The sequence below is a fragment of the Cryobacterium sp. TMT1-2-2 genome (assembly GCF_004403505.1).
Lineage (GTDB): Bacteria > Actinomycetota > Actinomycetes > Actinomycetales > Microbacteriaceae > Cryobacterium > Cryobacterium flavum.
The window spans coordinates 169,248-225,971 of the sequence record NZ_SOGS01000024.1 but is presented as its reverse complement, the minus strand read 5'-3'; the positions used below and the strand labels follow the sequence as shown (position 1 = coordinate 225,971).

At 64.4% G+C, this 56,724-nt stretch carries 57 protein-coding genes, 1 tRNA gene and 2 pseudogenes (2 of these 60 running past the window's edge); 41 read left to right on the top strand and 19 right to left on the bottom strand.

The window, feature by feature from the left end:
* From E3T35_RS15010 to E3T35_RS14985, 7 genes are all read left to right on the top strand, one after another.
* A protein-coding gene (locus E3T35_RS15010; RefSeq protein ID WP_134379870.1) for an amino acid ABC transporter permease crosses the window boundary here: on the top strand, positions 1–387 show its 3' portion. 267 nt of this gene lie to the left of the window's left edge; only the last 387 of its 654 coding nucleotides appear in the window; its start codon lies beyond the left edge, outside the window; it ends in the stop codon at positions 385–387.
* Between the two features lie 5 nt (positions 388–392).
* Positions 393–1,031 carry an amino acid ABC transporter permease gene (locus tag E3T35_RS15005; protein WP_198417768.1) on the top strand — a complete coding sequence of 213 codons (639 nt, stop codon included), beginning with the start codon at positions 393–395 and terminating at the stop codon, positions 1,029–1,031.
* Between the two features lie 37 nt (positions 1,032–1,068).
* On the top strand, positions 1,069–1,794 hold the full coding sequence (locus tag E3T35_RS15000) for an amino acid ABC transporter ATP-binding protein (RefSeq protein WP_304997035.1): 726 nt from the start codon (positions 1,069–1,071) through the stop codon (positions 1,792–1,794).
* Complete coding sequence (locus tag E3T35_RS14995) at positions 1,794–2,846, top strand: D-2-hydroxyacid dehydrogenase (RefSeq protein WP_134379868.1); 1,053 nt, start codon at positions 1,794–1,796, stop codon at positions 2,844–2,846. The genes E3T35_RS15000 and E3T35_RS14995 overlap by 1 nt, the downstream gene beginning before the upstream one ends.
* Complete coding sequence (locus tag E3T35_RS14990) at positions 2,833–3,627, top strand: fumarylacetoacetate hydrolase family protein (protein WP_198421037.1); 795 nt, start codon at positions 2,833–2,835, stop codon at positions 3,625–3,627. Before E3T35_RS14995 ends, E3T35_RS14990 begins: the two co-directional genes overlap by 14 nt.
* A complete protein-coding gene (locus E3T35_RS20065; protein WP_255575308.1) occupies positions 3,624–3,746 on the top strand; it encodes a hypothetical protein in 123 nt (40 codons plus the stop codon). Before E3T35_RS14990 ends, E3T35_RS20065 begins: the two co-directional genes overlap by 4 nt.
* 110 nt (positions 3,747–3,856) lie before the next feature.
* Positions 3,857–4,000 (top strand): hypothetical protein, encoded by a 144-nt coding sequence (locus E3T35_RS14985; RefSeq protein ID WP_370449342.1) that lies wholly within the window; start codon positions 3,857–3,859, stop codon positions 3,998–4,000.
* A gap of 75 nt (positions 4,001–4,075) precedes the next feature.
* Here the strand turns inward: E3T35_RS14985 and E3T35_RS14980 are convergent, their stop codons facing one another.
* The gene (locus E3T35_RS14980; protein ID WP_134346139.1) at positions 4,076–4,828 is read right to left on the bottom strand and encodes a GntR family transcriptional regulator; all 753 of its coding nucleotides are present in this window, start codon (positions 4,826–4,828) and stop codon (positions 4,076–4,078) included.
* 131 nt (positions 4,829–4,959) lie between these two features.
* Between E3T35_RS14980 and E3T35_RS14975 the strand changes: the two genes are divergently transcribed.
* The 11 genes from E3T35_RS14975 (at position 4,960) to E3T35_RS14925 (ending at position 16,240) form a co-directional block, all read left to right on the top strand.
* A complete protein-coding gene (locus E3T35_RS14975) occupies positions 4,960–6,018 on the top strand; it encodes an Ldh family oxidoreductase (protein ID WP_134379866.1) in 1,059 nt (352 codons plus the stop codon).
* Between the two features lie 56 nt (positions 6,019–6,074).
* Complete coding sequence (locus E3T35_RS14970; protein ID WP_134346135.1) at positions 6,075–7,127, top strand: sialic acid TRAP transporter substrate-binding protein SiaP; 1,053 nt, start codon at positions 6,075–6,077, stop codon at positions 7,125–7,127.
* On the top strand, positions 7,124–7,702 hold the full coding sequence (locus E3T35_RS14965) for a TRAP transporter small permease (RefSeq protein ID WP_134346133.1): 579 nt from the start codon (positions 7,124–7,126) through the stop codon (positions 7,700–7,702). The genes E3T35_RS14970 and E3T35_RS14965 overlap by 4 nt, the downstream gene beginning before the upstream one ends.
* Positions 7,699–8,979: a TRAP transporter large permease gene (locus E3T35_RS14960; protein WP_134346132.1), complete on the top strand. Its 1,281-nt coding sequence runs from the start codon at positions 7,699–7,701 to the stop codon at positions 8,977–8,979. Before E3T35_RS14965 ends, E3T35_RS14960 begins: the two co-directional genes overlap by 4 nt.
* A 19-nt stretch (positions 8,980–8,998) precedes the next feature.
* Entirely contained in the window at positions 8,999–10,330 is a 1,332-nt protein-coding gene (locus E3T35_RS14955) for an enolase C-terminal domain-like protein (RefSeq protein WP_134346130.1), read from the top strand.
* A complete protein-coding gene (locus E3T35_RS14950; RefSeq protein WP_134379864.1) occupies positions 10,327–11,796 on the top strand; it encodes an aldehyde dehydrogenase (NADP(+)) in 1,470 nt (489 codons plus the stop codon). Before E3T35_RS14955 ends, E3T35_RS14950 begins: the two co-directional genes overlap by 4 nt.
* A complete protein-coding gene (locus tag E3T35_RS14945; RefSeq protein WP_134379863.1) occupies positions 11,793–12,971 on the top strand; it encodes a fumarylacetoacetate hydrolase family protein in 1,179 nt (392 codons plus the stop codon). The genes E3T35_RS14950 and E3T35_RS14945 overlap by 4 nt, the downstream gene beginning before the upstream one ends.
* Entirely contained in the window at positions 12,968–13,828 is an 861-nt protein-coding gene (locus E3T35_RS14940) for a fumarylacetoacetate hydrolase family protein (RefSeq protein ID WP_134379861.1), read from the top strand. Before E3T35_RS14945 ends, E3T35_RS14940 begins: the two co-directional genes overlap by 4 nt.
* Positions 13,829–13,853: 25 nt before the next feature.
* Entirely contained in the window at positions 13,854–14,609 is a 756-nt protein-coding gene (locus E3T35_RS14935; protein ID WP_134379859.1) for an SDR family NAD(P)-dependent oxidoreductase, read from the top strand.
* A 372-nt stretch (positions 14,610–14,981) separates the two neighbouring features.
* Positions 14,982–15,617, top strand: a complete 636-nt coding sequence (locus E3T35_RS14930) for a hypothetical protein (protein ID WP_134379857.1) — start codon at positions 14,982–14,984, stop codon at positions 15,615–15,617.
* Positions 15,614–16,240 (top strand): RES family NAD+ phosphorylase, encoded by a 627-nt coding sequence (locus tag E3T35_RS14925; protein ID WP_166789981.1) that lies wholly within the window; start codon positions 15,614–15,616, stop codon positions 16,238–16,240. The genes E3T35_RS14930 and E3T35_RS14925 overlap by 4 nt, the downstream gene beginning before the upstream one ends.
* 57 nt (positions 16,241–16,297) lie before the next feature.
* Here the strand turns inward: E3T35_RS14925 and E3T35_RS14920 are convergent, their stop codons facing one another.
* Entirely contained in the window at positions 16,298–16,612 is a 315-nt protein-coding gene (locus E3T35_RS14920; RefSeq protein ID WP_134346118.1) for a hypothetical protein, read from the bottom strand.
* Between the two features lie 274 nt (positions 16,613–16,886).
* Between E3T35_RS14920 and E3T35_RS14915 the strand changes: the two genes are divergently transcribed.
* Positions 16,887–18,458: an amidohydrolase family protein gene (locus E3T35_RS14915; RefSeq protein ID WP_134379855.1), complete on the top strand. Its 1,572-nt coding sequence runs from the start codon at positions 16,887–16,889 to the stop codon at positions 18,456–18,458.
* A gap of 116 nt (positions 18,459–18,574) precedes the next feature.
* On the opposite strand, the gene pstB is transcribed toward E3T35_RS14915, so the two are convergent.
* From pstB to E3T35_RS14875, 8 genes are all read right to left on the bottom strand, one after another.
* On the bottom strand, positions 18,575–19,354 hold the full coding sequence (gene pstB, locus E3T35_RS14910) for a phosphate ABC transporter ATP-binding protein PstB (RefSeq protein WP_134379853.1): 780 nt from the start codon (positions 19,352–19,354) through the stop codon (positions 18,575–18,577).
* A gap of 21 nt (positions 19,355–19,375) precedes the next feature.
* A complete protein-coding gene (gene pstA / locus E3T35_RS14905) occupies positions 19,376–20,464 on the bottom strand; it encodes a phosphate ABC transporter permease PstA (protein WP_092341818.1) in 1,089 nt (362 codons plus the stop codon).
* The gene (pstC, locus tag E3T35_RS14900) at positions 20,464–21,405 is read right to left on the bottom strand and encodes a phosphate ABC transporter permease subunit PstC (RefSeq protein ID WP_092341819.1); all 942 of its coding nucleotides are present in this window, start codon (positions 21,403–21,405) and stop codon (positions 20,464–20,466) included. Before pstC ends, pstA begins: the two co-directional genes overlap by 1 nt.
* 145 nt (positions 21,406–21,550) lie before the next feature.
* Positions 21,551–22,642: a phosphate ABC transporter substrate-binding protein PstS gene (gene pstS, locus E3T35_RS14895; protein ID WP_092341820.1), complete on the bottom strand. Its 1,092-nt coding sequence runs from the start codon at positions 22,640–22,642 to the stop codon at positions 21,551–21,553.
* A 150-nt stretch (positions 22,643–22,792) separates the two neighbouring features.
* A complete protein-coding gene (locus E3T35_RS14890; RefSeq protein WP_134346181.1) occupies positions 22,793–23,728 on the bottom strand; it encodes an NUDIX domain-containing protein in 936 nt (311 codons plus the stop codon).
* 5 nt (positions 23,729–23,733) lie between these two features.
* Positions 23,734–25,905 (bottom strand): RNA degradosome polyphosphate kinase, encoded by a 2,172-nt coding sequence (locus tag E3T35_RS14885; RefSeq protein WP_134346114.1) that lies wholly within the window; start codon positions 25,903–25,905, stop codon positions 23,734–23,736.
* A 135-nt stretch (positions 25,906–26,040) separates the two neighbouring features.
* The gene (gene mshD / locus E3T35_RS14880; RefSeq protein ID WP_134379851.1) at positions 26,041–27,087 is read right to left on the bottom strand and encodes a mycothiol synthase; all 1,047 of its coding nucleotides are present in this window, start codon (positions 27,085–27,087) and stop codon (positions 26,041–26,043) included.
* A complete protein-coding gene (locus E3T35_RS14875) occupies positions 27,056–27,748 on the bottom strand; it encodes a response regulator transcription factor (RefSeq protein WP_134379849.1) in 693 nt (230 codons plus the stop codon). Before E3T35_RS14875 ends, mshD begins: the two co-directional genes overlap by 32 nt.
* Before the next feature lie 72 nt (positions 27,749–27,820).
* Between E3T35_RS14875 and E3T35_RS14870 the strand changes: the two genes are divergently transcribed.
* The 5 genes and pseudogenes from E3T35_RS14870 to E3T35_RS14855 all read left to right on the top strand — a co-directional run bounded on the left by E3T35_RS14870 (position 27,821) and on the right by E3T35_RS14855 (position 31,632).
* Positions 27,821–28,072, top strand: coding sequence for a hypothetical protein (locus E3T35_RS14870; protein ID WP_134346108.1), 252 nt, complete (start codon positions 27,821–27,823; stop codon positions 28,070–28,072).
* A gap of 143 nt (positions 28,073–28,215) precedes the next feature.
* Positions 28,216–28,410: pseudogene (locus tag E3T35_RS20285) on the top strand (FABP family protein); the annotation flags it as partial.
* A gap of 312 nt (positions 28,411–28,722) precedes the next feature.
* Positions 28,723–29,115: pseudogene (locus tag E3T35_RS20280) on the top strand (FABP family protein); the annotation flags it as partial.
* A 184-nt stretch (positions 29,116–29,299) separates the two neighbouring features.
* Positions 29,300–30,580 (top strand): folate-binding protein YgfZ, encoded by a 1,281-nt coding sequence (locus E3T35_RS14860; RefSeq protein ID WP_134379845.1) that lies wholly within the window; start codon positions 29,300–29,302, stop codon positions 30,578–30,580.
* Between the two features lie 299 nt (positions 30,581–30,879).
* Positions 30,880–31,632, top strand: a complete 753-nt coding sequence (locus tag E3T35_RS14855) for a phosphoglyceromutase (protein WP_092341827.1) — start codon at positions 30,880–30,882, stop codon at positions 31,630–31,632.
* A 155-nt stretch (positions 31,633–31,787) separates the two neighbouring features.
* Here the strand turns inward: E3T35_RS14855 and phoU are convergent, their stop codons facing one another.
* Positions 31,788–32,444 carry a phosphate signaling complex protein PhoU gene (phoU, locus tag E3T35_RS14850; RefSeq protein ID WP_134346102.1) on the bottom strand — a complete coding sequence of 219 codons (657 nt, stop codon included), beginning with the start codon at positions 32,442–32,444 and terminating at the stop codon, positions 31,788–31,790.
* A gap of 160 nt (positions 32,445–32,604) precedes the next feature.
* Between phoU and E3T35_RS14845 the strand changes: the two genes are divergently transcribed.
* Positions 32,605–33,786, top strand: coding sequence for a cell wall metabolism sensor histidine kinase WalK (locus E3T35_RS14845; protein ID WP_092341829.1), 1,182 nt, complete (start codon positions 32,605–32,607; stop codon positions 33,784–33,786).
* Positions 33,783–34,466, top strand: coding sequence for a response regulator transcription factor (locus E3T35_RS14840; protein WP_092341830.1), 684 nt, complete (start codon positions 33,783–33,785; stop codon positions 34,464–34,466). The genes E3T35_RS14845 and E3T35_RS14840 overlap by 4 nt, the downstream gene beginning before the upstream one ends.
* Before the next feature lie 58 nt (positions 34,467–34,524).
* Here the strand turns inward: E3T35_RS14840 and E3T35_RS14835 are convergent, their stop codons facing one another.
* Positions 34,525–35,052 (bottom strand): hypothetical protein, encoded by a 528-nt coding sequence (locus E3T35_RS14835; protein ID WP_134346100.1) that lies wholly within the window; start codon positions 35,050–35,052, stop codon positions 34,525–34,527.
* A gap of 178 nt (positions 35,053–35,230) precedes the next feature.
* Between E3T35_RS14835 and E3T35_RS14830 the strand changes: the two genes are divergently transcribed.
* The 4 genes from E3T35_RS14830 (at position 35,231) to rlmB (ending at position 39,673) form a co-directional block, all read left to right on the top strand.
* Positions 35,231–35,713: a CarD family transcriptional regulator gene (locus E3T35_RS14830; protein ID WP_092341832.1), complete on the top strand. Its 483-nt coding sequence runs from the start codon at positions 35,231–35,233 to the stop codon at positions 35,711–35,713.
* A gap of 83 nt (positions 35,714–35,796) precedes the next feature.
* Positions 35,797–37,110, top strand: coding sequence for a 2-C-methyl-D-erythritol 4-phosphate cytidylyltransferase (gene ispD / locus E3T35_RS14825; protein WP_134379843.1), 1,314 nt, complete (start codon positions 35,797–35,799; stop codon positions 37,108–37,110).
* Positions 37,107–38,522: a cysteine--tRNA ligase gene (gene cysS / locus E3T35_RS14820; RefSeq protein ID WP_134379841.1), complete on the top strand. Its 1,416-nt coding sequence runs from the start codon at positions 37,107–37,109 to the stop codon at positions 38,520–38,522. Before ispD ends, cysS begins: the two co-directional genes overlap by 4 nt.
* Positions 38,522–39,673 (top strand): 23S rRNA (guanosine(2251)-2'-O)-methyltransferase RlmB, encoded by a 1,152-nt coding sequence (gene rlmB, locus E3T35_RS14815; RefSeq protein WP_134379839.1) that lies wholly within the window; start codon positions 38,522–38,524, stop codon positions 39,671–39,673. The genes cysS and rlmB overlap by 1 nt, the downstream gene beginning before the upstream one ends.
* Before the next feature lie 65 nt (positions 39,674–39,738).
* On the opposite strand, the gene E3T35_RS14810 is transcribed toward rlmB, so the two are convergent.
* Both E3T35_RS14810 and E3T35_RS14805 read right to left on the bottom strand, forming a co-directional pair.
* Positions 39,739–41,049, bottom strand: coding sequence for a DUF4032 domain-containing protein (locus tag E3T35_RS14810; protein WP_134343817.1), 1,311 nt, complete (start codon positions 41,047–41,049; stop codon positions 39,739–39,741).
* A 53-nt stretch (positions 41,050–41,102) separates the two neighbouring features.
* Complete coding sequence (locus tag E3T35_RS14805; protein ID WP_134379837.1) at positions 41,103–42,200, bottom strand: ABC transporter ATP-binding protein; 1,098 nt, start codon at positions 42,198–42,200, stop codon at positions 41,103–41,105.
* Between the two features lie 209 nt (positions 42,201–42,409).
* On the opposite strand from E3T35_RS14805, the gene E3T35_RS14800 reads away from it, so the two are divergent.
* From E3T35_RS14800 to E3T35_RS14780, 5 genes are all read left to right on the top strand, one after another.
* Complete coding sequence (locus E3T35_RS14800; protein WP_134379835.1) at positions 42,410–43,324, top strand: thioredoxin domain-containing protein; 915 nt, start codon at positions 42,410–42,412, stop codon at positions 43,322–43,324.
* Between the two features lie 92 nt (positions 43,325–43,416).
* Positions 43,417–43,492: transfer RNA gene (locus E3T35_RS14795), tRNA-Thr, on the top strand.
* 154 nt (positions 43,493–43,646) lie between these two features.
* Entirely contained in the window at positions 43,647–45,242 is a 1,596-nt protein-coding gene (locus E3T35_RS14790) for an ABC-F family ATP-binding cassette domain-containing protein (RefSeq protein ID WP_134379833.1), read from the top strand.
* A gap of 121 nt (positions 45,243–45,363) precedes the next feature.
* Entirely contained in the window at positions 45,364–46,404 is a 1,041-nt protein-coding gene (locus tag E3T35_RS14785; protein WP_241988873.1) for a DMT family transporter, read from the top strand.
* Positions 46,404–47,111, top strand: a complete 708-nt coding sequence (locus E3T35_RS14780) for a type 1 glutamine amidotransferase (protein WP_241988880.1) — start codon at positions 46,404–46,406, stop codon at positions 47,109–47,111. The genes E3T35_RS14785 and E3T35_RS14780 overlap by 1 nt, the downstream gene beginning before the upstream one ends.
* 1 nt (position 47,112) lies before the next feature.
* Here the strand turns inward: E3T35_RS14780 and E3T35_RS14775 are convergent, their stop codons facing one another.
* Together E3T35_RS14775 and msrB are read right to left on the bottom strand one after the other, a co-directional pair.
* Entirely contained in the window at positions 47,113–47,685 is a 573-nt protein-coding gene (locus E3T35_RS14775; protein WP_134379829.1) for a nitroreductase family protein, read from the bottom strand.
* 4 nt (positions 47,686–47,689) lie between these two features.
* The gene (gene msrB / locus E3T35_RS14770; protein WP_104089140.1) at positions 47,690–48,091 is read right to left on the bottom strand and encodes a peptide-methionine (R)-S-oxide reductase MsrB; all 402 of its coding nucleotides are present in this window, start codon (positions 48,089–48,091) and stop codon (positions 47,690–47,692) included.
* Between the two features lie 228 nt (positions 48,092–48,319).
* On the opposite strand from msrB, the gene E3T35_RS14765 reads away from it, so the two are divergent.
* From E3T35_RS14765 to E3T35_RS14740, 6 genes are all read left to right on the top strand, one after another.
* Complete coding sequence (locus E3T35_RS14765) at positions 48,320–48,637, top strand: DUF3263 domain-containing protein (protein ID WP_134379827.1); 318 nt, start codon at positions 48,320–48,322, stop codon at positions 48,635–48,637.
* An 82-nt stretch (positions 48,638–48,719) separates the two neighbouring features.
* Positions 48,720–49,283, top strand: coding sequence for a LytR C-terminal domain-containing protein (locus E3T35_RS14760; protein WP_134343813.1), 564 nt, complete (start codon positions 48,720–48,722; stop codon positions 49,281–49,283).
* 282 nt (positions 49,284–49,565) lie between these two features.
* On the top strand, positions 49,566–49,769 hold the full coding sequence (locus E3T35_RS14755) for a cold-shock protein (RefSeq protein WP_035834941.1): 204 nt from the start codon (positions 49,566–49,568) through the stop codon (positions 49,767–49,769).
* A 71-nt stretch (positions 49,770–49,840) separates the two neighbouring features.
* A complete protein-coding gene (locus E3T35_RS14750) occupies positions 49,841–50,896 on the top strand; it encodes a DUF3048 domain-containing protein (RefSeq protein ID WP_134379825.1) in 1,056 nt (351 codons plus the stop codon).
* A gap of 141 nt (positions 50,897–51,037) precedes the next feature.
* A complete protein-coding gene (gene groL / locus E3T35_RS14745; RefSeq protein WP_092341848.1) occupies positions 51,038–52,666 on the top strand; it encodes a chaperonin GroEL in 1,629 nt (542 codons plus the stop codon).
* Positions 52,667–52,836: 170 nt separating this feature from the next.
* Positions 52,837–53,190 carry an FtsX-like permease family protein gene (locus tag E3T35_RS14740; protein ID WP_134343811.1) on the top strand — a complete coding sequence of 118 codons (354 nt, stop codon included), beginning with the start codon at positions 52,837–52,839 and terminating at the stop codon, positions 53,188–53,190.
* A 206-nt stretch (positions 53,191–53,396) separates the two neighbouring features.
* Here the strand turns inward: E3T35_RS14740 and E3T35_RS14735 are convergent, their stop codons facing one another.
* The 3 genes in view from E3T35_RS14735 to betT are tightly spaced (at most 50 nt apart) and all read right to left on the bottom strand, a layout consistent with a single transcriptional unit that may run on beyond the window.
* Positions 53,397–54,977, bottom strand: a complete 1,581-nt coding sequence (locus E3T35_RS14735) for a GMC family oxidoreductase (protein WP_241987585.1) — start codon at positions 54,975–54,977, stop codon at positions 53,397–53,399.
* A gap of 50 nt (positions 54,978–55,027) precedes the next feature.
* Positions 55,028–56,515, bottom strand: a complete 1,488-nt coding sequence (locus E3T35_RS14730) for an aldehyde dehydrogenase family protein (RefSeq protein ID WP_134379823.1) — start codon at positions 56,513–56,515, stop codon at positions 55,028–55,030.
* On the bottom strand, positions 56,512–56,724 hold the 3' portion of the coding sequence (betT, locus tag E3T35_RS14725; RefSeq protein WP_134343808.1) for a choline BCCT transporter BetT. The gene runs 1,920 nt beyond the window's last position; only the last 213 of its 2,133 coding nucleotides appear in the window; the start codon falls outside the window, past its right edge — the gene reads right to left on this strand; its stop codon occupies positions 56,512–56,514. The genes E3T35_RS14730 and betT overlap by 4 nt, the downstream gene beginning before the upstream one ends.

Sequence of the window (56,724 nt, the reverse complement as noted above, 5' to 3'; positions counted from 1 at the left end):
TCGGTGCTGATCGGCATGACCCTGAACAACTCCGCCTACACCGCCGAGATCTTTCGGGCCGGCATCAGCGCCGTTCCGAAGGGCCTGCGCGAAGCCGGTACTGCCCTCGGCATGCCGTTCCACAAAACGTTTCGCTACGTCATTCTCAAGCCGGGCATTCGCAACGTGTTGCCGGCCCTGACCAACCAGTTCATCGTGCTGTTTCTGTTCTCGTCGATCGGCTCGGTCATCGCCCTCGATGAACTCACCTCGACGCTGCAGAACCTCAACTCGCAAACACTGCGCACCCTCGAGATCTTCACCGTCGGTGCCCTGCTCTACTTCCTGACGTCGGCGGCCATCGCGTTCTCGTCCAAAATCACCGAGAGGCTGGCATTCAGATGGTAGGGCTGATGGACTTCGCTCAATATCTACCGCCCCTGCTGCGCGGCGCCGGGCTCACCCTCGTCATCTGCGTCGCCGCCGGAGTGCTCGGCAGCCTGATCGGCATTGTGCTCGGCACCGCCAAGGCATCGCCGAGCTGGATCGCCCGCATAATCGCGAGTATCTACATCAACTTCATTCGCGGCGTGCCCATTCTGATCATTCTGCTGTTCACCTACTTTGCGCTGCCGCTCATGCTGCCCGCCCTCACCTTCTCGCGCGGATTCACCGCGGTGGTCGGCCTCTCGGTCTATGCCGGGGCCTACATGGCCGAGATCGTGCGCGGCGGAATCCAGGCGGTACCCAAGGGACAGTCCGAAGCCGCGGAAGCGCTCGGCATGCACTACTTCACCCGGCTGCGCTACGTGATCTTTCCGCAGGCCATGAAAATTGCGGTGCCGCCGGGTATCGGTTTTCTTATTGCGCTGGTGAAGGCATCCTCTTTGGTATCGGTGATCGGCTTCGTCGATCTCACCCGGGCCGGGCGCATCGTCACCACGCTCAACCAGGAACCGCTGCTGACCTTTCTCATCGTTGGCGCGCTGTATTTCGTGATCTCGTATCCTATTTCGCTGCTCGGCACCTGGTACGAACGCAGGCTCGCATGACCTCTCTTACCCGTCTTACCGTCGAACGGAGCAACGCATGATCATCACGGTCGAAGGCCTGCACAAAAGCTTTGGCAAACTCGAGGTACTCAAGGGCATCGATTGCGCGGTCGCCGAGGGCGAGGTGCTGTGCGTCATCGGCCCCTCGGGGTCGGGCAAGAGCACCTTTCTGCGCTGCCTCAACTTTCTCGAGTCGTTCACCGACGGCCAGGTGACCATCGGCGGTCACGACCTCACCGGCCCCAAGACCAACCTCAACGCCGTTCGCCGCGACGTGGGCATGGTCTTTCAATCCTTCAACGTGTTTCCGCACATGAAGGTCATCGACAACATCATGCTGGCCCCCATGAAGGTCGGCAAGGTCAGCCGCGCCACCGCGCATGCACGCGGAATGGCCCTGCTCGAAAAAGTCGGTCTCACCAGCAAAGCGGATGTCTACCCCAGCACCCTTTCCGGTGGCCAGATGCAGCGGGTCGCCATCGCCCGTGCGCTCGCCATGGAACCCACCGTCATGCTGTTTGACGAACCGACCTCGGCCCTCGACCCGGAGACCGTGGGAGATGTGCTCGACGTCATGAAGAAACTCGCCGAGGAGGGCATGACCATGGTCGTGGTGACCCACGAGATGGGCTTTGCCCGTGAGGTCGCCGACCGCGTGCTGTTCATGGACGCCGGAGTGATCGTGGAGGAGGGCACCCCGGCCCAGATCTTCGAATCGCCCCAGCACGTACGCACCCAGACCTTCCTCAGTAAGTTGCTCTGATGAGCGCTTCGCGGCTGCGCGTGGTGATGGCCACGCCCCTCGACCAGCAGCTGTGCGACCACATTGTCGCGCTCGAACCTCGCATCGACTTGGTGTGGGAGCCGAGCCTGCTGCCCACCCGGCGGTTCGCCACCGACTATCGCGGTGATCCGGCCTTCGCACGCACGCCGGCCGAGCAGCAGCAGTACGAGGCCCTGATCGATTCGGCCGACGTGCTCTACGGCATTCCCGACCTCAACCCGGCAGCATTGCAGCGCACGGTTCTGGCCAACCCGCGCTTGCGCTGGGTGCAGACCATGGCGGCTGGCGGGGGAGGGCAGGTGAAGGAGGCCGGGCTCAGCCTTGCCGACCTCAACCGCGTGATGTTCACCACCTCGGCCGGAGTGCACGGCCGCCCGCTTGCCGAATTCGCCCTGTTCGGGCTGCTCGCCGGCGCCAAGATGTTGCCCGAGCTTCTGGCCCAGCAGAGGGATCACCTCTGGCCGGAACGCCTGCAGATGCGACACCTCGCCGACCAGACCATTCTCGTGCTGGGCACCGGCGGTATCGGCCGTGAGGTCATTTGCCTGCTCGGCGCGTTCGGTTGCCACGTGATCGCCACCAGTCGGCATGCGACGACGGTCGCCGGGGCCGACGAGGTCGTGCACCCCGACAATCTGGCTGCGGCGTTGGGCCGCGTTGACGGTATCGTCGTGACCTTGCCGGGAACGGATGCCACGGCCGGGCTGATCGGTGAAGGAGTCTTCTCGGCGCTCAAACCCGGTGGGACCCTGGTCAACGTGGGGCGGGGAACCGTCGTCGACGAGCCCGCGCTCATCACCGCGCTGCAGAACGGGCAGCTCGGGTATGCCGCCCTCGACGTGGTCGCCCACGAGCCTCTGGCCGCGCAGAGCGCGCTGTGGGATCTGCCGAACGTGTTGATCAGCCCGCACTCCGCAGCGCTCGCCGCCAACGAGCCTCGGCTCATCGCCGAGCTGTTCGCCGCCAACGCGACCAACCTGCTCGACGGGCATCCGCTTTTCAACCGGGTCGACACCGTTGAGTTCTACTAGCCCCGCGCCCGGTGTGGCCGAGCGTCTGGCTCGCATCGCGACTCCGGCTGGACCGCGCACGGTGGTGTGGCGTGGGGATCGGTGGTGCGGCATCCGTTCTCTGTTTACTCCCGAGGTGCAGCTGACCGGCGACACGTTTGCGGCCGATGCGCCGCTCCTGGCCCCCTGCGAGCCCCGCGTGATTCTCGGCATGGCCCACAACGGCCCCGGCGACAGACGGATGCCCCCGCAAGCGTTCCTGAAATCGGCCCGCACCGCCGTCGGGCCGCGTGCCGCCATCGTGCTCGATGCGCGTACGGGTGCGGTCAATGTCGAGGGTGAACTCGCCGTCGTGCTGCGGCGCACCGCACGGTGTTTGCGGCCCGACCAGGTGCCCGGCGCCATTCTCGGGTACACGATCGGCAATGACGTGACCGCTATCGGCCAGGTGGCCTTCGACGAGAAAATGACGCAGGTCAAGAACGGAGACGGATTCACCCCGCTCGGCCCGTACATCACCACACAGCTGGACTGGCGCGACGTTTCGATTGAGGTCGAGGTGAACGGTGTTCTTCGGGCGCACGGATCCACGGCCGATCTGGCCTACGACGTGATCGAGCAGCTCGTCTATCTCAGCTCGATCATGACGCTGGGCGCGGGGGATGTCGTGCTCATGGGCGCGCCGGGTACCTACGCGAGCGTCGAGCCCGGTGACGACGTGGCCATCACCCTCGCCGGCCTCGGAACGCTGCGCAACCCCGTGGCGGCCCTTTTCCCCCAACTAGTGCAGGAGCTCGCATGACACGCACCGTGTTGAACGCCGAGCAGGTTGACCTCGTTGTCGACGCCGGCGTCTCGTTTGTGGTCAGCCCCGGCGGCCGGCGGCAGCTGGATGGACACCAAGGCACCGATCACGGGTGAGCGGTTCGACGAGATCGCCCGGCTGGCGCGCGAAGCGAGCGCTCTCGTGCGTGTGGCGTCGCGATGATCCGACCGGACCTGCCCCTGCGCAGGACTGCCGATTCGATGTGGTGTCGCTCAGCGAGGGCGTGCTGCGGCTAGATCAGGGGGAGGGCCGCATTCGCACCGCACGCAAATTCACCGAGCGCGGTTTCGGTTTGCGCGGTGCCATGGGCGTCTCCGATCGCGGCCACGGAGCCCTCGTGCAGCGCTAGCCCCTTCGGTGTCCATGGATTGTCTGCAGTAGAAGGACGTCACTAGGTTGGCATCTTCTGGATCGGATAGTACTGCTAGGCCGGCAGCTGAGCGTCGTTAATAGCGAGCCGGGGTGAGAGGTAGGCACTGAGATCGGCTTTGCCCCGACCCGCCTCATCGAATGCCTTAGCGAAGCGTTGAAACGCGCGCTTGAGGTGTTCGTGCATTGCGTTCTCCGCCTGAGCCGGCTCACAATCACGAATGGCTGCCCAGACTTGCCGATGCTCCTCAATCGTGATTTTCCCACTCATATCGGCCGGGTACAGGCGAAAGATATGAAGGTGGCAATGGGTCTGTTCGTAGGCATAGCGAACCACGTCGTTTCCCGAGGCAGCCAGAATGTGCTCATGAAACCTTGAGTCATGGGTCACTAGGTGCTGACGAATATCATCTTGCCCCTCGGCCTGCTTCGTGAAGGTCTGCAACTCGGCGTTCAGGTGGTGAGCGGGATTTCCCAGACGATTCGCTGCCGCCGTGCGGGCCGCCCACGGTTCAACGAGAAGCCGAAACTCAAACAGCTCACGCAGCCCTGCCAGATCAAGAAGTGGAGTTGTGCTGTATCCGCGGTTCGAGGCGGTGACCAGCAGGTTGTCGCCTTGCAGGCGACGCAGTGCCTCGCGTACGGGTGTCGGCGAGACTCCAAACTTACGGGAAATGGCGTCGATGTTGACCCGAGTCCCTGGGGGAATGATGTTGTCCAGAATTTGCGTACGGAGCAGGTCGTAGACGCCGCTCGTCGTTAGTCGCACGGGTATCGAATCGGGCTTATCGCCCTGATGGTGAGTCATGTTCCGTCTTCCTTCATTACTTCCGCCTGGGGATAGTCTTCCAAATTTTCGATGATCCAACGTCCCTTGCGGTCATCAACGTATATATATAGTATTTCACTTAATCGTATTTTTCCAATGAGGGGATAGAGATGGAATCGGCAAGATACGGCGTCAAAGATCTGACTGAATTTGCCAAGCGAGCACTCCACCGGGTGAGCGTCCCGGCGCCAGACGCCGAGGTAACCGCTCTGTCCCTGGTCGGCGCTGACCAGCAGGGAACGGCCTCGCACGGCCTTTTGCGGTTGCCGCTGTACGTGTCAGCGATTGAGAGCGGCGGAATCAACAGCCTGCCGCACATGAAGTGGATGACCGACACTGGTTCCAGCGCCCTGCTAGATGCCGACGGCGCCTTAGGCCAGGTCGCTATGGCACGTGCCGTTCACTACGCAATGACCCACACGGCCGGTCGTGGCGTCTGCGCTGTGGCCGTACAGAACAGCAGCCACTATGGAACAGGGGGCTTCTGGGTAGACCAACTTTCTGATGCTGGCTTCGTCGCTTTTCTCACCTCAACCACGGGGCCCACGGTCGCTCCTTTTGGTGGCGGCAAGAAACTGTTCGGCACGAACCCGTTGACCATCGGGGCCCCGAGTTCTGGGGCGCATTCCCTCACGGCGGACATGGCCACAAGCACCGGGGCCTACGGAAAGGTCATCGCGGCGAGGAACGAAGGAACGAAGCTTCCGGACGGATGGGCCATGGATTCCTCCGGGCACCCCACGACTGATCCCGAGGAAGCGATGGCGGGAGCCTTGACACCGTTTGGCGGTCACAAAGGATCGGCCGTGTCGGCGTTGCTCGAGGCGATTGCAGCATCCCTCGGGACAGCATCGTTCGCCCATGAAACTCAAGACATTTGGAACAATCCGGCCTCCCGTATGAACACGGGCCATCTTCTAATCACGATCGACAGCAACGCCTTTATGGGCCGTGCGCACACGGAAGCGCGCGTTGAAAAACTTCAGGAGCGAATCCGGTCGTCCGGCCGCGCGGATCACGAAGTTCTTGCGCCTGGCGATCCCGAGCAGTCTCGGGCTCGATCCAACCAACAGACGATTCCTCTGAGCGGATCCACTGCACGGCTTCTCGATCAGCTCGCGCAACACCTGAACATTGCGCCAGTGCCGCGCTGGTCTGGTCCCCACTAACTCAACCTCAACAGGGTTTTAGCTCGACTCATCAATTAGTTCAAAGGAGAACACAAATGTCGAATAGCCTTCAGCGCAGTGGCGCACGTGCAGTGAAGAAGAACCTGATCAGGTACCTGCACCTCCCGCTGGCGGCTGTCGCTGCACTTTCGCTCGCCGGTTGCGGACTCTCAGGGTCGGTCGCGGCGGGTGATGCGTCCGATAGCGGCGACAGCAAGGTCCTCAGGCTGGCTCACGTCTACGAGGCCAGTCATCCCATGGAGACCTGTGGCGTAACCGCACTTAACCGGGAACTCGAAGATAGCGGTATCAGCATAGAGAGTTTTCCCAGTGGTCAGCTCGGTTCTGAAGCAGAATCCCTGGAGCAGGTCGCCCTCGGCGGCCTTGACCTGGCAATCGCCGGCCCATCATTCCTCGGGGTCTGGCATGACGAGGCTGCTGTCCTCGACGCCGCGTACCTGTTTGACAGTGTCGATCATTTCGCCGAAACCATTGCCGGGCCGACCATGGCGAAAATCTACGATGAAATGAGCGAGGAGACCGGTATCAAGGTGTTGTCCGGTTGGTATTACGGCACCAGGCAGGTGACGTCCAATAAGGAAATCAACGGTCCCGACGATATGAGCGGCGTAAAAATCCGAACGCCCGATGCTCCCCTCTATTTGACGAACACCAAGGTCATGGGTGGAACGGCAACGCCCATGGCCTTGGGTGAGGTCTATCTGGCGCTTCAACAGGGCGTGATCGATGCCCAGGAGAACCCCATTCCGACAATATCGACGGCCAAGTTCAACGAGGTTCAGGACTTCATCAACATCACCGGTCACATGATTCAGGGCGTCAACATCGTGACGAACACGGCGCTCTTCGAGGACCTCAGCTCTGAGCAACAGTCTGCACTGGAAGACGCCATGGCCATCGCCGCGACTGAAGTGCGCGAGTGCGTCGAAACGCAGGAGCAAGATATCCTCGCCGACTGGAAAGCGGACGGCAGCATCACTGTCAATGAGGATGTCGACCGTGACGCCTTCGCGAAGCGGGCCAGAGAGATGCTTCCCAACGCGGTCACCTGGGGCGACCTGTACAAAGACATCCAGGACGACAAATGACGATGGTTCATCCGGACGAGCCTGACTATCTGGAGTCACGTTTTGCGGGGATACGAGCCGTGGTCACAGTTGAACGACTGTTGGCTGCTGGGCTCCTCGTGCTCATCTTGATGCTCATTCTGACCCAAGTAATCAGCCGTTTCGTTTTTTCCTCTCCCTTCACGTGGACGGAAGAGCTTGCGAGATTCGCGCTGGTATGGCTCACCTTTATTTCGGCAGGATTCGTCATGGCCAGGCGACTGCACGTCACGGTTGATTTGATCGCAGCGAAGCTGTCGGGGATCGCCGCGAAGGCCGTCAATGCATTTTCGATCGGGGTCGTGCTCCTGGTGTCGGCTTCGATGGCCATCGCGGGAACTCAGTTCGCATTGTCAGCCGCCAAATTGAACGCGCCGGCCACCCAGATTCCGATGAGCGTCGTCTATGCCTCTGCGGTTGTCGGCTTTGGACTGATCTTTCTCCACGGTGTTCTCAACAGTTACGTGGATATTTGGCACCCCGATCAAGTACCTGTAACTGTGGCAAACCTCGAAGACATCACCGCAACGGAAACCCCCGAAAGGCCACACTCGTGATCCTCCTGTTCATGCTCGGAGGACTTCTGGTCCTGCTCGCCCTGCGAGTGCCGGTTGCAATCTCACTTCTGGTGCCATCGCTCGTTTATGTAATCCTCGACCCAACCGCTTCGTTGGGCATCGCCGTTCAGAGAACGGTTTCCGGAGTCAACAGTTTCGCGATTCTCGCGGTGCCGTTGTTCATCCTGCTCGGAAACCTGGCGAATATTTCCGGATTGTCGGATCGGCTCTACACCACGGCCATCGCCTTTCTTGGGCACATCCGCGGAAGCTTAGGGTACGTGAATATCGCTACGAGCTTCGGGTTCTCATGGATGAGCGGTGCGGCGATCGCCGATGCCGCAGCCATGGGCAAGATTCAAGTTCCGGCGATGAAGAAGCGGGGTTATAGCGAGGAATTTAGCCTTGGGATCACGGGCGCTTCGTCAATGATTGCGCCGATGATCCCGCCGAGCATCCCGGCTATCATTTACGCGGTTACGGCCGGCGTCTCCGTCGGGGCGTTATTCATGGCGGGGATCCTCCCGGCGTTGGTGCTGATCGTCTGCCTGTGCGCAATGGTGTGGTGGCTCATGCGCAAGCAGAGACACCTTGTGCTGCCCAGAACCGGTTGGGCAGCGCGCGGCCGTTCCTTGCTCGGCTCACTTCCGGCCCTCGGAGCAGCCGTGATCATCCTCGGCGGAATTCTTAGCGGCATCTTCACCCCTACGGAGGCCGCCGGTGTCGGAGTGCTGTACATCTTCGTTATAGCGCTGATCTACGGGTCCCTGACCTGGCGAAAGATATATCGGATCCTGCTGGGATCCGTGGAGACGACGGGCTCAGTTTTGCTCATTGTTGCCGCGGCCGCGCTGTTCGGTTGGGTTCTTGCCCGAGAGCAAGCGCCACAGCTTGCGGCGGAATTCATTCTGAATTTCACATCAAGCCCGATCGTCTTTCTCATTCTCGTCAACGTGTTGTTGCTGATCATTGGCGCGGTGCTCGAACCCACAGCTGCAATCCTCATCCTGGTCCCCGTCTTGGGCCCCGTTGCCGAGACCTTCGGCATCAGCCCTGTTCATTTCGGAGTTGTAGTGATCTTCAATCTTCTGATCGGGCTCCTTACACCGCCGGTCGGGCTGGTCCTCTTCGTCTTGTCCAGTGTGACCAATGTGCCGGTCACTCGAGTTATTAAGGGAGTGGTGCCGTTCTTCATCCCGATGTTGGCAACTCTCGTCATCATCACTTTTGTACCCGCGCTCAGTATGTGGCTACCGGCCGTGCTGGGCTTCACCTAAATCAGATTGAGAGTCTTCAATGTCTAAGATCACTTCGGTTCGCACGCAGGACGTGCGCTTTCCCACTTCACTCGAGTTGGACGGCTCAGACGCCGTCAACGTTGACCCCGACTATTCGTCCGCTTATGTGGTCATCGAGACCGACGGCGGCGAGACCGGGCACGCATTCGTGTTCACCTGTGGCCGTGGCAACGAGATAGTCACCGCAGCCATCCGGTCCTATGGCCAGCTCCTTGTCGGCCGCGACATCGACGAGCTCATAGGAGACCTCGGGGAAGCGTCCCGACGTCTTGTGCACGATTCTCAGATGCGCTGGCTCGGCCCAGAAAAGGGAGTCTCGCACATGGCCTGCGGGGCGTTGACCAACGCTTTGTGGGATCTCCGCGCCAAACGAGAAAAGAAGCCGCTCTGGCTCCTCCTGAGCGAAATGCCGGCCGAAGAGCTCGTGAGCGTCGTTGACTTCACTCATATCGAGAACGCACTGACTCCGAGCGATGCTCTCGACCTGCTCAGTCGTGCCGCGAGCGGAAAGGAAGCCCGCATTGCTCAGCTTCAGCTGGATGGCTTCCCGGCCTACACGACAACCCCGGGATGGTTGGGCTACAGCGATGAGAAGCTGGTGCGACTGAGCCGAGAGGCCGTGGCGGACGGCTTCGGGATGATCAAACTCAAGGTCGGCGGCAACCTGGACGATGACAGGCGCCGGATGCGCCTGGCGCGGGAAGCAGTGGGTAACCAGGTAAAGATTTCTATCGACGCAAACCAACGCTGGGAAGCGCAAGAGGCGATCGACTGGGTCAACGAACTGGCCGAATTCGACCCGTGGTGGATCGAGGAGCCCACGAGCACCGATGACATCCTCGGACATGCCCAGATTCGCCGTGGGGTGGCACCCGTCAAGGTTGCGACCGGCGAAGCGGTGGCCAACCGCATTGTCTTCAAGCAGTTGCTGCAGGCTCAAGCTATCGACGTGATGCAGATCGACTCCACCCGAGTGGCTGGAGTGAACGAAAACGTGGCCAACCTACTCCTGGCAGCAAAATTCGATATCCCGGTGTGCCCTCACGCCGGTGGTGTGGGCCTCTGCGAACTCGTGCAGCACTTCTCTTTCTTCGACTATGCCGCCGTCAGCGGCACGATGGACAACCGCATGATCGAGTTCGTGGACCACCTGCACGAGCACTTCACCGAGCCTGTCCGGGTGGAGAATGGCCGGTACCAGACGCCTCGTCTGCCGGGTACGAGCGCCGAGATGCATTCGGCGTCCCGTGATCGCTGGGAATTTCCGGCCGGTGCCGGCTGGCTCGAGATCACGCAGGGTGCAGCTGTGGGCAGTGGTCACAACTCGTGATCACCGCACTGCGTGCCGAACAGCAGATCGAAGCCGCCCACTCCGCTTTCACCGCTTCGCAGGACGTGGCCCCAGAGGTGAGGGCCTCCTGGTTGGAGGCAATCGCTGTGGCGTTCGAGGACCACGCTGACGAGCTGATTGCGCTGGCCCAGTCGGAGACCCACTTGGGTGAGCATCGTCTTAGCGGCGAACTTCGGCGCACCGTTTTTCAGCTGCGCCTGTACATCTCAGAAATCCTGGCCGGGGAGAACCTCGATGCCACCATCGACCATGCGGATGGCGCGTGGGGCATGGGCCCGAGGCCCGACATCCGACGAGTAAATATTCCGCTCGGTGTCGTGGGTGTATTCGGTGCGTCCAACTTTCCCTTCGCCTTTAGCGTGCTGGGCGGCGACACCGCATCGGCCCTCGCTGCCGGTTGTGCAGTCGTGCACAAGATTCACGACGGGCACCCGGAACTCGGGCTCCGCATGGGAGAGGTGGCCATCGAAGCGCTGCGAACTGCTGGCGCACCCGAGCACCTGCTCTCGACTGTCACTGGTCGTGACGCTGCAGAAGCCCTTGTCGATCATCCGTTGACCAGGGCGGTCGGTTTCACCGGCTCCACCGGCGGTGGTCGGGCCCTGCTCGATCGGATTGCCGCGCGTGATCGTCCCATTCCGTTCTACGGCGAGCTGGGCAGCATAAACCCGGTCTTTGCCACCGAACGGGCCTGGGCGCTGCGGGGAGACGAGATTCTGACGGCCTATGCGCAGTCTTTCACCATGGGCATGGGCCAGTTCTGTACGAAGCCCGGATTGTTGTTCGCCCCCACCGACCGGGAACAAGTCGCTCGGGTTATGGGAACCCAGGTCGCTCAGGGCCAGCGCACGCCCTTGTTGAGTGCCAAGCTCCGAGCGGGGTTTGATGCGGCTTTGGAGAAGATGTGCGCGACCGACGGCATCGAGGTCGTCGTTGCGGGCGACTCCGCCGAATCGCCCGCTCCGACCGTGCTCCTGACCACGGCAGCGTTCGTCCGGGCCGACCCGGCAATACTGGAACGAGAAATGTTCGGACCGGCGACCCTGGTGATTTGCTACGAACCCGGAGAGGATCTAGCCGATCTAGCCGCACTCCTCGACGGCCAGCTGACAGCAAGCGTGCAGGCACAAGCCGAGGAGGACATCGACCCACTCCTGGCCGTCTTACGGGAGAAGAGTGGACGGGTGTTGTGGAACGAGTGGCCAACCGGCGTGACCGTCTCGTATGCGCAACACCATGGCGGGCCGTATCCGGCCACAACCGCCGAGCGCACGACATCGGTGGGACCGGCCGCGATCGCCCGGTTCATGCGGCCTGTCGCCTTTCAGGGCTTCCCTCCGGCACACCTTCCTCTGGCGCTGCAGGACGAGAACCCCTGGCGAATCTCCCGCCGTGTCGATGGGCACTGGCAACACCACGATCATGGCGCAGGGAGCCACTCATGAGCGGGGACGACTACTTCGGAATTCTGCCGCTCGACCCAGCTGATGCTCATCTGGTCGGTCGGGTATGGGATCCACGCACGGGGGGACCACGTGTCGTTTCTGTGCGCGGCGGGCAGGTGTATGACCTGACCGATACGGTCAACACGGTGTCGGAGCTGATCGACAGAACGGATGCCGTCGACATTGTCGCTTCCTGCGCCGGACAACCTCGATGGCACCTATCCGACCTGGTGGCGGCATCCGTTGCCGAAGACTTGACCCGGCCCCATCTGCTCGCCCCGATTGACCTGCAGGTAGTCAAAGCCTGTGGGGTCACCTTCGTTGAGAGCATGATCGAACGAGTCATCGAAGAGAAGTGTGCCGGCGATTCATCCCGTGCAGCCGAGGTGCGCACGCTCGTCCTCGAGGCGCTGGGCGGGAGCCTGGCCTCCCTGCGTCCGGGGTCCGAAGCAGCCGCCCGGACGAAAGAGGTCTTGCTGGCGCAAGGAATGTGGTCGCAGTATCTCGAAGTCGGTATCGGCCCCGACCCAGAAGTGTTCACGAAGGCGCCGGTGCTCTCCTCGGTCGGATTCGGAGCGCGCGTTGGTATTCCGACATTCTCCGCCTGGAGCAACCCCGAACCCGAACTCGTGCTTGTGGCCGACTCCCGCGGCGAGGTACGAGGCGCCACCCTCGGCAACGACGTCAACCTTCGCGACGTGGAAGGGCGAAGTGCCCTGCTTCTGGGAATGGCGAAGGACAACAACGCTTCGAGTGCGATCGGCCCCTTCATTCGACTCTTTGACAGCGCCTTCACCATCGATACGCTGCGCACTGAGGAAATCGCTCTCACTGTGTCGGGAGTCGACGGCTACTCCTTGCAGGGACAAAACTCCGTGGCACGAATCAGCCGGCCTTTTGAAGAATTGGTCGCAGCGACCCGTGGGGCACACCATCAGTACCCTGACGGTTTTGCCTTGTTCACCGGAACCTTGTTCTCGCCGACCCAGGATCGAGGCGACGAGGGGCTCGGATTCACCCATGAGCCAGGCGACATTGTGAATATTCAGAGCCAACACCTCGGCAGCCTGCAAAACGTGACAGGCATCACCGAAGAGCTCCCGCCGTGGACCTTTGGAATCCGCGCGCTGCACCGCTATTTGGCCAACCTGCTTCCGGTGGAGGAGAGAGTATGAAACTTATTCGCTACGGAGCGCTTGGTGCCGAGAAGCCGGCTGTTCTCGACACTGACGAGAACGGCGTCGAAGTGGCGCACGACCTGACCTCGTTGACCAACGATGTCACAGGTGATTTTCTGGCAAACGGCGGGATCGAAACCGTGCGGCAGGCTCTCCGAGATGGCACGCTGCCTGTTGTCGATGTGAGCGGGGAACGCATCGGAGCGCCAATCGCGCGCCCATCGGCAATTATCTGCATCGGCATGAACTATGCCGAGCATGCCGCCGAGTCCGGGTCGGCGCCGCCCACGGTACCGATCATCTTCCTTAAGACACCAAATACCATGGCCGGTCCCGAAGACGATACTCGCATTCCACGCCTCAGTTCCAAGACCGATTGGGAGGTCGAACTCGGTGTCGTCATCGGCAGGCGAGCCAGCTACCTCGACACCGTTGAGGAATCCGCCGACCACATCGCGGGCTATGTCACGGCCAATGATCTATCTGAGCGCACCTTTCAATTGGAAAATTCTGGCGGCCAATGGTCGAAAGGAAAATGCTCACCGGGTTTCTCTCCGCTCGGGCCTTGGTTGGTGCCCGCAGAAGACGTGGACGCGAGTCGTCTACGTCTGCGCAGCTGGGTCAACGGTCAGGCGCGTCAGGACTCCAATACCTCCGACATGATCTTCCCGGTCGAATACCTGATTTACCACCTCAGCCAGTACCTCACCCTGGAACCGGGTGACGTCGTGCTGACCGGAACCCCACGTGGGGTTGCGCTGTCGGGAAAATACCCCTATCTCAGCGTTGGGGATGTTGTGGAGATCGAAATCGAAGGCTTGGGCAGACAGCGCCAAACCTTCGTAGCCGCTTGAAGAGAACACTGGACTGGAGAAATCGATGAAACCTGAATTGGATGGCTTGGTATCGCTCGTTACGGGCGGAGCTTCGGGAATTGGCGCGGCCACAGCAAAGCGCATGGCAGCGATGGGCGCTCAGGTCGCGGTACTGGACCTGACGCCCGGCAGGGCAGACGTTGCGCATCTCGTTGTGGAAGCAGATGTGTCTGACGACGAATCTGTTCGGCGCGCCGTTGACGAGGTGATCAAGCGGTTCGGTCGACTGGACATCGTCGTGAATAACGCCGGGATCGGTGCTCAGGGGACCATTGCGGATAATTCTGAGGACGAATGGCACAGGGTCCTCGACATTAATGTTCTCGGCATTGTTCGCGTCAGTCGTGCCGCCTTGCCGTTCCTGCGCAAGTCGCCATCAGCCGCCATTGTCAATACGGCTTCGGTGGCGGCAACAGCAGGCCTGCAAAATCGCGCGCTTTATTCAGCATCTAAGGGTGCGGTCCTGGCACTGACACTGAGCATGGCCGCAGACCATGTGCACGAGGGCATTCGGGTGAATTGCGTCAATCCCGGCACCGCGGACACGCCCTGGGTAGCGCGCCTACTGCAGACAGCGTCAGATCCTGCCGCGGAACGTGCTGCCCTGGAAGCACGGCAGCCTCACGGTCGGCTTGTGAAGCCCGAGGAAGTCGCCGCGGCCATCGCGTTTCTGGCATCCCCATCTTCCGGTTCGACGACCGGGACTGCGCTCGCCGTTGACGGGGGGATGCAGGGTTTGCGGCTGCGACCGGGGGTCTAGGTCGCCTTTTAAGAGACGCCACTAGAGATCGACTGTGCTGGTTTGGCCGAGGCTCATCTACCGTTCGATGATTCTCTTGGAAGTCGGCCATGCTGCATCCGCTGGTATCGCTCGGTCCGCTGAACTGTGCACGCGCCGGTGGGAACCTTGATGAGATACATCAAGCACCGCCCGATATCGCAAACGGGGATTGTTCTCGGCAACAAGCGCCATAGAAGAGCAGGTTCGTCAGGTTCTCGAATCGTCCGACGCAACTGTGCAGCGCTACTGCGCTGCATCCGCCTGATGAGCCGTGCTCCCACGTTGCTCGCACGCTGTTTCTTGCCTATGATATTGGGTGCGCTATCTGCACGTCCAGACCTGGGAGCTCACATGTCCGACACGACGGTTCGCTCCGAAGTTCAAGAGAGCGTGCAGCACCTGATGGAGGTCGCGCAGGCGCAAGGCCTGGATGACGAACTCGTGGTCGCCCTCCTTCGCGAGTCAGCCGAGCTGATCAGCCGCCGACAGCCCCGCGGCGGAGCCCTCTCGATCGAACAGGTGGGCTATCTCGTCGAGTCGGGTGCGTTCAGCGCCGGCGAGTTCGCCGAGATTGAGGCCGGCGTCGCCAGAGGGGATCTAGTTCAGACAGAGCGTACGACGCGACTCGCGGCAATCACCGAGACCCTGAGCGCCGCCGAGGTGGCGCTACGGCTCGGTCTTGACGCCTCGCGAATCAGGCACCGCCAGGCTAAGGGCGGGCTGTACGGGTTCCTGTCGGGAGGGAAGCGTCGCTACCCGACCTGGCAGCTCACCAACGACTCGGGGCAGCCGGTGCTTCCCGGCCTCGCGGCCGTGGTCAAGGCGCTCCCCGGAGACATGCACCCCGCAAGTGTTCAGGGCTTTATGACCACGCCGCAGGCAAATCTGAGCGTCAGCGGTGAACCGATGACTCCGGTGGAGTGGCTGCGGAACGGCGGCAATCCGCAGGTGCTCGTGGGCATTCTGAGCAGCGTCCTGCAGTCGTGAAGGTTCCGGCCTTTCCCCCGGATACGTTCATCCTTGACCCGAGCTCGCACGTGCGCACCTTCTCGGGGTCGCTGTGGCGTGTCTTTCGCACGGAAGGCGCGCACTCGCTGGCGTGGAACGAGCTGCGCCACTATGGCCCGATCCCGAACATGCGATTCGACCCGCAACCACCGCCTACCGGCACGTACTTAGACATCGAGGTTATGTATGCGGCCACTCGGCCCGACACCGCGCTCGGAGAGGTGTACCAGGCCACCCGCGTGATCGACCGCTCGATGGGCGGGGCGACGATTGCTTCCTGGATCCCGTCTCGCCCGTTAGTGCTGCTCGATCTCACCTCGAACTGGCCGGTGGTCAACGGTGCGGCGGCGGCGATGATGTTGAACGAAAAGACGTCTACGCAAGCGTGGGCTAGGGCGATTTGTGAGCGACACGGTGACGTGCTGGATGGCCTCTATCACCAGTCCTCGATCAATAACGAGCCCCTCGTTACCCTATTTAGCCGCACAGAGAGGGTCTCCGCCTTCCCCGATCGCGTTCGTTTCAGCGCACGGCTCAGTGATGCCACGGCCGACGAGATCGTGGCCCAGGCCACGAAGAACCTGGGCTACGCCTCGCTGTAGCTGGGTGCATCGCCCATCGGTGGGCATCCGTTGAGTCCCAGCCGTCCCGCATCCGCTTTACGGGCGCACAGAACCTTCTGCACGCTTTCGTCGCACGACGGACGTGGTGACGAGGGTCAGCCCGAGCAGGAGCGCGGCGCTTCCGCCCGAAATCGCCAGCACGGAGGCGTCATAGCCCGTGGAGGCGAGCCCGATGTAGCCCACGTAGGCTGGTTTGGAGCCGACATACCCCTCATCCGGGGGCACGACGACACGGGTCACCTTGGGGCTCGGACCGTCACTGGGAACATACGTGACAGCGGATGCCGCGGCCGGCACGGCGAAGACGGCCAGCGTGGCCAGGGCTGTGATTGCAAAGAGTTTCTTGATCATGGGAATTTCCTGTCAGAACGGTCGGTTCGGCACGAATCGAAGCGGGGTATGCCTCGAACGACTCACACCGTAGTGGTCTGCACCGTAGATATCTACGGTTTACTGACAAATTCTCATTGAAGGTTTTCTGCTGTACGCTTTCGGGCCGCTCCGCCGAACTGCGCACGAGTTGATGGGTGGTGAAGGTGCCGCTCGCGGCATCCGAAACTGGCTGACAGATCTGCCCCGCACCCGCCTGTAGGGTGGCAAGACCCCCTCGACCGAAAGCCGCGCCATGCCCGACCTCGTTCTGCGCTCCGTCCGGCAGCCCGGCGACACCACGCTCTCCGACCTGCACATCACCGACGGCGTCATCACGCAGATCGTGCCCACCACCACAACGGATGCCCCCACCCTCGACGGACGCACCGTCATCCCCGGCCTCTGGGACGAACACGTACACCTGACCCAGTGGGCGCTCGCCGGAGCCCGGTTCGACCTCTCCACCGCGGTCTCGGCGCGCGAGGCCCTCGAGCTCGTGCGGGCGCAGGTCGGCACGCGGGGCCGCCGCGCCGCTCAGGTCGACGCGTCTGGTCGCCCGACCCCACTCATCGGAGTGCGGTTCCGCGATGCGGTCTGGGCCGACCTGCCCACCCTGCGCGGTCTCGATGACGTGACGCAGGGGCATCCGACCGCGCTGATCAGCCACGACCTGCACTGTGTCTGGATCAACAGCGCCGCCGCCGAGCAATTCGGTGTGCACGTCGACGAGTCCGGGCTGCTGCGCGAACAGGCCGCGTTCGATCTCACCATCGCGCTCGGCCAGCTGCCCGACGTCGAGGTCGACGCGCTCGCCGCCCAGGCCGGATCCCGGGCCGCCGCCCGCGGAGTCGTCGGCATCGTGGACTTCGAGATGACCTGGAACCGTTCCGTCTGGCAGCGCCGCATCGCTGGCGGGTTCGACGCACTAAGAGTCGAGGCCGGCATCTATCTCGCCGACTTCGACCGTGCCGTCGCCGAGCGGATGCACACCGACGACCGCATCGCAGACACCCGCGGCCTGCTCAGCGTGGGGCCACTGAAGCTGCTCATCGACGGATCCCTGAACACCCGCACGGCCTTCTGCGTCGACGAATACCCGGTCGGCGGGCGCGGTGTGCTCGCCGTGAGCGAAGACGAGCTCACGGAGATTCTCGTGGCAGCGCGGGGCGCCGGGCTGCTGCCCGCGGTGCACGCCATCGGAGACGCGGCCAACACCGTAGCCCTGAACGCTTTCGAGCGCGCTGCCCTGCATGGCCGGGCCGCCCACGAGGTTCCAGCCTCCCAAGCTGCAGCCCCGGCGGACCGGCGTGGCCGTGAGCGTCAGGCATCCGTTCGCGGTCGCATCGAGCACGCCCAGTTCCTGCAGCCCGCGGACTTCGCCCGTTTCGCCAGCTTTGGCGTCATCGCGAGCGTGCAGCCGGAGCACGCGCTCGACGACCGTGACGCGGTCGAACTCAACTGGTCCGCCGGCGCCGATCGCGTCTTCGCTCTGCGCTCCCTGCTCAATGCCGGAGCCACTCTCGCGTTCGGATCCGACGCCCCTGTCGCGCCGCTCGACCCGTTCACCGCCATGAGCGCTGCGACCTCCCGCGCCCGCAGCGACGGCCGCGAACCCTGGCGCCCCGACCAGGTGGTCTCCCGCGCCGAGGCCCTCGCGGCATCCGCTCGCGCACGCACCCGCTTGCAGGTCGGCGACGTTGCCGACATCGCCATACTCGACGGCGACCCGCTCACGGTTTCCGACGCCACCTTCGAACGGATGCCCGTGGCCGCCACGCTGCTGGCCGGTCGGGCCACCCACGGCGCCGCCCTCCTGGCCCCCTAGCTATCTATGGACAGGGCTCAGTGGACAACTTCGGTGGGTGAAGACCCACCTGCACCCACCGAAGTTGTCCACTGAGTCGATGCCGTCGCGCGTGAACGCGACAAATCCAGTGCGACCTAACCGAACCGCCCCGACACGTAGTCCTCCGTGGCCTGAACGCTCGGGTTCGAGAACATCGTGGTCGTGTCGTCGTACTCGATGAGCTTGCCGGGCTTGCCGGTGCCAGCAATGTTGAAGAACGCCGTGCGGTCCGACACCCGCGAGGCCTGCTGCATGTTGTGCGTCACGATCACGATCGTGTACTCCTGCTTCATCTCTTCGATGAGGTCCTCGATGGCCAGCGTCGAGATCGGGTCGAGCGCCGAGCAGGGCTCGTCCATGAGAATCACGTCGGGCTCGACCGCAATGGCGCGCGCGATGCACAGGCGCTGCTGCTGCCCGCCGGAGAGACCGGATCCGGGCCGCGCCAGGCGATCCTTCACCTCGTTCCACAGGTTGGCGCCGCGGAGGGCTTTTTCGGTGAGGTCGTCGGCATCCGTTTTGCTCATGCGACGGTTGTTGAGCTTCACGCCGGCCAGCACGTTGTCCTGAATGGACATGGTCGGAAACGGGTTGGGCCGCTGAAAGACCATGCCCACCTGGCGGCGCACGAGCACCGGGTCAACGCCCGGGCCGTAGAGGTTGTTGCCGTCGATGAGCACTTCGCCCTCAACGCGCGCGCCGGGGATGACCTCGTGCATGCGGTTGAGCGTGCGAATGAACGTGGATTTTCCGCAACCGCTGGGCCCGATGAACGCGGTCACCGTGCGCGGCTCGATGACAATCGAGACACCCTCGACGGCCAGAAAATTGCCGTAATACACGTTGAGGTCGTTGACTTCGATGCGCTTAGACATTTAAGTCCTTTCTAAGAAGAGTTAGCGGCCCAGCTTGGGCGAGAACCAGTGGGCGATGAGGCGGGCGAGACCGTTGAGCAGCATCACGATCAGAATCAGGGTGAGCGCTCCGGCCCAGGCCCGGTCGATGTAGGCCTGCGAGTCGGCGCCCTGGTTGGCGTACTGGGTGTACACGAACACCGGGAGTGTCATCATCCGCTCGCTGAACAGGTCGTAGTTCATGCTCGATGTGAACCCGGCAATGATGAGCAGCGGCGCCGTTTCACCGATCACGCGGGCGATCGACAGCATGACTCCGGTGACGATTCCGGCAATGGATGTCGGCAGCACGACCTTAAGAATGGTCAGCCATTTCGGTACCCCCAGTGCAAAAGCGGCCTCGCGCAGTTCGTTCGGAACGAGCTTGAGCATCTCTTCGCTCGAGCGCACTACCACCGGAATCATCAGCACCGACAGCGCGATCGACCCGCCGAAGCCGAAGCGCACACCTGGGTCGTTGAACAGCAGCGCGAACAGTGCGAACGCAAACAGGCCGGCCACGATCGAGGGGATGCCGGTCATCACATCGACGAAGAAGGTAATCGATCTCGCGAGCCGGCCGCGGCCGTATTCCACCAAGTAGATCGAGGTCAACAGACCGATCGGCACCGAAATCAGTGTCGCCACGCCGGTGACCAGCAGCGTGCCGGTGATCGCGTGCAGCACGCCGCCGCCGGCACCGACCACGTTGCGCTGCGAGGAGGTGAAGAACGTCGGCGTCAAAAACGCGGGCAGCCCGTTCACAACCGTCGTGTAGATGATCGAGATCAGCGGCAGCAGGGCGATCACGAAAGCAGCGGTCACCAGCGCCGTCATCAGCCGGTCTTTAGCCTTGCGCGAGCCCTCGACCAGCCGGGACAGTACGTAGATGGCCACGCAGTAGAGCACGGTGCCGAACACGGCCGTGCCCACAATGTTGAAGCCGTCGACGGCGCCCGAGAGGTAGAGCATGGTGAAGAAGGCGGCCGACACGGCCCAGCTGGCCAGCAGCACCCAGAGCGACGAACGGCGGGGCAGCTTGCCGGCGGTGAGGGAGTTGGTCAGCGGCGCGGCTTCCAAAACGGATGACATCAGTTGGCTCCCGAAAATGCCTTACGGCTGTTGATAATGACCCGGGCCAGCATGTTCACGAGCAGCGTCACGACGAACAGGATGAGGCCGGTCGCGAGCAGAATGTTCACGCCAACGCCGTGCGCCTCGGGAAAGTTCAGCGCGATATTGGCGGCGATCGTGTTGGAGTTCTGCGCGGTCAGCAGTTGAAAGATCACCTCGGGGCTGGGGGAGAGCACCATGGCCACGGCCATGGTCTCGCCGAGGGCTCGGCCGAGGCCGAGCATCGAGGCGGAGATGATGCCCGGCAGGCCGAACGGCAGCACGGCCATGCGAATCATTTCCCAGCGGGTGGCACCGAGGGCCAGAGCGGCTTCCTCGTGCAGCAGCGGCGTCTGCAGAAAAATCTCACGACAGATGGCGGTGATGATGGGCAGAATCATCACGGCGAGCACAATCGAGACGGTGAAGATAGTGCGCCCGGTGCCCGAGACCGGGCCAGCGAAGGGGGTGAACCAGCCGAACCACTCCACGATGGTGGTGTAGAACGGCTGCACGAGCGGGGCCAGTACGCCGATGCCCCAGAGCCCGAACACCACTGAGGGAACGGCGGCGAGCAGGTCTACGAGGTAGCCGAGGCCCTGCGCGAGCTTGCGCGGGGCGAAGTGCGAAATGAACAGGGCGATGCCGATGGCTACCGGCACGGCCATGAGCAGCGCCAGTATGGCCGAGTAGATCGTGCCGAACACGAGCGGGCCTACGTAGGACCAGAAGTTGGTCACGTCTCCGCTGAAATCCTCGGGCGCCGCGACAAACGCGGGCAGGCTTTCGACGAGAAGGAAGATGGCCACGGCGGCGAGCATGGCGAGGATCAGGCTGCCGGAGATCACGGTGGCCGAGGAGAAAATGCGGTCGCCCGGGCGTTGCCTGGCCTTGATGGTCGTGGCGGCAGCGGTGGTCATGCCGGTCTCCTAAGTAGCGTCGTGCTGGTGAAATTATGTGAAACGGGGGTGCCATGCGGCTGGACGCAACTGGCCGTACACCCCAGTCTGCCCGATCCGTCCTCGCAGATGTGCGAGAAAGGACCGGGCAGGTAGGTAAACGTTGTTACTTGACGGTCGCGAGAACCGCGGCGACCTTGGTTTCGAGTTCGCTCGTCAGTGGTGCAACACCGGCGGCTCCCTCAGCAACGGTCTGGCCGGCAGCGCTGGCGATGTACTCGATGTATGCCTTGACGAGCTCACCCTTGGCCGGGTCAGCGTACTCGTTGCAGACGATCGCGTAGCTCACCAGAACCAGCGGGTACTCGGCCGGGTTGGTGGTCTTGCGGTTCAGGTCGAGCGCGAGGTCATCGGCTGCGCGGTCGGGCACGAGGGGCGATCCGGCGACAACCTCGGCCGCAGCCTCGGGGGTGTAAGCCACGAAGTCGGTGCCGACCATGAGCTTGGCGGTGCTGAGCTTGCCGGCCTGCGAAGCGTCGGCGTAGCCGATGGTTCCCACGCCGTTGGTGACGGCGTCAACCACACCGGAGGTGCCCTTAGCACCCTCGCCGGGGAAGGGGAACGTGTCAGAGGCCTTTTCGGTCCACACGTCAGAGGCGGCCTTGCCGAGGTAGTCGGTGAAGTTCTTCGTGGTACCCGAGTCGTCCGAGCGGTGCACGGCGGCGATGGCCGTGGCCGGCAGGGTCGCGTCGGGGTTCAGCTTGGCGATGGCAGCGTCGTCCCAGCTGGTGATCGCGCCGGAGAAAATCTTGGCGAGCGTGTCAGCATCGATGTTGAGGTCGGTGAGGCCGTCGACGTTGAAGATCACGGCGATGGGGGAGATGTAGACCGGCAGGTCAACGGCCTTGCTGTCGGGAGCGCAGGACTTGAAAGTGCCGGCGAGTTCGTCGGCACTCATGTAGGAGTCGCTGCCGGCGAAGTCGGTGCCGCCGGCGATGAATGCTTCGCGTCCGCCGCCCGAGCCGGAGGGCTCGTAGTTGATCGTGACGGCGGGGTTAGCGGTCTGAAAGCCGGCGATCCAGGCCTGCTGGGCGGCATCCATTGAGCTGGCGCCCGCGCCGTTGAGGGTGCCGGTGAGCGTCGAGGCCGACGCTTCGTCGGACGCCGGTGCGGCGCCTTCGTTTGCTGCACAGGACGAGAGTGCGAGGCCTGCGGCAATGGCGATGACCGCGGGACGGCCGAAACGCTTGAAGTTCACGTGTGTTCCCTTTCAGGGTTTTGACAAGACTGTGTTTGCTGATGCAAGCCGGTGCTGGCCCGTGAACGAGGCTAGAGATCTGAAGTAACCGCCGACCATCCTGAAGGTAAACAGAAGGTGAACGAGAGATAACGCTTGCTGCCCTGCGGCTCAGGCAGTCGCGGGGTATGTCTCCACGGCCAGAATGCCCGCGGCCGGGTTCTCCGACGACAGGTGCACGATCGAGAACCCTCCGGTGTCCAAATGCGCCGCGTCCGACAGCACCGCAGACGGCTGCGAGCCCGTCGCCAGCGCGATCTCCCGCAAAATCTCCGGCAGCACCGGCCCGTGGCTGCACAAAACCGCCGTCTTGCGGGCCCGCACCCGCTTGCCGACGACGGTGCGAACATCCGCTTCGCCGGTTTCGAGGGCGTCCTGGCTGATCAGCTCGGATTGCTTGATCGGGATGCCGGTGAACGCAGCCAGCGGAGCCACCGTCGTGACACACCGCGTTGCGGTGCTCGAGAGAATGCGCAGCGGGCGCCAGGCCGTGATCGTGTCGACCAGGCTCGCGGCCTGCTTTACACCGCGCGCGGTCAGCGGGCGACGCGCGTCGGGACCGTCGCCAGTGCGCGGCGCCGCCTTACCGTGGCGCAGCGCGATCAGCGCGAACGTGCGAGTCACGCCAGCGTCGACCAGCGCAGAGAACGTCTCGAGAATCTCCACATCGGCCGGGTAAGTCAGGTAGGTGCGAGCCTTCTTAATGGTGACCCACTCGATGGCAGCGACCTCGCCGTTCGGCACGAACGTCGATTTCGCGATGGCCTCCGGCGTAATTTCGGCGGCCCAGTAGTGCACGATCTTGGTGCGGCCGTCGGGCATATCGTAGTGCGAGACCCCGAGCGGAACACCGAGCGCGACGGCCAGCCCGGTCTCTTCCTCGACCTCGCGCACCGCGGTGCGGGGCAGAGTCTCGCCCGGGTCAACCTTGCCCTTGGGGATGGTCACGTCGCCGTGCACTGTGCGGTGAATGAGCAGCACGTGCATGCGGCCGTCAATCAGGCGCCAGCAGACCGCTCCGGCGGCGTAAACGTCGGTCGATTTCACAGCCACTAGCGACGCCCGGACGGCCGCTTGCGCGCGCTGATCTGCTGCATCAACTTGTTCTGCATGTCGTCCAGGTGTACGCCGTTCTCGTCGACGTCGTGGCGGGTCCACTGGCCGGTTGCGTCGAGCCACCAGCTCGACGTGCGCGGATCCATCGCACGTTCGAACAGCGCATCGATCTCGACCAGATGCTCAGGGTCGACCAGCCGCACGAGAGCTTCGACCCGGCGGTCGAGGTTGCGGTGCATCATGTCGGCGCTACCGATGTACACCTGGGTTCCGCCGAGGCTGTGAAAGCTGAAGATGCGCGAGTGTTCGAGATACCGCCCGAGGATCGACCGCACCCGAATGTTCTCGCTCATACCCACGACGCCCGGCCGCAGGCTGCAGATGCCGCGCACCCAGACATCGACCTGCACGCCGGCCTGACTGGCCCGGTACAGCGCGTCGATGATGTCCTCATCGACCATCGAGTTCACCTTGATCCGGATGCCGCTGGTCTTACCGGCGAGCGCGTTCTCGGTCTCGATCGCGATGTGCTTCAGCAAAGCCTTCCGCAGGTGCAGCGGAGCCACCAGCAACCGCTTGAACTTCTTCTCAATCGCGTAACCCGACAACTCGTTGAACAGACGGGTGAGGTCTTTGCCGACCTGGGCATCCGCTGTCAGCAGTCCGAGATCTTCGTAGATGCGACTGGTCTTGGGGTTGTAGTTTCCGGTGCCGATGTGGCTGTAGTGCCGCAGCACACCCTTCTCGTAGCGCACCACGAGGGCGAGCTTGCAGTGGGTTTTCAGTCCGACCAGGCCGTAGACCACGTGCACGCCGGCCTTTTCGAGCTTGCGCGCCCAGGTGATGTTGGCCTGCTCGTCGAAGCGCGCCTTGATCTCCACCAGCGCGAGCACCTGCTTGCCGCTGTCGGCGGCGGCGATGAGGGCCTCGACGATGGGGCTGTCGCCGCTCGTGCGGTACAGCGTCTGCTTGATGGCGAGCACGTTCGGGTCGGCCGCGGCCTGCTCCAGAAAGGCCTGCACGCTCGTCGCAAAGGACTCGTAGGGGTGGTGCAGCAGCACGTCCTGCTTGGCGACCGCGGCGAAGATGTCCTGCTCGGCGTTGGGCTCGCTCGGCAACAGTTGCGCCGCCGTGGTCGGCACGTGCTTGGCGAAGTGCAGGTCGGGCCGGTCGATGCGCAGGTCGAACAGGCCGCCGAGGTCGAGCGGCGCGGGCAGGTGGTAGACCTCCTGCTCGGTCACGTCGAGCTCGCGCACGAGCAGGCCGAGGGTGACCTCGTCCATGTCCTCGGTGATCTCGAGCCGAATGGGCGGGCCGAACCGGCGACGCAGCAGCTCCTTCTCGAGCGCCTTGATCAGGTTCTCGGTTTCGTCTTCGTCGATCTCGACGTCTTCGTTGCGGGTGACCCGAAACACGTGGTGCTCGAGAATCTCCATGCCCGGGAACAGATCGCCGAGCTGGTTGGCGATCAGGTCTTCCAGGGCGATATAGCGGATGCGGTCAACCGACTCCCGGCGGTCGACCCGCACGAAGCGTGGCAGCATGGGTGGCACCTTGAGCCGGGCGAACTCCTGCTTGCCGGTCTTGGAGTTGCGCACCCGCACTGCCAGGTTGAGCGACAGGCCCGAAATATAAGGAAATGGATGCGCCGGATCAACCGCGAGAGGCATCAGCACCGGAAAAATCTGGTTAGAAAAATAGGTACGGAGCGAACGACGATCGGAGTCATCGAGGCTCTGCCAGTCGACGACTTCAATCCCGGCCTCGGCGAGGGCGGGGCGCACGAGGTTCTGGAAGGCCAGTGCGTGGCGATCCTGCAGGGCGTGGGCGGCGGCCGAGATGTCACTGAGCACGTCCTGGGCGGCGCGACCCACGTTGGTCGGCACCGCCAGCCCGGTGAGGATGCGGCGCTTCAGGCCGGCGACGCGCACCATGAAGAACTCATCAAGGTTGTTGGCGAAGATGGCGAGAAAGTTGGTGCGCTCCAGTACCGGCAGGCTCTCATCTTCGGCCAGTTCCAGAACCCGCTGGTTGAAGGCGAGCCAGCTCAGCTCGCGGTCGAGGTAGCGATCGTCGGGCAGCGCGGGGTCGACTTTTTCGATGAGTGGGTCAAAGTCGTCATCGAAGTCTGTGAGTCCCGAGTCTGCTTGGGTGATTTCGCCGTCCATCTGACCATCCTGACACCGTTGGTCGCGCCGTCGCGACGAACCGGGTGAACGTCACGCGAAATTATGCCGGGGCCGTTGACTTTGCGGGGTGTCGGGTGCCTGGCGTTACGTCGCGCGGCGTCAGTCGGTGGTGACTCAGCCGGCGAGGCGGCGGTACTGCACGTCGACCGTGTGGTCGGTGAAGCCGAGCGCCCGATACAGGTGCACCGGGCCGAGGCTGTCGGCCTCGACGTAGAGCGCGGCGGTCGTGCAACCGGCGTCAGCCAGGCGCTGCAGGCCGGCCTGCATGAGCACCCGGCCGAGCCCGCGGCCAGCGGCATCCGGATGCACCCCCACCACGTAAATTTCGCCGATCGCCCCGTCAACCTTGAGCCAGTTGTAGCCGATCATGCGGCCGTCGGCGTCGCGCAGAACCAGAAAGTCGTCGGCATCGAACCAGTCCTCGGCCTGCCGCGCGGCCAGGTCGGCCTCGGTGATCGCGCCCTGCTCCGGGTGGCTCGTGAACACCAACGCGTTGAGCGCGACCCATTCGGAGTCGTCGACTCCCACCCGAAATCCCGAAATACTCGCATCGCCCAAAACGGATGCCCCCGCCCCGCTCGCCGGCGCAGCCTCAGCTTCGCCCGCCACCTCGGCTTCCGGCGCGGCGTCAGATGCGCCTGCGCCGGCTTCAGGCGCGGCGTCAGCCGAAAAGAGTGGCTTGCGCAATTCCAGCAGTGTGCGGGCGGCGACGAACCGCAGTTCGATCGCGAGGGCGCGAGCAGCCGGATGATCGCCGTGCGACCAGGCGGTCAGCCCGTTGGGCTCGGTCGCTGCGAGTTCGCGAAAGGCCGTTCGGCCAAACCCGCGTCGCCGATATTCCGGGCTGATCACCAGGTCAATCTCCCCGCGTCCGCCCAGCGCTGCTCCCACGACGATCGTCGCCGCGGCGCCGACGTGACCGTCTCCGCTGGTCGAGCCCGTCGAGGCCGGCATTCCGGGTACGTGACCTGTCTCGAATTCGCGGCCGGCAACGCGCACCAAATAGGCGGTCCGAAGACCAGCCTGCAGGTCATACAGCGCCTGTTCGTTGAACGGCGCGTACCCGTCGAAGGCAAGCGCCTCCGCGGCGACCCGGTGAAAGGTAGCCAGGCCAGCGGCATCCGCTGACTCAAGCGCGAACAGAATTTGGAACCCGCTCATCGTTCTCTTCGTGCACGTTGAACCGGTAGCCGACGTTGCGCACCGTGCCGATGAGCGACTCCTGGTCGCCGAGCTTGGCGCGCAGGCGCCGCACGTGCACGTCGACCGTGCGGGTGCCGCCGAAATAGTCGTAGCCCCAGACCTCGCTCAGCAGTTGTTCGCGAGTGAATACCCGGGACGGATGCGCCGCCAGAAACCGCAGCAGCTCGAACTCCTTATAGGTGAGGTCGAGCGGTTTGCCGTGCACCTTTGCCGAATAGCTCGCCTCATCGATGACAACGCCGGCGGCGCGAATCGTGTTCGGCGGCGAGGTTTGGGCGAGGCGGCCTGCGGTCAGGCGGATGCGGGCATCCGCTTCGGCCGGGCCGGCCGTGTCGAGGATGACGTCGTCGACGCCCCAATCGGGGCTGACGGCGGCGAGGCCGCCCTCGGTGATCACGAGCAGCAGGGGAGTGGAGCTGCCCATCGTGCGCAGTATCTGGCAGAGCGACTTGGCCGCGGCCAGATTGGTGCGGGCGTCGACCAGAATGAGGTCAGAATCGGGCGCGTTGATGAGCTGGTCCGCTTGGGCGGGAATCAGCCGTGTGCTGTGCGACAGCAACGCCAGGGCGGGGAGTACATCATTGTTGGCCGCCGAGGTCAGGATCAACAACTGCGCCACTCGCGCCCTCCAAGTATCTCGAATTTCATACTAGCGTGCCATGGAACGCGGGCGGTCGGGCACAATAGAGACGTGAGCTGGCACTGGAAAACGATCGCGACCGTGTGGGTATTGGCGATTGTGGGCGCTGTGCTCACCGCGATTCTCGCCACGCCCGCCTCAGCGATCGGCTGGATCGGCCTCACCCTCGCACTCTGCACACTCGTCACGCTGGGCCTGCAGATCGCCACCGGCACCAAAGAGGGCTACGTCAAACGGGTCACCACGAGCATCACCGGGGCCATCGTCATTCTCGTGGTGGCGACAATCGTCGTCTCGCTCTGATGCGCCCCCACTAGACTCGCAGCATGGATCTGTTAGCGCTAGAACTTTTCTTCCTGGGCCTCCTGGGGCTCGCCAGCTTGTCGATCGCCTGGGTGTCCGGCATGGTTGTTTACAAGCTGTACCGGGGGCAGCGGTAAGTACGTATGTTTGACCTTCCGGTCGGTTTGCCGTCCGAACTTGTTCCACTCTCCTGGTTGATCGGAGTCTGGGAAGGCTCCGGCGTGCTCGAATACAAAATCGGCGAGGAGTCGGTCAGCCGCACCTTCGGCCACCGCATCAGCTTCAGCCACGACGGCCTGCCGCACCTGAACTACAGCTCCTACACCTGGCTCGAGCCCGTTTCTTCGCAAGCGGATGCCGCCGGTCGCGCCGCCGCGTCTGAAACGGAGGCCGCCGGTCGCGCGGCCGCGTCTGAAACGGAGGCCGCCGTGCTCGGCACGGACACCGCACGCTCTGAAACGGATGCCGCCGCATCCGCTGGAACGCGCGCGTCCTCCGAACCGGACGCTATCTCCCGCGCCACGGATGCGTCGCGCGAGGGAACGCCCGCCGCCTCGTCTGAAACGCCCGCGTCCTCCGAAGCGGGCGCGGCGGCATCCGCTGAAACGCGCGCCGTGAACTTGCCGCCCGAGCTGATGTCGGACGAAAGAACCCCGCTGGTCACCGAAACCGGATACTGGCGCCTCAGCCGTCATCAGGGCGACGGCGACCCCGGACCTGGCATGCTACCCGGCACCGGGGAACGTCCATTCACCTCGGCTGCGGCCGTGGAAACGTTGCGGAACCGTGACGGTGGCTTCGACATCGAGGTCACCCTCGTGCACCCCGGCGGCGTCGCCGAGCTCTACCTCGGGCAGGTCAAGGGTCCGCGCATCGACCTCGCAACGGATGCCGTGCTCCGCACCGCGGGCGCCAAACCCTACGCGGCCGCCACGCGCCTGTACGGACTCGTCGACAATCACCTGCTCTGGGCCTGGGACATCGCCGCCCTCGGCCAGGACCTCCGCACCCACGCCTCCGGCCGCCTAGCTCGCGTCCAGTAGCCCTCCCCTTTGGGGACGGGGCCCAGGCCCCGTCCCTGGGCCCAGTTTATAAACTGGGCCCGGGGTCATAAGGTGGGCCCGTTCGCCCGAGCAGTCGCCCCACCCCGAATAAATCACGCACCCGTACTGTTGATACGGATGGAAGCCCCAGCCGCCGTCAACCCGGCCGGCAGAATTGAGCGACATGACAGACCCGGTAACAACCGTCTCCCCGCTGCTGACCCTGCCCGGCGCGGTGCAGTCCGAAGGAATCGACGCCGGCGTCGCCGCCCACTATGGCAACCCCATGATCGAGCAGCGCACCCTCGCTGCCGGCCGCGCCATCGTCGACCTCTCGCACCGCGGCGTGCTCTCCGTCGCCGGCCCCGACCGCCTCACCTGGCTCAACTCGATCGCCAGCCAGGAGCTGAAAGCCCTGAAGCCCGGCGATTCCACCGAGATGCTGCTGCTCGACCCCAACGGACGCCTCGAATTCGCCATCCGCGTGCTCGACGACGGCGTCGAAACCTGGCTCCTCCTCGAAGCCGCCGAACTGCCCGCCCTGCACACCTTCCTCGACCGCATGAAGTTCATGCTGCGCGTTCAGGTCGTCGACCACACCCTCGCCTACGCCACGATCGGCGCCATGACGGATGCCCCCGCCACCGTCGGCCTCGCCGCCGCCGCACCCAACGACGTGCCCCTGACCTGGCTGGACCCCTGGGCCTCCGTCACCCGCGGCGGCCACCAGTACGCGGAGACCCCCGTACATCCCGGAACCCTCTGGACCTACACCGAAACCCTCGTACCGCGCGCGAGCCTGCCGGCCCTGCGCGATGCCCTCGCCGCCGGAACCCTGACGGTAACGCCCGCCCTCGCCGCCGCGCCCGCCGAAACACCCGCGCTCGGCACGCCCGACACCCGGACCGCGCCCGCCCGCGAGACCGACGCTTCAGCATCCGCGTCACCAGTGAAACCCGCCGGACTCCTCGCCCTCGAAGCCCTGCGCATCGCCGTCTGGCGCCCGCGCCGGGCCCGCGAGGTCGATGAGAAGAGCATCCCACACGAGCTGGACTGGCTGCGTACCGCCGTGCACCTGAGCAAGGGCTGCTACCGCGGGCAAGAGACCGTGGCGAAGGTGCACAACCTCGGCCACCCGCCCCGCCGCCTCGTCATGCTGCACCTCGACGGCTCAGAGGGAGTGCTTCCCGCCCCGGGCGACCCCGTGCAGGCCGATCGCGTCCGGCCCGAGCAAGAAGCCGAGCGGGTCACCGTCGGCGCCATAACTTCGAGCGCGATCCACTACGAGCTCGGCCCGATCGCCCTTGCCGTGATCAAGCGCACCATTCCGGCCGCGTCGACGCTGTACGTCGAGTCCGAGGGAATCAGCATCTCGGCCGCCCAGGAAATCATCGTGCCGCAGTCCGCCGGATCCGTCGCCGACATCCCGCGCCTGCCCCGCCTCGGAGTGCGCACCGCGCACTAGCCCGCGGTCGCCTCAAATTCAGGCTACGGACTATATTTTCGCGGCCTCGGCTAGAGCTTGGCGCAGAGGGGTATCGGCGGCACCGTTCAAAACTGCGGAGATTCTCGTTCGCAGCCCTTGATGAAACATGGCAGATTGGGCCTGATCCCTCCGAAATCTCCGCAGTTTTGTCAGCCACCACGACAAGGGTGCTGCCGTGCGCGCAATCACGCGGGTGGCGGCATCCGTTATGGCCGCACGTACTGCTGCAGCCAACGCCTGCCCGCACGAACACCGACCGCCCTCGATAGAGTGGGCACATGTCTGCCCCCTACACACTCGTCCTCCTCCGTCACGGCCAAAGCACCTGGAACCAGCAGAACCTGTTCACCGGCTGGGTGGACGTTCGCCTCAGCGAGCAAGGCGCCACCGAGGCCGCGCGCGCCGGCGTGCTGCTGAAGGACGCCGGCTTGCTGCCCGACGTGCTGCACACCAGCCTGCTGTCCCGCGCCATCCAGACCGCGAACCTCGCGCTCGAGGAAGCCGACCGCATGTGGATCCCCGTGAAGCGCTCCTGGCGCCTCAACGAACGCCACTACGGCGGGCTGCAAGGCCTCGACAAGGCCGCCACCCAGGCCAAGTTCGGCCAGGACCAGTTCATGCTGTGGCGCCGTTCCTACGACACCCCGCCGCCCGTGCTCGACGACTCCAGCGAATTCTCGCAGGCGCACGACGCCCGCTACGCCGGCCTCGGCCCCGACCTGCCCCGCACCGAATGCCTCAAAGACGTCGTCGAGCGGATGCTGCCCTACTGGCAGTCCGACATCGTTCCCGACCTGCAGGCGGGCAAGACCGTGCTGGTCACCGCGCACGGCAACTCGCTGCGGGCCCTGGTCAAGCACCTCGATGGAATCAGTGACGCGGACATCGCCGAGCTGAACATTCCCACCGGAATCCCGCTCGTCTACCAGCTCGGCGAAGACCTCATGCCGCTGGCGCCGGGGCAGTACCTCGACCCCGAGGCCGCAGCCGCCGGAGCGGCCGCAGTAGCAGCCCAAGGCAACAAGAAGTAGCCAGCATAGAAGGCCCCGGAGTAGAACCTCCGGGGCCTTTTGTGTGCCCGCAGGTCATGAGCGCGCCCTCACCCGTGCCGCAACCGGGCGGGAGCATCCGTTTCACGCGAGAGGCCCCGCGAGCGGATGCTCCGGGGCCTCTCGCGTGCCAGAAATCAGACGTTGTCGTCCTGGTGCCAGGCTCCGGTGCCGAGGTACTGCACCTTCTTGGCGATGGACACCGCGTGGTCCGCGAAACGTTCGTGGTATCGGCTGGCCAGGGTCGCGTCGACGGTGTCGGCCGCGAGTCCCTTCCAGGTCTCGCCGAGCACGGCGTCGAACACGCTCAGGTGCAGGGCGTCGACCTTGTCATCCTCGTTGCGGATGGTGTCGGCGAGGTGCAGGTCCTGGTGGGTGAGCAGCTCGGTGAGCATGTTCGCGATGACCACGTCGAGGGCGCCCATCTCGGCGAAGGTGCTGCGCAGCCCCTTGGGGATGACCTTGTCGGGAAAACGGTACCGGGCCAGCTGGGCGATGTGGGTGGCGAGGTCGCCCATCCGCTCGAGGGAGGCGCTGATGCGCAGGGCGCTGACCACGATGCGCAGGTCGCGGGCGACCGGCTGCTGGCGCGCGAGAATGGTGATGGCGAGCTCGTCAAGCTCGACCGTGAGCTCGTCGATCTTCTCGTCTTCGGTGATGGCCTCTTCCGCCAAACCCACGTCGCTTTCGTTGAAAGCGCGAGTGGCCTTGTCCATGGAGATCGCGACGAGGCGCGAAATTTCCACGAGTCGCTGCTGAACTTCGGCGAGTTCTTGTTGAAATACATCGCGCATGGGGGTGTTCCTTCCTTGCCGCGCGAACACGCACGATCGGGTTTATGATGCCGAATTCAGGTTAACGGCAGGTGCCGCAGACTTGAACACTTTCTAAAGTACAGGCTCCCGCACACCCACGCTGCGAACGATGGCCGAAGACTGTCAGTAATCTGTAGAGATGGAATCGACGTGGCTGGTGTTGCTGTCGCTGGCACTCGGACTCGGTGTTGGCGCCGGGTTCGTGTCGCTCGTGCACGTCGCCGAGCGTCATGGTCGCCGCGCCTCTGAGGTAGTGAACCCAGCGGTACCGGACGGTATCGATCAGGTGCTCGACGCCCTCGAGACCGCCGGGGTCGTTCTCGACCCGTCGAACAACGTGATCAAGACCAGCCCGGGCGCCCTCACCCTCGGCCTGGTCTGGAACCAGCAGCTCGTGCACCCCGAACTGCTCGAACTGGCCCGCCGGGTACGGCTGACCGGCGAGCCGATCAGCGAAGACCTCGTGCTCTCCCGCGGCCCGTTCGGCGACGCGAGCATGCGCTTTCGGGTGCGCTTGGCCCGACTCGGCACACGCTACGTGCTGCTTCTGGCCGAGGACCGCACCGAAGCGTTTCGCCTCGACGAGGTGCGCCGCGACTTCGTGGCCAACATCAGCCACGAGCTGAAAACCCCCATCGCCTCCGTCGGGCTGCTCGCCGAGGCGCTCGACAAGGCAGCGGATGAACCGGAGCAGGTTCGCCGGTTCGCCAACCGGTTAACGACAGAGTCGGCCAGGCTCGGCCGCCTCACCCAGGAGATCATCGAACTCTCCAGGCTGCAGGCGCAGGACGCCCTCGCCGAACCGGAGATACTCAAGGTCGACGACATCGTCGCCGCCGCGGTCGACCAAAGCCGGGTGGTCGCCGAGGCCGAGCGCATCACGATCGTCATCGGCAAGAAGTCCGGCGCCCTGGTCTTCGGCGATGAGGCTCTGCTCACCGTGGCCGTGCACAATCTGGTCGCGAACGCGGTGAACTATTCGCTCGAGGGGTCCCGGGTGGGCGTCGGCGTGCGCCTGCAGAAGGGCATCGTCGAGATCACCGTGACCGACCAGGGCGTCGGAATTGCCGAGGCCGACCTCGATCGGGTGTTTGAACGCTTTTTCCGAGTCGATCAGGCCCGGTCCCGGCACACCGGCGGTACCGGCCTCGGGCTGTCCATCGTCAAGCACGTCGTGCAGAACCACGGCGGCGACATTCGCGTCTGGTCGCAGCCCGGCAGCGGATCCACCTTCACCATTCGCCTTCCAGAGGCGGCGAAGCCCGTCGACACTATCCAACCGAAACGAGCCGTCCGTGCGGCGGCAGGAGACACACTATGACCCGCATCCTCTTGGTTGAAGACGAGAGCGCACTGAGCGAGCCGCTCAGCTTTCTGCTCGAGCGTGAGGGCTACGAGGTCGTCGTAGCCGAAGACGGCCCGAGCGCGATCAGCGAGTTCGACCAGAACGGCACCGACCTGATTCTGCTCGACCTGATGCTGCCCGGCATTCCGGGTACCGAGGTGTGCCGGGAGATTCGTACCCGGTCGACCGTGCCGATCATCATGCTCACGGCGAAGGATTCCGAAATTGACATCGTCGTCGGGCTCGAGCTCGGCGCCGACGATTATGTCACGAAGCCGTATTCCACCCGCGAACTGGTCGCCCGCATTCGCGCGGTGCTGCGACGGCACGAAGACCAGAGCACGGCCGATGTGGACACCATGCTCACGGCCGGCACGGTGCGCATGGACGTGGAGCGGCACGCCGTCACCGTCTCCGGCGAGCTCGTCAACATGCCGTTGAAGGAATTCGAACTGCTCGAATTTCTGCTGCGCAACGCCGGCCGGGTGCTTACCCGCGGCCAGCTCATCGATCGGGTCTGGGGCACCGACTACTTCGGTGACACCAAGACGCTCGACGTGCACATCAAACGCATCCGCTCGCGCATCGAAACTGCCCCCTCCGAGCCGGTGATGCTCGTCACCGTTCGCGGGCTGGGCTACCGGTTCGAAGCGTAGCCCGGATACAGCTCAGGCCGCCGACCCGCAGGGGGCGACGGCCTGAGCCAGAAGAACGTTACGCGGCGGGCGTGGCCGTCGGTGTTGGTGTTTCGGTGGGAGTCTCGGTCGGTGCGAGCGTGGGCATCAGGGTCGAATACTCGCCCTGGGTGCCAGAGAGAACGGGCAGCAGCAGTTCGATGCCGGTCTCTTCGCCGTACTGGAAGAACACCGGAAACAGCGAGCCGGGCTGGCTGTCCATGTTCTCCAGCACCACCGAGGGGGCGCCGTCGGTGCCGAACGTCACGGTGGTGTTCGCCTCGACTGGAATGTCCTGCGACACCGTGCCGGTGCTGGACTTGTACTGCACGAGCACCTGCTGCAGGGTGTCCGTCGGATTAACAACGGAGACGATGAGGTTGGCCAGTTCGCCGTCGGCGGAGACCAGCAGGGCGTTGCGAACGTGGATTTCGCCGACGTCTCCGCTCACGCCGTCACTCGCGTTGTACTTAATCGAGGTGGCCTGCGGTGCGAAAAATCCGCAAGCGCTCGTGCCCAACAGAATGCCAGCCGCCAAGACGACGGATGCAGCGATGCGCGCTCTCACAAGACCTCCACTTACTCAAAAGCAGCGCGCGACAGTGGCCGACGCTGCAAAATTCTCTTTGTCACTAGCTTAGCGGCGTGTGTGAGCGCACGATTGTCGGCCGGTGCCTCGCGGGGGCGCGCGTACTGTAGCACCTCGAAGCTGTGGTATCTTAGAAGTTGCTGAAGGGATCACATCCATGCTGTTTCAGGTTGGCGAAACCGTCGTATATCCCCACCATGGTGCCGCGATGATCACCGAGGTGAAGACCCGCATCATCAAGGGTGAAGAGAAGCTGTACCTCAAGCTGAATGTCACCCAGGGCGATCTCACCATCGAAGTTCCCGCCGAAAACGTCGACCTCGTCGGCGTTCGCGATGTGATCGGCCAGGACGGCCTCGACAAGGTGTTCGAAGTGCTGCGCGCACCGTTCACCGAAGAGCCCACCAATTGGTCCCGCCGGTACAAGGCCAATCTCGAAAAGCTGGCCAGCGGCGATGTGATCAAGGTGTCAGAGGTCGTGCGCGACCTGTGGCGCCGCGACCAGGACCGCGGACTGTCGGCCGGCGAGAAGCGCATGCTGGCCAAGGCTCGCCAAATCCTGATCAGCGAGCTGGCCCTGGCCGAAAAGACCGACGAAGAGAAAGCGTCCACCGTTCTCGATGAGGTCCTTGCTTCCTGACTATTCTTTCGTGAGGGGCGGCGCCGTGAGGTGCCGCCTTTTGCATGTTCCCTCGCACTTCACCAGATAGATACCCTCCAGATATGACTGTTTCCACCGATTCGCCGGCAGAGCCCCTCCGTGGCGCTCGACCCGAACCCGCCTCCGCTGTCGCCGCGACGCCCACGGTCGCGGTCATTGTGGTCGCTGCCGGCAGTGGAACCCGCCTCGGCCACGCCGAAGCCAAAGCATTCGTGCTGCTGCATCTGCGCCCGCTGCTCGACCATGCCTTAGATTCCATTTTCGGCATGAACGAGCCGGTGCAGATCATCGTGGTCGCCCCCGTCGATCGGGTAGCGGATGCCCGCGCCATCGCCGTCCGCGCCGTCGCCCGCCACGAGGCGCCCACCGGGTCCGTGACCGTGGTCGCCGGGGGACGCACCCGTCAGGACTCCGTGGACCAGGGCATGAACGCGCTGCTGCCGAGCGTCGACGTGGTGCTCGTGCACGACGCCGCCCGCGCACTCACCCCCGCCGCGCTGTGCGACGAGGTCGTCGCCGCTGTGCGCGCCACCGGGCACGGCGTCATTCCGGGCCTGCCCGTGGTCGACACCATCAAGCGTGTCGCCGAATCCGGTGCCATTCTCGGCACCGTCGATCGGTCGGAACTTTCCGCAGTGCAGACCCCGCAAGGGTTTCCCCGCGCCATGCTCGAGGCCGCCCGGGCCTGGGCCGTGCAGAACGGCCGGTTCGAAGCGCTCACCGACGACGCAGCGCTCGTGGCCGACGCCGGGAATCCGGTGAGCGTGATCGGTGGGCATCCGCTGGCCTTCAAGATCACAACGCCCGAAGACCTCGAGCGCGCCGATCTGATTCTGCAGGCTGCCGCCCCGCAGCCCACACTGCTTCCGCGCATCGGCACCGGCCTCGACGTGCACGCCTTCGCGGCCGACGACACGACGGAACTCTGGCTGGCCGGATTATATTGGCCGGGGGAGAGCGGACTCAGCGGACACAGCGACGGCGATGTCGCGGCCCACGCCATCTGCGATGCCCTTCTTGGAGCCGCCGGACTCGGCGACATTGGCAGCGTATTCGGCACGGCAGATCCGCGCTTCAGCGGTGCCCACGGCCACGTTTTTCTCGAGGAAACCGTGCGCCTGGTTGCGGCCGCCGGCTACCGGGTCGGCAACGTTTCGGTGCAGATCATCGGCAACCGCCCCAAGTTTTCACCGCGTCGGGCCGACGCCGAAACGCGGCTCTCCGGCATTCTCTCTGCACCGGTCAATATCGCCGCGACCACCACGGATGCGCTCGGCTTCACCGGACGCGGGGAAGGTATCGCCGCGACGGCGACCGCGCTGCTCTTCGCTGCCCCCGAGCCGGGTCAGACCCCTGACCTAAACTGGGAGGCGTGACCATGCAACTGTACGATTCGAAGGCGCAAGCCTTGCGCGACTTTGTCCCCCTCGAAGCGGGCCAGGTCTCGATGTACGTGTGTGGCCCCACCGTGCAGTCCAGCCCGCACATCGGTCATCTGCGCAGCGCCTTGGTCTACGACCAGTTGCGTCGCTGGCTCAGCTACCGCGGCATGAATGTCACCTTCGTGCGCAACGTCACCGACATCGACGACAAGATCCTGATCAACGCGAAGGGCTCGAGCGAGCAGTGGTGGGCGCTCGCGTACCGCTACGAACTCGAGTTCACCGCCGGCTACCAGCGCCTCGGCATTCTCGCCCCCACCTACGAACCGCGCGCGACGGCGAGCATCACCGAGATGCAGACCCTCATATCCACCCTGATCGAGCGCGGCCACGCGTATGCTGCCCCCGACGCGTCCGGCGACGTCTACTTCGATAGTGCCAGCTGGGCGGCCTATGGCGCGCTCACGCACCAGTCGCCCGGCAATATGGAAGCGGCAGCGGATCCCTCCCCGCGCGCCAAGCGCGACCCCCGCGACTTCGCCCTGTGGAAGGGCTCCAAGGTCGGCGAACCCGACTCCGCAGCCTGGTCGTCGCCGTGGGGCCAGGGGCGTCCGGGCTGGCACATCGAGTGCTCTGCCATGGCCGCGCGCTACCTCGGCGACCACTTCGACATTCACGGCGGCGGACTGGATCTGCGGTTTCCGCACCACGAGAACGAACTGGCCCAATCGAACGCGGCCGGCAGCGACTTCGCGAACTACTGGGTGCACAACGGTCTGGTCAACGTGAACGGGCAGAAGATGAGCAAGTCGCTCGGCAACTCGGTGTTCGCGGCCGAACTGCTCGATCAGGCCCGCGCCATCGTCGTGCGCTACTTTCTGGGCGCTGCCCACTACCGATCCACCATCGACTACAACGAGGGCTCGCTGGCCGAGGCCGAAGCCGCCCTCGAACGGGTCGAGAGTTTTCTCGACCGCGCCGATCGTCGGCTGGCCGGAACCCGGTTCGCCGGCACTGGCGTCGAGGTCGTGCCCGATGATTTCGCCGCGGCGATGGACGACGACCTCGCCGTTCCGCAAGCGCTCGGCGTGCTGCACGACACCGTGCGCGCCGGTAACGCCGCGCTGGATGCCGAAGACCTTCACGCTGCGGCATCCGCTCGCAGTGAAGTACTCGCGATGAGCGAAGTGCTGGGAATCAACCCTTTGTCGCCCGGCTGGGCCGTGGCAACAGACGAACCGGCCATGGTGGCCCTGAGTGCGTTGGTCGAGCGACTGCTCGGCGACCGCAACGACGCCCGCGAAAACCGCGACTATGCGGCCGCAGACCGAATCCGGGACGAACTCGTCGCCGCCGGAATTACCATCGAAGACACCCCGTCGGGTGCCCATTGGAGCTTTGACTGATGAAGAATCTTGACCGCAAATCGCGCACTGGATCGGTGCGCAAGGGCAGCCGCGGAGCCCAGGTCGGCTCCGGCGGCCAGGGCCGTCAGGCGCTCGAGGGCAAAAAGCCCACCCCCAAGGCCGAAGACCGTCCGTACCACCCCGCCGGTAAGCGTAAAGCGGCCGCCGAGCGGTTCACTGCGGCCGGTGGCTTCAACTCGCGCCCCGCAGCGGATGCCTCCGCCAACCGTGGCGGCTCGCGCGGCGGCACCCCGGCTCGCGGCAGCGCCCCCCGCGGTGGCGCCCGCGGCGCCTCGCAGGGTGCACCCCAGCGCGGCACCGGCAACACCGGCGGCGGCGGATCCTCGACCCGTCGGGCCAAGCAGATCGACGAGCACGAGATTGTCACCGGTCGTAACTCGGTGCTCGAGGCGCTGCGCGCCAAGATCCCCGCGCTGACCCTCTATATTGCCGCGCGCATCGAAATGGATGAGCGGGTCAAAGAGGTTCTGCTCATGGCGACCAGCCGCAACATCCCCATCCTCGAGGTCATGCGCCCCGAACTCGACCGTCTCGCCGGTCGCGACGCCGTGCACCAGGGCCTCGCCCTCAAGGTTCCCGCGTATGAGTATGCGCACCCGATGGAGCTGCTCGAACTCACGATCAGCCGCGGCCACAAGCCGTTGTTCGTGGCCCTCGACGGCATCACCGACCCGCGCAACCTGGGCGCGATCATCCGCTCGACCGCTGCGTTCGGCGGCCACGGAATCATCGTGCCGCAGCGTCGCTCGGTCGGCGTCACGGCCTCAGCCTGGAAGACCAGCGCCGGCGCCGCGGCGCGCACGCCCGTCGCCATGGCGAGCAACCTCACCCAGACGCTGAAGGCGCTCAAGGCGCAGGGCGTGTTCGTGCTCGGACTCGACGGTGGCGGCGACGTGTCGCTGCCCGACCTCGGCATCGGCTTCGCCGAACGCCCGATCGTGATCGTCGTCGGCAGCGAGGGCAAAGGCCTGTCTCGCCTCGTCACCGACACCTGCGACGCGATCGTCTCGATTCCGATCAGCGCGGCGACCGAGTCGCTCAATGCCGGAATCGCCGTCGGCGTCACCCTCTACGAGGTAGCCCGTCTCCGCGCCCAAATCAAGCAGGCCAAGCAGGCTGCCAAGCTCTAGCCCCGCTTCTCTTTCGACCGGGCCCGGGCCCGGAAAACACACGGCGCCGGACACCAGCAGCGGAACTAGACCTTGAGCATCCAGTCGTCGGCATCGTCGGGGTCAGAAGACGTGTCGTCGCCGAGCTGCGTGCGAATCGGCAGGGTGATGGCCTCGGTGACGGGGTCCATCACGGTGGCCTCGTCCCGGCGGTGGCGCAGTACATCCTGCACGTAGGACGTGACCGCCTCGGCAAGCGGGATATCCCTCGACTGGTTCTGCGCCATGTACCAACGGTGATCGAGCAGCTGGTGAAACACCTGCGCCCGCTCGAGCTTGCCCTGCAGCTCCTCGGGAATGGCCCGCACCACCGGCTCAAACACCCGCACCAGCCACTCGTGGGCGACCATCTCCTCGTCCGCGGCCGGCGAACCGTAGGCGGCCCGGTACGAATCCAGGTCGTTCAGCAGGCGGCGGGCCTGGTTCTCTTCGGCGTCGAGGCCGGTCAAGCGCAGCAGCCGGCGCTGGTGGTGGCCGGCGTCGACGACCTTCGGCTGAATCCGCACGCTCGAGCCAGCGCTGTCGGTCTTGATCGCCAGTTCCTCGATGTCGAAACCGAGGTCGTTCAGGCGTTGCACGCGCTGGGCGATGCGCCAGCGTTCGGAGTTGGAGAATGACTCCGAGCCGGTGAGCTCTTTCCAGAGCAGTCGGTAGGCGGCGACGATTCCATTGCTGACCCGAATCGGGTCAAGCTCGTCGGCGACCCGGCCACCGGCTTCGAGGTCCATGAGCTCCCCGGCGATGTTCACCCGGGCAATTTCGAGGTCGTTTTCGCGCTGGCCGTTCGACAACCCTCCCGAGTACAACTGCCCGGTTTCGGCATCGACAAGATAGGCGGCAAAGGCACCGGCATCGCGGCGAAACAGGGTGTTCGAGAGCGACACGTCGCCCCAGAAGAACCCGATCATGTGCAGCCGCACGAGCAGCACGGCGAGGGCGTCGACCAGCCGGGTAGCGGTATCCGGTCGCAGGGCGTGCGAATACAGGGCGCGGTAGGGGAGTGAGAACTTGAGGTGACGAGTGACCAGAACAGAATTCAGCGGGTCCTCGTCGGCATCCGTTCTGTTGGTGATGACGGCGACCGGCTCGACGCAGGGGATCTCGAGGTTGGCCAGGGTGCGCAACATGTCGTACTCGCGCTTGGCCATCTCGCTCGTGGTCTCTTTGATGGCGACCACCCGCCCACTCAGGTGGGCGAAGCGCACGAGGTGGCGCGAAATGCCCTTGGGCAGTGAGGCGATGTTCTCATTCGGCCAGGCGTCGAGGGGCAACTGCCACGGTAGGTCGAGCAGGGCAGGGTCGGCAGTGGCCGCGATGATATTGAGGGAACCGCTCATGGTTGGAGCCTAACCGGCGGGAGGGAGCAAGCCCCTCCCGCCGTTCATGGAGACTAGTCGGTGACGGCGCCGCCGAGGCGCAGGCCGCTTTCCGCGTCGAACACGTGCAGGTGGTTCGGGGTAGCCGTGAGGTACACCGTCTCGCCGGCGTTCGGGTGCGAGCGGCCGTCGACGCGAGCGACGATGTCGGTGCGCTTGCCCTCGATGGTGGAGTGGCCGTAGAGGTAGCCGTCGGCGCCGAGTTCTTCAACCAGGTCGACCTCGATCTGCAGGCCGTCGCCAGCGGTGGACGACATCTGGATGTCCTCCGGGCGAATTCCCACGGTGACCTTCTTGCCGGTCGAGCTGGCGAGCGTCTCGCGCTGCACCGGAACGGTCGCGGTGCCGAACTTGATGCCGCCATCGACGGTGTCGGCGAGGAACAGGTTCATCGCGGGGCTGCCGATGAAGCCGGCCACGAACACGTTCTGCGGCTTGGCGTACAGGTCGCGGGGCGAACCGACCTGCTGCAGGATGCCGTCCTTCAGTACCGCAATCCGGTCACCCATGGTCAGGGCCTCGGTCTGGTCGTGGGTCACGTAGACGGTCGTGACGCCGAGGCGGCGCTGCAGTGACGCGATCTGCGTACGCGTCTGCACGCGCAGCTTGGCGTCAAGGTTGGAGAGCGGCTCGTCCATCAGGAACACCTGAGGCTGACGAACGATCGCGCGGCCCATGGCAACGCGCTGGCGCTGGCCACCAGAAAGTGCCTTCGGCTTGCGGCTGAGGTAGGGCTCGAGGTCGAGCAGCTTGGCGGCTTCGAGCACGCGGGCGGCGCGCTCGTCCTTGTTGATGCCGGCGATCTTGAGCGCGAAGCCCATGTTCTCGGCGACGGTCATGTGCGGGTACAGCGCGTAGTTCTGAAAGACCATGGCGATGTCGCGGTCTTTCGGCGGGACATCCGTCACGTTGCGGTCACCGATGAAAATGTTGCCATCGTTGACCTCTTCGAGGCCGGCGAGCATTCGCAGTGAAGTGGACTTGCCGCAGCCGGACGGGCCGACCAAAACCAGGAATTCGCCATCGGCGACCTGCAGGTCGAGCTGGTCAACAGCCGGCCTCGTGGAACCAGGGTAGAGCCGGGTTGCCTTGTCAAAGGTCACTGAAGCCATGATTATTACTCCTTCACCGGCAGGAACGTGCCGGACGATCCGTTGTGAATAGGATTTGTGCGCCGCGCGCCAAAGCGCGCGACATTTCCATTATTACACGACGGATGCCCCGGCGCCGGTCCGCCCCCGTTTGGTCGTTTCCCAGTCAGGGGATCTAATATTCCAGAGGTGCCTCCACGTGCGCCCCTACTTCTCGAAAGCGAATTTTTATGACTATTGGCGGACCAAGCGACAGCAGTCCCTCAAAAAACCGGCGGCGTGACGCCGCCCGGGTCAAGGCGAAGCAGCTTCGAGTCAGCCAAAAGAAGAAGGACCGCCGCAACAAACTGTTCTTGCAGGGCGGCATCGCTATCGCCGCCGTTGCCATCGTCGTTCTGGTCTCCGTCATAATCGTGAATTCGATCAAACCGGCCGGTCCGGGTCCGAAAAACATGGCCAGCGACGGCGCGCTCATCGGCGAGGGCATGGTCACTACGCTCACGCCCGCGCTGCAGCCCGACGCGAACCTGCGGGCATCCGAACCGGATACCTCCGGCGCCGTCGCCAACATTCGCATCTATGTCGACTACCTCTGCCCGCTCTGTGGCGACTTCGAAGACGCCAACAACGAACAGATCGCCAGCTGGGTCGATTCCGGAGCTGCGACCGTTGAAATTCACCCGGTGGCCATTCTCACGAGCAAGTCCGCCGGCACCAAGTACTCCCTGCGGGCGGCGAACGCTGCAGCCTGCGTCGCCAACTACTCGCCAGATGATTTCTTCGCCTTCAGCTCGGCCCTGTTCGTTGACCAGCCGGAAGAGACGTCGCCCGGCCGCAGCAACGACGAGATCAAGGCCGTCGTGAAGGATTCCGGCGTGAGCACGGCGGTCTCCAACATCAACTCCTGCATCGATGACGGCACCTATGAATCGTGGGTCAAGGCGGCAACCAATCGCGCGCTCGACGGCCCCATACCCAATTCCTCGATCAAGGCGATCACGAGCGCCCCCACCGTGCTTGTCAATGGCAAGCCGTACACCGGGTCGATCGAAGACCCGAAGGAGTTCGCGTCCTTCGTGCAGGTGGCCCTCGGTGAGACGTACTCCACCTCGACGCCGACGCCCGAACCGACACCCGGCGGGTAGTTACCAGCGGATGCCCCACGCGCATCCGCTTGGCTGTTGCCCGTGGCGGCCCCGAAATCATTTAGGATGGTCTTTCGAGGCTTTGGCCTCATGCCGGCCTGGCGCAATTGGTAGCGCACCACTCTTGTAAAGTGGGGGTTACGGGTTCAAGTCCCGTGGCCGGCCCCAAAAACCCCTACTCCCAACTGGGAAGTAGGGGTTTTTGTCTGCCGGTTCGACGCTTTCTCCCGAGGGCCGCACACGGCCTCCACGTACACTGATGGCTGGGGTTTTAAGAGCGGATGCCCGCCCCCGCGCACCCGCGCCCCGAAAGGAAATACGCATGAGCCTGATCCGGCTGAACGACGTCAGCATCCGCTTTGAGAACACGCAGATTCTGCGCGAAGCGTTCTTTCGCCTCGAACCCGGTGACCGGGTCGGCCTGATCGGCAAGAACGGCTCCGGCAAGTCCACCATTCTCAAGCTGATTCTCGACCAGGTCTCGCCCGATACCGGCGAGGTGACGCTCGAGGACGGCATCCGGGTCGGCTACTTCTCGCAGTTCTCCGAGCTCAACGGCGCGCAGACCATCACCGAGGTGCTCGACGAATTGTTTGTGGCGGTGAAGGCGGTCGAGGCTGAACTCGCCTCCATCGACGCGGCGATCGCCGTCGATTCCTCGGCCAGCTATGACCTCGACCGGCTGATCACCCGCCAGGGCGAACTTTTCGAAGAGATGGACCGCCTGGACGGCTGGGACTACAAGCGCCACATCGACACCGCCCTGACCACCCTCGGATTCGACGAGGCACACCGCGTCTGCTCGATCGACGAGCTCTCCGGCGGCTGGCGCAACCGGGCGGCCCTGGCCAAGATCGTGCTCGAGGCGCCCGACGTGCTGCTTCTCGACGAGCCTACCAACTACCTCGACGTGGCCGGCGTGGAGTGGCTCGAAGCCTGGTTCAAGAGCTTCAAGGGTGCCGCCATCGTGGTCTCGCACGACCGCAAATTTCTGGACGCCGTCGTCACCCGCATCATCGAGGTCGAGAACTATCACCTGCACGAGTATCCAGGCAACTTCGGCGAGTACATTGTGCAGAAGCAGTTTCGGCTGAAGACCCTCGAGGCCCAGTTCGTGCACGAATCCGAGCTGCTCGCTTTTGAAGCCGAGGGAATCGCGGACCGGCGCGAAGCAGCCAAAGCCGAGAGCCGTCAGCTCGGCAACCAGCTCGCCCACATCAAGAAGTCGCGCACGCCGCGCCCGGTCGACCAGATCATCACTGAGATCTACGGCAACCTGCACGTCAAGGACGTGCTCTGCCGGGTCGACGGTCTCGCCAAGAGCTATGGCGACAAAGTGTTGTTCGAGAACCTCAGCTTCGAAGTGCGTCGCGGTAACCGCATCGTCGTGCTCGGCAGCAACGGCAGCGGCAAAACCACCCTGCTGCGCGTGCTCACCGGCGAAGAGACGGCCGACCGGGGTGACGTCGCCTGGGCCAGCGGCGCCGGCGTCGTCTCCTACAACCAGATTCTCGACGAACTCGACCCGAGCGACACGGTCAGTCACGCCGTGAATGCCATGCCCGGCAGCCTCGCGTTGACCGCAACGAAGAAGTCCGTCAACCGCTTTCTGACCATGTTCCAGTTCAGCGAGGCCGACCTCAAGCAGAAGATCGGTGCCCTCTCCGGCGGGCAGCGCGCGCGAGTAGCGATGGCCCAGTGCCTGCTCTCCGGAGCGTCGGTGTTGCTGCTTGACGAACCGACCAACCACCTCGACATGTCGAGCACCCAGGTGATGGAACGCGCGCTCGTGCACTTTCCCGGTGCCGTTGTGGTGGTCAGCCACGACCGGTTCTTCACGGACAAGATCGCCAACCGCCGCCTCGTTTTCGGCAGCGACGGAGCCGCTCCCGGCGAGATCGAGGTCCGCGCAGCCTGACCCGCGCTGTCTACACTTTCCGGGTCCGGGCCCGGAAACTGAGCCCACGATAGATCATGGGCCCGGTGTCCGAAGGTGGGCCCGGCGGCACTCAGCGCCCAGCACCTCGTAGTATTACCAGGTGACCCCGGCCCGCGCGCAGACCCGAACGGATTCCTCGGTCGCGCCAGCATCCGCTGTGCCGGTCTGGCTGGCCCTGGTTTTCTCGGTGCTGATCGGGGCGCTGTACGCGGTGCAATCGCGGGTGAACGGCGAACTCGGGCACCAGATCGGCGACGGATTCACCGCAGCCGTCATCTCCTTCGGCTCTGGCCTGGTCATTCTGAGCCTCGGCCTCGTCGTGTTTCGTAGCGGGCGCCGCGGCCTGCAACTGGTCGCCCGCGGTGTGAAAACGAAGCACCTCTCCTGGTGGCATCTGCTCGGCGGCCTGGCCGGCGCACTGTTCGTGCTGTCCCAGGGCCTCGTCGCCGCGCCGCTCGGCATCGCCCTGTTCACGGTGGCCGTCGTGGCCGGCCAGACCGTGAGCGGCGTGCTCATGGACCGTTTCGGCATCGGCCCCGGTGGGCGTCGAACCCTGCACGCGTCCAAAATCGTCGGTGCCGGGCTCGCCCTGGTGGCTGTCGCGTTCACGGTGAGCGGCGAACTGCACGGCAGCGGCGCGCTCTGGTTGCTCGCACTGCCGCTGATCGCTGGCATCGGGCAGGGCTGGCAGCAAGCTGTGAACGGTCAGGTGCGGGTCATCGCGCAAAGCGCCCTCACAGCGACCTTTCTGAATTTTCTCAGTGGCACCATTGCGCTCGTGCTCGCCGCGCTCGTGCACGGCCTGCTGGTCGGCTTCGCGCTCGACCTGCCGAGCAACCCGTGGCTCTATACCGGCGGACTGATCGGCTGCATCTTCATCGCCGGGGCCGCGCTCGTCGTGCGTACCACCGGCGTGCTCATGCTGGGACTCTGCATCGTCGCCGGGCAGCTGCTCTGCGCCCTCGCACTGGATCTGCTGGCGCCGTCGGCGGGGCATCCGCTTGGCCTGACGACCATTGCCGGCACGGCTCTCGCCCTGGTGGCCGTCGTTATCGCCGCGGTGCGCTGGCGCCGCCCCGACCACGCACGGGGCACGGCGCGAACACCGGGCCATTCTGACGAACCAAGCGAACGGCTGTGATGGTGAAACGAATTTTAGTGGTCGAACACGAGGCTAATGCTGGTGTGGGGCTGGTCGGGGAGCGAATCCTCGCGGCCGGCATCGACCTGGTTCGGGTCGGCCCGGATGCCGGGACACCGATCCCCGGTCGTGCCGACGGCTTCGATGGTGTCGTCGTACTCGGCGGAACGACCGGGCCGACGGACGACGAACGAGCAGCCTGGCTGCCCCGGGTTCGTGAACTCATCGCCGACTGTCTCCAGAGAGAGGTCCCGCTCCTCGGGATCTGCCTGGGAGCCCAGATGCTCGCCGTCGTAGCCGGTGGAACGGTCGGACGGGTGCGGCGCGGCGCCGAGATCGGTCTCAGCGGTCTCGAGCTGACCGACAGCGCCGCCGCGGATCCTCTGCTCCATGACCTGCCGTCGCCGCTCCGGGCGCTGCAGTGGCATTCGCTCGAAGTACACGACCTGCCGGCGAACTCCGTATCGCTATGCACCAGCGATCGCTGCCCCAACCAGGCTTTTCGTGTCGGCCCCGCGGCCTGGGGGCTGCAATTCCACCTGGAGGCTTCGGCGGCGACCGCCGAAGCATGGGCTGAAAGTGACAGCGACGATTTGCGTGCCGCCGGCTACCTGCCGGAACACGTCATCGACCCCATGCGCGAGAACGAAGACGACCTTCGGCGGGTCTGGTCAGAAGTCGCCGATCGATGGATAGGCCTGGTCTGACTCACAGAACCCCGAGAAACTCCTCGGGGTCGATCGACAGCCGCACGCCCGGCTTCGAATCCTCAGGAATGCCGCCGACATAGAGCCAGCCGAGCAGCTCCTCGTTGTCGCCGAGGCCGTGCAAGACCCGCACCGGGCCGGTGCGCACGAGTGGGCCGGTGCGCCACATCGCGCACCACCCCGCGTCATCGAGAAGCAGCGACAGCAGGTGCGCGACCCCCGCCGCCGCAGCATCCTGTTCCCAGTCGGTCACCTTAAAACTGGCCCGACGCGACGCGACGACCGCGATCAACAGGGGCGCCCGCAGCGGCTTAGCCGCCAGCTTGAGCGCATCACTACCCTCACAAGCGGATGCCGCCACAAACGACGCCCCCAACCGCTCGCGGGCGTCGCCGCGCAGCTCCAACAGCCGCCACGGACGCAGCGCGCCGTGATCGGCCACCCGCGCCGCCGCGGCAACGAGGGGCAGCAGCTCGGCTCGGGTCGGTGCCGAGGCGCTCACTTTTGAGTAGCTGCGCCGATGATTGACGGCCCGAAAGACAACCGAGGTGGCAGCATCTGTTGTCGACAGCACCGCTCTACTCAGCGGGCGTGAAGTTGAGCGAGATCGAGTTCATGCAGTACCGGTCGCCGGTCGGCGTGCCGAATCCGTCGGGAAAAACGTGTCCCAGGTGTGAGCCGCAGTTCGCGCAGCGCACCTCGGTGCGCACGCTGCCCAGGGAACGGTCTTCGAGCAATTCGACCGCTTCGGGCCGTACCGACTCGTAGAAGCTCGGCCAGCCGCAGCCGGAGTCAAACTTGGTGCCGCTCTTGAACAGCTCGGCGTTACACGCACCGCAGGTGTAGGTGCCGGAGCGCTCTTCGTCGAGCAGTTCGCCGGTTCCGGGGCGTTCGGTTCCGGCTTCACGCAAAACCTTGAACTTCTCCGGGCCCAGCTCGGAGCGCCACTCGTCGTTTGACTTCTTGATTGTGTAGTCCATGGTGGATGTCCCTTCGATCTGGCCGTCCGCACCCGGACAACCTCTACCCAGCCTAAACTCGTGCAGCGACACGCGCATTCCTGGCCGATAGATTTCGCAGCGTTTGCACGGCGACCTGTCGTTCGACTGGGCCGTTCCGGGCGTGCCGGAGGCAACATTCAGCCGCCCGCAAATAGGATGAGCCCGTCGGATAACCCGTCGAAACTGCCCCGGGGGAGAGATAGATCAATGATTGAGAGCACACCGGCCCCCACGCAGCGCACCACTCTGCCCGCCGGCAGCGCCCCGATTTCGACCCAGCTCAGCGAGCGCGACGAAGCCGTGCTCGCCTTTGAACGGCAATGGTGGCGGCACGTCGGCGCCAAAGAAGAGGCCATCCGCGCCACATTCGGCCTCTCGGCCGCCCGGTACTATCAGCTATTAGGGGCACTGGTCGATTCACCGTTGGCGCTGGCCTTCGACCCGATGCTTGTGAACCGACTGCAGCGGATGCGTTCCGCACGATCCGAGGCGCGCGCCAGTCGTTCGCTGCCCACCCACGACTAGTACCTGACCGCTTTCCGCCAGAACCGGGCCGTTACACATCGCTCGATTCCGGCCTGGCTGGCCAACCAAGGATTCAATCACCATGGCGCGAAAATTTGCGAAAGACCGTTTCGACACCCACACGCATGCCCTCGACCGGGTGGGTGCTCACCGTGCTCCCGGCAAGAAGGGCCGCGGCTGGATCGGGTTCTGGTGGGCGCTCGGCGTCACCGTGCTGTTGATCGCGGTTGGCGTGGTCGGAATCTTCGCGATCAACAATCGCCTCGACTTCTCCAATATCCCGGGGCTGTCCTCGGCCAGCTCGACCCCGATCCCCACTGAGACCGTCATTCCAACGGCTGAAGCCACCGTCGACCCGGCGCTGACCGTGAATGTGCTGAACGGCTCCGCGGCGAACGGTGTCGCAGCATCCGTCAGCGACACGCTCACCGCCGCCGGCTGGGTGGTCAGTGGCACCGGCAACGCGAGCACAGACACCGAACCGACCACCGTCATCTACTACGCCGATGCCAGCCTGGAAGGCGCCGCCCGCGGCATCGCAGCCTCACTGCCCGGCTCGACGATCGTCGTTTCGTCCAATTTTGTTGACACAGGTGCCAGCCTGACCGTCGTCGTCGGCAACGACTACGTCATTCCTGCGGGCTGATCGTAACTCGAAACTGCCGACGTACTGGGCATTACCTGATTCGTCAAGCCCCTTTTCTTCTGCGGCCACTTCAGTATTATCTGGTTTTGGTCAAACATTTTGTTCGGGCAATACCCGCCCGGATCAAGAACGCTCGCCCAAGGTAACTTGCACCAGTAGGTAACTTGCAACAGAAGACTTGCTCTCGGGGATTTGCTGCTCGTTCAAAATGAACGCAGTCTCTGCGGCAGGGCCCGGAACAGCCAATGGGCCGTGCCGTCGAATTTGAGCAAGGAGTAACACATGGCGAACGGAACCGTTAAATGGTTCAACGCTGAAAAGGGTTTCGGCTTCATCACTGTCGATGGGGGAGGGCAGGACGTGTTCGTTCACTACTCCGCCATTGACATGAGCGGGTACAAAGTGCTCGAAGAAGGCCAGCAGGTCGTCTTTGAGGTCGGTGCCGGAGCGAAAGGCCCCCAGGCTGAATCGGTTCGACCGGCCTGACCCACCCCCTAAACGGGGTCTGTCCCCCACCTAACGCCGCCCGCTGCAACGGGCGGCGTTAGTGTTTACCGGTGACCAAGAAAAAGACAGCCCGCACCATTCGACCGCTGAAGACCGCGGGTCTGCTCGCTCTGATCGTTCCAGCATTGCTGCTGAGCGGATGCACCGGCAGTAGCGCGACGCCGACCGAGACGCAGACGGCCGAAGCGTGGACGTCGAACTATGTCGCCCCCGCCGCTACGGAAATCGCCCCGCTCAGCGGCCTGACCGTTGCGGTCGGGTCGTCGGCACATCCCTCCCTCGCGGCCAAGATCGACAACCACGTGGCCGCCCGCCCGCAGGTCGTGATCGACCGTACCGACCTGATGTTCGAAGAGCTGGTCGAGGGTGGCATCACCCGATACGTCGCCGTGTGGCAGTCCAGCATTCCCGACCAGGTCGGCCCGGTGCGCTCGATCCGCCCGATGGACCCCGACATCATTGCGCCGTTCGGCGGCCTCGTAGCGTTTTCGGGCGGGCAGCAACGATTCGTCGACGCGATGAACGCGACCGGTCAAATCAGTGCCATCTTCGACTACGACACGACCGGGCTATTTTCTCGTTCCAAGGCTACAGCGGCCCCGCACAACGTTATCCTCGCGGCTTCCGAATTCGTCAACCGAAACGCGACCGTCGCACCGCCCACCCAGCAGTATGCCTATGCGCCCGCGCTCGCCGGGGCATCCGCTGTCGTGGACGGCACCCCGATCTCGGTGATCAACACCCGATTCTCCAACTCCAGTGCCCGCAGCTGGACCTGGAACGCCGAAGCCGCCGCATACCTGCGCGCGCAGGACGGCGCGCCCGATCTGACTCCGGAAGGCGCGCAACTGAAGGCAACGAACGTCGTCGTGGTGCGGGTGAACGTGACCGTCGACCAGAGCATCCCCAAGACCGAGCTGATCGCGTCGGGGGAAGCGTCGATCTCCAGCGGCGGAAAGACCATCGCGGCCACCTGGAGCAAGGACTCCCAGAGCAAGCCGATCCGCCTCGTCGATGCCAATGGAGTGACAATTCGGCTGGCACCGGGCAATACCTGGTTTCAGCTCGTACCCAACGGCACCGGCTCGGTCGACCTCGTTCCCTGAGGGTCTGCAGATAGCCCGGCGTCACCCCCGATGCTCGCTTGCACTCTCGACCCCAGAGTGCCAGAATCGTTTTAGCACTCTCGTCATCTGAGTGCTAACCCCATCATCGTTTGGAACGTCCGGGAGGGACGAGTTACACATATGGCAAAAATCATTGCATTCAATGAAGAGGCCCGTCGTGGGCTTGAGCGCGGCCTGAACATTCTGGCCGACACCGTCAAGGTCACCCTCGGCCCGCGCGGACGCAACGTCGTTCTGGAGAAGAAGTGGGGCGCCCCCACGATCACCAACGACGGCGTGTCCATCGCCAAGGAGATCGAGCTCGACGACCCGTACGAGAAGATCGGTGCGGAGCTCGTCAAAGAGGTCGCCAAGAAGACGGATGACGTAGCCGGCGACGGCACGACCACCGCAACCGTTCTCGCCCAGGCCCTGGTTCGCGAAGGCCTGCGCAACGTCGCTGCCGGCGCCGACCCGATCAGCCTGAAGCGCGGCATCGAGAAGGCTACGGCCGCTGTCATCGCCGAGCTCGTCGCCAGCGCCAAGGAAATCGAAACCAAGGAAGAGATCGCCGCAACCGCGTCCATCTCCGCCGGAGACACCGAAATCGGCGCGATCATCGCCGAGGCCATCGACAAGGTCGGCAAGGAAGGTGTTGTCACCGTCGAGGAGTCGAACACCTTCGGCACCGAGCTCGAGCTCACCGAGGGCATGCGCTTCGACAAGGGCTTCCTGTCGGCGTACTTCGTCACCGACCCCGACCGTCAGGAAGCGGTCTTCGAAGACCCCTACATCCTGATCGTCAACTCCAAGGTCTCCAACATCAAGGACCTGCTCCCCATCGTGGACAAGGTCATCCAGACCGGCAAGCAGCTCCTCATCATTGCGGAAGACGTCGACGGTGAGGCCCTGGCCACGCTCGTTGTGAACAAGATCCGTGGCATCTTCAAGTCCGTCGCCGTCAAGGCTCCGGGCTTCGGCGACCGTCGCAAGGCTCAGCTGCAGGACATCGCCATCCTCACCGGTGGACAGGTCATCTCGGAAGAGGTCGGCCTCAAGCTTGAGAACGTCACCCTCGACCTGCTTGGTAGCGCCCGCAAGGTCGTCATCACCAAGGACGAGACCACGATCGTTGAGGGTGCCGGCGACGTCGAAGCCATCGCCGGTCGCGTCTCGCAGATCCGTGCCGAGATCGAGAACACCGACAGCGACTACGACCGCGAGAAGCTCCAGGAGCGCCTCGCCAAGCTTGCTGGCGGCGTTGCTGTCATCAAGGCTGGAGCCGCAACGGAGGTTGAGCTCAAGGAGCGCAAGCACCGCATCGAAGATGCGGTGCGTAACGCCAAGGCTGCCGTTGAAGAGGGTATCGTTGCCGGTGGTGGCGTTGCACTGATTCAGGCCGGCAAGACCGCATTCGAGGGCAAGGCAATCCTTGACCTCGTTGGTGACGAGGCGACCGGCGCGAACATCGTGCGCGTTGCCATTGACGCCCCGCTCAAGCAGATCGCACTCAACGCCGGCATGGAGCCGGGAGTTGTCGCCGACAAGGTGCGCAACCTGCCCGTCGGATGGGGCCTCAACGCCGCCACCGGCGAGTACGTCGACATGATCGCTGCCGGAATCAATGACCCGGTGAAGGTCACCCGCTCCGCGCTGCTGAACGCATCGTCGATCGCCGGACTGTTCCTCACCACCGAGGCCGTCGTCGCCGACAAGCCCGAGAAGAACTCGGCTCCGGCCGGCGACCCCTCGGGTGGCATGGACTTCTAAGTCCCGCCAGCGGTACACGAAAGTGGGCGTCTTCTTCGGGAGGCGCCCATTTTTTGTGCGTTCCGCGTCGAGCCATGAGTTCGGTCCACCCGACAGAGTCATCCTTGCGAGGTAGCGCGTAGCGACTCTGGACGGACGACCGCGCGGTAGTGACCCAGCAGGCTGGAGATATGAAAATGATCCAGCTCCTCCCCGTTCTCGTCGCCGCAGCGGAACTGGGCCTGCTGCGCGCGCTCGGGTTCACAGCGCGTCAGATCCGTCGAATGATTCTCATCGAGAGCGCGCAACTCAGCGCCGCGGCGGTGGTCGTCGGCCTTGTGCTCGGTACGTTCTACGGCTGGGCCGGGGCGCAGTCGCTCATCGGCGGTATCCAGGGCTCACCGGGCATCGTGGTGCCGACGGTGCCGCTCGTGCTGCTCGCGGTTATCGTTGTCGCGGCGGTTGCCCTCACCGCGGTGGCGTCGCTGGCGCCCTCCCGCCGGGCGACCCGCATCACCCCGGTCGCGGCCCTCGCGACCGAGTAGGCGTAGCTGGCCGAGCAGGTGTGGCGCCACCCGAAGGGTCGCCGGCCGGAGCAGAGTTCTTCTCGGGCTTGTCGGCAACGACGGCCTCGGTGGCATGGACTTCTGAGTCCAGCTATTACGACAGAAAGTGGGCGTCTCCTTCGGGAGGCGCCCACTTTTCCGTCCCGCGTTCCGCAGGCGGCCAGACCCGCGCGGCGGGCTGTAACTCAGTGGATGCTGCGGCTCGCCTTCACGAGTTCGGCGCACCGCTCGCCGATCATCATGGTGGTGATGTTCGGGTTGACGGTGACGAGCTCGGGCATCACCGAGGCGTCGGCGACGCGCAGGCCCGTGACGCCCTTAACCCGCAGCTCCGGGTCGAGCGGCGAGAACGCATCGTCGACCGCGCCCATACGCACGGTTCCGGCCGGGTGGTAGACCGTGTTGTGGGTTTTCTCGATGTAGTCGGTGATCTGGGCATCCGTTTGTACGTCGACGCCCGGGTACAGTTCGACGCCAGCCCAATCGGCCATGGCCGGCTGGGCGACGATCTCGCGCGCCTTGCGAATACCGGCGACCATGACGCGCATGTCGTGCGGGTCGGTGAAGTAGCGAGGGTCGACCTTCGGCTTGTCGCGGTAGTCGCTCGAGCGCAGCGTCACCGTACCACGCGACCGGGCATGCGTCACGTTCGGCGTCAGGCAGAAGCCGTTCTCCGTGGTCGGGTACCCCTGGCGGGCGGTGTGCATGTCGAACGGCACCGAACCGTAGTGGAACATGAGGTCGGGGCGGTCGAGACCCTCCTCGGTTGTGGTGAAGATGCCGGCCTCCCACCACTGGGTGGACGTATCGGTCATCGGCTGCTTCGACTCCCACTGAATCACGCCTTCGGGGTGATCCTGCAGGTTCTCTCCAACGCCGGGGGAGTCCGCGAGCACCTCGATGCCGAAGGAGGCCAGCTGCGCGGCTGGGCCGATGCCGGAGAGCATCAGCAGCTTGGGAGAGTCGATGGCGCCGGCCGAGAGGATGACCTCGGCGCAGACAGAGAGACGGTGCGTCTTGCCGAAAGCGGCGTCGACGACGTCCACGCCGATGCAGCGCTTATTCGCGTCGAACACGAGCTTGCGCGCGCGCAGGTCGGTGAGCAGGGTGAAGTTCTCGCGCTGCATGATCGGGTGGATATAGGAGACCGACGACGACGCGCGCGTGCCGTCCGCTTGCCGATTGATCTGAAAGAAATTCGCGCCATTGACCACGGTCGTGCCGGAGTTGAACGTCGTGCGCGGAATACCGGCCTGCTCGCAGGCGTCGAGCAGGGCGACGCCGCACAGATCGTTGGCGGGCACGTTCATCAGGTGCACGGGACCGTCGTGCCCGTGATGGGACGCCTGGTCTTCGTTGGTTTCGAGCTTGGTGAACAGGGGGAAGGTGTTCGCGGCCTCCCAGCCGGTCGCGCCGTGCTTGCCGGCCCAATCGTCGAGGTCTTCCGCCGGCGCCCAGAAGGCGATGCAGGAATTGTGACTCGAACAGCCGCCCATCACCTTGGCGCGGGCGTGCCGCATAAAAGAGTTTCCGTGTTCCTGCGGCTCGATCGGGTAGTCCCAGTCGTAGCCGCTCTCGAGCAGTTCCATCCAGCGGTCGAGTCGCAGAATGGCGTCGATGCCGCGGTCGTCTGGCCCGGCCTCCACGAGGGCGACCTGAACGGCGGGGTCTTCCGAGAGTCGCGCGGCGACGGCGGCTCCCGCCGACCCGCCCCCGATGACGATGTAGTCGAATTCGGTGGGCGTAGCGGGTATTGCAGTGGTCAATTGATTCCTCATCTGGTCGATCTACTCACGCGATAAGCGGATGCCCGCAGCTACCGCTGCTGAAACCAGCCGGTCACGGCCGGGGCCGTGTTCTGGTAGATATGCTTGGTTTCCTGGTATTCGCCGAGGCCCATCGGGCCGAGCTCGCGGCCGGACCCCGACTGGCCGTAGCCGCCCCACTCGGCCTGCGGCAGGTAGGGGTGAAAGTCATTGATCCAGACGGTGCCGTGGCGCAGGGCCTTGGCTATGCGTTGGGCCTTGCCGGCGTCCTGGGTCCAGACCGCTCCGGCCAGGCCGTAGACGGTGTCGTTCGCGATCCGCACGGCATCGGCTTCGGTCTCGAAGGTCTCGATGGTCACGACCGGGCCGAACGCTTCGTCGATCACGACGGACATTCCGCTCGATACTTGGTCGAGGATGGTGGGCGTGTAGTAAAACCCTTCGGTCAGGTCGCCCTCGCCCCAGGTTCCGCCCGATCGGAGGCGGGCTCCCTCGGTCAGACCCTTGGCTACGTAGGCGGTGACCTTGTCGCGGTGGGCGGCGCTGATCAGCGGTCCGGTCTCGGCGTTCGGGTCGAATGGCCCGCCGAGACGAATCTGATTGGCCCGGCGCACCAGCTCGTCGACAAACTTCTCCGCAATGGATACCTCCACCACGATGCGCGCGCCGGCGGAGCATACCTGGCCCGAATGCACGAACGCGCCGTTGAGAGCGTTGTCGACCGCGGCATCGAAGTCGGCGTCGGCGAAGATCACGTTCGGGTTCTTGCCGCCGAGTTCGAGGGCGACCTTTTTGACGGTTCCGGCAGCTGCGGCGGCGATCTTCTTGCCGGTTTCGAGGCCTCCGGTGAACGAGACGAGATCGACGTCGGGATGGCTGGCCAGCGGGGCTCCGGCCACAGGGCCCGCGCCGAGAACGAGGTTGGCGACGCCCGCGGGCAGGCCGAGGTGGTCGAGCAGCTCCATCATGAGCATGCTGGTGTGCGGGGTGAGCTCGCTCGGCTTGAGCACGAAGGTGTTGCCCGCCGCGAGGGCCGGGGCGATCTTCCACGCAGCCTGTAGCAGGGGGTAGTTCCACGGCGCGATCAGGCCGCAGACTCCGACGGGTTCGTGCACGATGCGGCTGATGACGCGCTCGTCGCCGGCATCGACCATGCGGCCGCTGTCCTGTCCGGCGAGCTTGCCGAAGTAGGTGAAGCAGTTGGCGATGTCGTCCATGTCGATTTCACTCTCGACCAAACGTTTGCCGGTGTCGAGGGTCTCGGCGCGGGCGAATTCAGCCCGGCGCACGCGCAATTCAGCGGCCACCCGCAGCAGAAAGTCGCCGCGGGTGGGCGCCGGCACTGTGCTCCAGATTCCGCTGTCGAAAGCGGTGCGGGCGGCGCGGATCGCGGCGTGGACATCCGTTGTGGTGGCCTCGCTGACGGTACCGACCAATGTTTGATCGGCCGGGCAACGGATCTCTCTGCTGCCGGCGTCGCTTGCGGGTACCCAGGCCCCGCTGATGAACAGTGTGGCCGGTGCGGTGGTGGTGCTCATTGTTTGACCTCGTCCGATTCGAAATCGGCTTCCCAGTTGTCTTTGGCCACCTGGTCCTCGGCGAGGGCGGTGTTTCCCGGTTCGGCACGGTTCAGGTGCAGAAAGTCGAGGTGTGTTTCGTAGTGATCGAGCACGTCGGTGATGACCTGCTCCTTGCTGTAGCCCATGAGGTCGTAGCCATGGCTGCCCTCGAGGGAAAAGACCTCCAT

Coding starts and splice junctions, on each gene's coding strand:
- E3T35_RS14730 (WP_134379823.1), bottom strand. CDS start 56,515: ATGAGCACCACCACCGCACCGGCCACACTGTTCATCAGCGGGGCCTGG.
- E3T35_RS14810 (WP_134343817.1), bottom strand. CDS start 41,049: ATGAGCGGTTCCCTCAATATCATCGCGGCCACTGCCGACCCTGCCCTG.
- msrB (WP_104089140.1), bottom strand. CDS start 48,091: ATGGACTACACAATCAAGAAGTCAAACGACGAGTGGCGCTCCGAGCTG.
- E3T35_RS14830 (WP_092341832.1), top strand. CDS start 35,231: ATGCTGTTTCAGGTTGGCGAAACCGTCGTATATCCCCACCATGGTGCC.
- pstA (WP_092341818.1), bottom strand. CDS start 20,464: ATGTCATCCGTTTTGGAAGCCGCGCCGCTGACCAACTCCCTCACCGCC.
- E3T35_RS14780 (WP_241988880.1), top strand. CDS start 46,404: ATGGTGAAACGAATTTTAGTGGTCGAACACGAGGCTAATGCTGGTGTG.
- E3T35_RS14970 (WP_134346135.1), top strand. CDS start 6,075: ATGTCGAATAGCCTTCAGCGCAGTGGCGCACGTGCAGTGAAGAAGAAC.
- E3T35_RS14940 (WP_134379861.1), top strand. CDS start 12,968: ATGAAACTTATTCGCTACGGAGCGCTTGGTGCCGAGAAGCCGGCTGTT.
- E3T35_RS14805 (WP_134379837.1), bottom strand. CDS start 42,200: ATGGCTTCAGTGACCTTTGACAAGGCAACCCGGCTCTACCCTGGTTCC.
- E3T35_RS14800 (WP_134379835.1), top strand. CDS start 42,410: ATGACTATTGGCGGACCAAGCGACAGCAGTCCCTCAAAAAACCGGCGG.
- E3T35_RS14840 (WP_092341830.1), top strand. CDS start 33,783: ATGACCCGCATCCTCTTGGTTGAAGACGAGAGCGCACTGAGCGAGCCG.
- E3T35_RS14945 (WP_134379863.1), top strand. CDS start 11,793: ATGAGCGGGGACGACTACTTCGGAATTCTGCCGCTCGACCCAGCTGAT.
- E3T35_RS14955 (WP_134346130.1), top strand. CDS start 8,999: ATGTCTAAGATCACTTCGGTTCGCACGCAGGACGTGCGCTTTCCCACT.
- E3T35_RS14885 (WP_134346114.1), bottom strand. CDS start 25,905: ATGGACGGCGAAATCACCCAAGCAGACTCGGGACTCACAGACTTCGAT.
- E3T35_RS15000 (WP_304997035.1), top strand. CDS start 1,069: ATGATCATCACGGTCGAAGGCCTGCACAAAAGCTTTGGCAAACTCGAG.
- E3T35_RS14965 (WP_134346133.1), top strand. CDS start 7,124: ATGACGATGGTTCATCCGGACGAGCCTGACTATCTGGAGTCACGTTTT.
- pstC (WP_092341819.1), bottom strand. CDS start 21,405: ATGACCACCGCTGCCGCCACGACCATCAAGGCCAGGCAACGCCCGGGC.
- E3T35_RS14860 (WP_134379845.1), top strand. CDS start 29,300: ATGACAGACCCGGTAACAACCGTCTCCCCGCTGCTGACCCTGCCCGGC.
- E3T35_RS14845 (WP_092341829.1), top strand. CDS start 32,605: ATGGAATCGACGTGGCTGGTGTTGCTGTCGCTGGCACTCGGACTCGGT.
- E3T35_RS15005 (WP_198417768.1), top strand. CDS start 393: ATGGACTTCGCTCAATATCTACCGCCCCTGCTGCGCGGCGCCGGGCTC.
- E3T35_RS14760 (WP_134343813.1), top strand. CDS start 48,720: ATGGCGCGAAAATTTGCGAAAGACCGTTTCGACACCCACACGCATGCC.
- E3T35_RS14930 (WP_134379857.1), top strand. CDS start 14,982: ATGTCCGACACGACGGTTCGCTCCGAAGTTCAAGAGAGCGTGCAGCAC.
- pstB (WP_134379853.1), bottom strand. CDS start 19,354: ATGTCTAAGCGCATCGAAGTCAACGACCTCAACGTGTATTACGGCAAT.
- ispD (WP_134379843.1), top strand. CDS start 35,797: ATGACTGTTTCCACCGATTCGCCGGCAGAGCCCCTCCGTGGCGCTCGA.
- E3T35_RS14915 (WP_134379855.1), top strand. CDS start 16,887: ATGCCCGACCTCGTTCTGCGCTCCGTCCGGCAGCCCGGCGACACCACG.
- E3T35_RS14935 (WP_134379859.1), top strand. CDS start 13,854: ATGAAACCTGAATTGGATGGCTTGGTATCGCTCGTTACGGGCGGAGCT.
- E3T35_RS14980 (WP_134346139.1), bottom strand. CDS start 4,828: ATGACTCACCATCAGGGCGATAAGCCCGATTCGATACCCGTGCGACTA.
- rlmB (WP_134379839.1), top strand. CDS start 38,522: ATGAAGAATCTTGACCGCAAATCGCGCACTGGATCGGTGCGCAAGGGC.
- E3T35_RS14790 (WP_134379833.1), top strand. CDS start 43,647: ATGAGCCTGATCCGGCTGAACGACGTCAGCATCCGCTTTGAGAACACG.
- E3T35_RS14920 (WP_134346118.1), bottom strand. CDS start 16,612: ATGATCAAGAAACTCTTTGCAATCACAGCCCTGGCCACGCTGGCCGTC.
- E3T35_RS14995 (WP_134379868.1), top strand. CDS start 1,794: ATGAGCGCTTCGCGGCTGCGCGTGGTGATGGCCACGCCCCTCGACCAG.
- mshD (WP_134379851.1), bottom strand. CDS start 27,087: ATGAGCGGGTTCCAAATTCTGTTCGCGCTTGAGTCAGCGGATGCCGCT.
- phoU (WP_134346102.1), bottom strand. CDS start 32,444: ATGCGCGATGTATTTCAACAAGAACTCGCCGAAGTTCAGCAGCGACTC.
- E3T35_RS20065 (WP_255575308.1), top strand. CDS start 3,624: ATGACACGCACCGTGTTGAACGCCGAGCAGGTTGACCTCGTTGTCGAC.
- E3T35_RS14975 (WP_134379866.1), top strand. CDS start 4,960: ATGGAATCGGCAAGATACGGCGTCAAAGATCTGACTGAATTTGCCAAG.
- E3T35_RS14740 (WP_134343811.1), top strand. CDS start 52,837: ATGAAAATGATCCAGCTCCTCCCCGTTCTCGTCGCCGCAGCGGAACTG.
- groL (WP_092341848.1), top strand. CDS start 51,038: ATGGCAAAAATCATTGCATTCAATGAAGAGGCCCGTCGTGGGCTTGAG.
- E3T35_RS14755 (WP_035834941.1), top strand. CDS start 49,566: ATGGCGAACGGAACCGTTAAATGGTTCAACGCTGAAAAGGGTTTCGGC.
- E3T35_RS14855 (WP_092341827.1), top strand. CDS start 30,880: ATGTCTGCCCCCTACACACTCGTCCTCCTCCGTCACGGCCAAAGCACC.
- E3T35_RS14765 (WP_134379827.1), top strand. CDS start 48,320: ATGATTGAGAGCACACCGGCCCCCACGCAGCGCACCACTCTGCCCGCC.